Source organism: Allobosea sp. ASV33 (assembly GCF_016428755.1).
In the GTDB taxonomy this organism is placed as follows: Bacteria; Pseudomonadota; Alphaproteobacteria; order Rhizobiales; family Beijerinckiaceae; genus Allobosea.
In genome coordinates this window covers 1-54,509 of sequence record NZ_JAELTI010000017.1, presented here as the reverse complement: position 1 = coordinate 54,509, position 54,509 = coordinate 1, and the positions used below count along the sequence as shown (strand labels likewise).

General features: G+C 66.6%; 56 protein-coding genes and 1 pseudogene (1 of these 57 running past the window's edge). 25 read left to right on the top strand and 32 right to left on the bottom strand.

Going from position 1 to position 54,509, the window contains the following annotated elements; all coding sequences use genetic code 11:
* From JHD80_RS07885 to soxA, 13 genes are all read left to right on the top strand, one after another.
* A protein-coding gene (locus JHD80_RS07885) for a PfkB family carbohydrate kinase (RefSeq protein ID WP_199085827.1) crosses the window boundary here: on the top strand, positions 1-713 show its 3' portion. Its footprint begins 226 nt before the window's first position; only the last 713 of its 939 coding nucleotides appear in the window; its start codon lies beyond the left edge, outside the window; the stop codon is at positions 711-713.
* The gene (locus JHD80_RS07880) at positions 710-1,765 is read left to right on the top strand and encodes a tagatose 1,6-diphosphate aldolase (protein WP_199085826.1); all 1,056 of its coding nucleotides are present in this window, start codon (positions 710-712) and stop codon (positions 1,763-1,765) included. Before JHD80_RS07885 ends, JHD80_RS07880 begins: the two co-directional genes overlap by 4 nt.
* A 20-nt stretch (positions 1,766-1,785) precedes the next feature.
* Positions 1,786-2,550 carry an SDR family NAD(P)-dependent oxidoreductase gene (locus tag JHD80_RS07875; protein WP_199085825.1) on the top strand — a complete coding sequence of 255 codons (765 nt, stop codon included), beginning with the start codon at positions 1,786-1,788 and terminating at the stop codon, positions 2,548-2,550.
* 47 nt (positions 2,551-2,597) lie between these two features.
* Positions 2,598-3,281: an amino acid ABC transporter permease gene (locus tag JHD80_RS07870; RefSeq protein ID WP_199085824.1), complete on the top strand. Its 684-nt coding sequence runs from the start codon at positions 2,598-2,600 to the stop codon at positions 3,279-3,281.
* Positions 3,278-3,940: an amino acid ABC transporter permease gene (locus JHD80_RS07865; protein WP_199085823.1), complete on the top strand. Its 663-nt coding sequence runs from the start codon at positions 3,278-3,280 to the stop codon at positions 3,938-3,940. Before JHD80_RS07870 ends, JHD80_RS07865 begins: the two co-directional genes overlap by 4 nt.
* Positions 3,924-4,652 (top strand): amino acid ABC transporter ATP-binding protein, encoded by a 729-nt coding sequence (locus JHD80_RS07860; protein WP_199085822.1) that lies wholly within the window; start codon positions 3,924-3,926, stop codon positions 4,650-4,652. The genes JHD80_RS07865 and JHD80_RS07860 overlap by 17 nt, the downstream gene beginning before the upstream one ends.
* Before the next feature lie 71 nt (positions 4,653-4,723).
* Entirely contained in the window at positions 4,724-5,545 is an 822-nt protein-coding gene (locus JHD80_RS07855; RefSeq protein ID WP_199085821.1) for a transporter substrate-binding domain-containing protein, read from the top strand.
* A 547-nt stretch (positions 5,546-6,092) separates the two neighbouring features.
* Complete coding sequence (locus tag JHD80_RS07850; protein ID WP_199085820.1) at positions 6,093-6,560, top strand: 2Fe-2S iron-sulfur cluster-binding protein; 468 nt, start codon at positions 6,093-6,095, stop codon at positions 6,558-6,560.
* 13 nt (positions 6,561-6,573) lie between these two features.
* A complete protein-coding gene (locus tag JHD80_RS07845; RefSeq protein WP_199085819.1) occupies positions 6,574-8,757 on the top strand; it encodes a xanthine dehydrogenase family protein molybdopterin-binding subunit in 2,184 nt (727 codons plus the stop codon).
* A 71-nt stretch (positions 8,758-8,828) separates the two neighbouring features.
* On the top strand, positions 8,829-9,233 hold the full coding sequence (soxX, locus tag JHD80_RS07840; RefSeq protein ID WP_199085818.1) for a sulfur oxidation c-type cytochrome SoxX: 405 nt from the start codon (positions 8,829-8,831) through the stop codon (positions 9,231-9,233).
* A 1-nt stretch (position 9,234) separates the two neighbouring features.
* Entirely contained in the window at positions 9,235-9,687 is a 453-nt protein-coding gene (locus tag JHD80_RS07835; protein WP_199085817.1) for a thiosulfate oxidation carrier protein SoxY, read from the top strand.
* Positions 9,688-9,690: 3 nt separating this feature from the next.
* A complete protein-coding gene (soxZ, locus tag JHD80_RS07830) occupies positions 9,691-10,011 on the top strand; it encodes a thiosulfate oxidation carrier complex protein SoxZ (RefSeq protein ID WP_199085816.1) in 321 nt (106 codons plus the stop codon).
* Positions 10,012-10,020: 9 nt separating this feature from the next.
* The gene (gene soxA / locus JHD80_RS07825; protein WP_199085815.1) at positions 10,021-10,776 is read left to right on the top strand and encodes a sulfur oxidation c-type cytochrome SoxA; all 756 of its coding nucleotides are present in this window, start codon (positions 10,021-10,023) and stop codon (positions 10,774-10,776) included.
* 6 nt (positions 10,777-10,782) lie between these two features.
* Here soxA and JHD80_RS07820 read toward each other — a convergent pair whose 3' ends face one another.
* From JHD80_RS07820 to JHD80_RS07775, 10 genes are all read right to left on the bottom strand, one after another.
* Entirely contained in the window at positions 10,783-11,175 is a 393-nt protein-coding gene (locus JHD80_RS07820) for a c-type cytochrome (protein WP_248311441.1), read from the bottom strand.
* A gap of 80 nt (positions 11,176-11,255) precedes the next feature.
* Entirely contained in the window at positions 11,256-12,533 is a 1,278-nt protein-coding gene (locus JHD80_RS07815) for an NAD(P)/FAD-dependent oxidoreductase (protein ID WP_199085813.1), read from the bottom strand.
* Between the two features lie 17 nt (positions 12,534-12,550).
* A complete protein-coding gene (locus tag JHD80_RS07810; RefSeq protein WP_199085812.1) occupies positions 12,551-12,937 on the bottom strand; it encodes a c-type cytochrome in 387 nt (128 codons plus the stop codon).
* Positions 12,938-13,112: 175 nt separating this feature from the next.
* Positions 13,113-14,627 carry a tripartite tricarboxylate transporter permease gene (locus tag JHD80_RS07805; RefSeq protein ID WP_199085811.1) on the bottom strand — a complete coding sequence of 505 codons (1,515 nt, stop codon included), beginning with the start codon at positions 14,625-14,627 and terminating at the stop codon, positions 13,113-13,115.
* Positions 14,627-15,049 carry a tripartite tricarboxylate transporter TctB family protein gene (locus tag JHD80_RS07800; protein WP_199085810.1) on the bottom strand — a complete coding sequence of 141 codons (423 nt, stop codon included), beginning with the start codon at positions 15,047-15,049 and terminating at the stop codon, positions 14,627-14,629. Before JHD80_RS07800 ends, JHD80_RS07805 begins: the two co-directional genes overlap by 1 nt.
* A gap of 203 nt (positions 15,050-15,252) precedes the next feature.
* Positions 15,253-16,296, bottom strand: coding sequence for an ABC transporter ATP-binding protein (locus JHD80_RS07795; RefSeq protein WP_199085809.1), 1,044 nt, complete (start codon positions 16,294-16,296; stop codon positions 15,253-15,255).
* Positions 16,293-17,873, bottom strand: a complete 1,581-nt coding sequence (locus JHD80_RS07790) for an ABC transporter permease (protein WP_199085808.1) — start codon at positions 17,871-17,873, stop codon at positions 16,293-16,295. The genes JHD80_RS07795 and JHD80_RS07790 overlap by 4 nt, the downstream gene beginning before the upstream one ends.
* Before the next feature lie 55 nt (positions 17,874-17,928).
* Positions 17,929-18,936 carry an iron ABC transporter substrate-binding protein gene (locus JHD80_RS07785; RefSeq protein WP_199085807.1) on the bottom strand — a complete coding sequence of 336 codons (1,008 nt, stop codon included), beginning with the start codon at positions 18,934-18,936 and terminating at the stop codon, positions 17,929-17,931.
* A 146-nt stretch (positions 18,937-19,082) separates the two neighbouring features.
* A complete protein-coding gene (locus tag JHD80_RS07780; protein WP_199085806.1) occupies positions 19,083-19,991 on the bottom strand; it encodes a DMT family transporter in 909 nt (302 codons plus the stop codon).
* Between the two features lie 11 nt (positions 19,992-20,002).
* A complete protein-coding gene (locus JHD80_RS07775; protein ID WP_199085805.1) occupies positions 20,003-21,160 on the bottom strand; it encodes a trans-sulfuration enzyme family protein in 1,158 nt (385 codons plus the stop codon).
* Between the two features lie 127 nt (positions 21,161-21,287).
* On the opposite strand from JHD80_RS07775, the gene JHD80_RS07770 reads away from it, so the two are divergent.
* Both JHD80_RS07770 and JHD80_RS07765 read left to right on the top strand, forming a co-directional pair.
* On the top strand, positions 21,288-21,749 hold the full coding sequence (locus JHD80_RS07770) for an Lrp/AsnC family transcriptional regulator (RefSeq protein WP_199085804.1): 462 nt from the start codon (positions 21,288-21,290) through the stop codon (positions 21,747-21,749).
* 127 nt (positions 21,750-21,876) lie between these two features.
* Entirely contained in the window at positions 21,877-23,040 is a 1,164-nt protein-coding gene (locus JHD80_RS07765; protein ID WP_199085803.1) for an AGE family epimerase/isomerase, read from the top strand.
* Here JHD80_RS07765 and JHD80_RS07760 read toward each other — a convergent pair.
* The 10 genes from JHD80_RS07760 to JHD80_RS07715 form a co-directional block, all read right to left on the bottom strand.
* Positions 23,037-24,017, bottom strand: a complete 981-nt coding sequence (locus tag JHD80_RS07760) for an ABC transporter ATP-binding protein (RefSeq protein WP_199085802.1) — start codon at positions 24,015-24,017, stop codon at positions 23,037-23,039. The genes JHD80_RS07765 and JHD80_RS07760 overlap by 4 nt on opposite strands.
* Positions 24,014-24,994, bottom strand: coding sequence for an ABC transporter ATP-binding protein (locus JHD80_RS07755; RefSeq protein WP_199085801.1), 981 nt, complete (start codon positions 24,992-24,994; stop codon positions 24,014-24,016). The genes JHD80_RS07760 and JHD80_RS07755 overlap by 4 nt, the downstream gene beginning before the upstream one ends.
* Positions 24,991-26,535: a gamma-glutamyltransferase family protein gene (locus JHD80_RS07750; protein WP_248311437.1), complete on the bottom strand. Its 1,545-nt coding sequence runs from the start codon at positions 26,533-26,535 to the stop codon at positions 24,991-24,993. The genes JHD80_RS07755 and JHD80_RS07750 overlap by 4 nt, the downstream gene beginning before the upstream one ends.
* Positions 26,535-27,431 carry a polysaccharide deacetylase family protein gene (locus JHD80_RS07745; RefSeq protein ID WP_199085800.1) on the bottom strand — a complete coding sequence of 299 codons (897 nt, stop codon included), beginning with the start codon at positions 27,429-27,431 and terminating at the stop codon, positions 26,535-26,537. Before JHD80_RS07745 ends, JHD80_RS07750 begins: the two co-directional genes overlap by 1 nt.
* 13 nt (positions 27,432-27,444) lie before the next feature.
* Complete coding sequence (locus JHD80_RS07740) at positions 27,445-28,230, bottom strand: SDR family NAD(P)-dependent oxidoreductase (protein ID WP_199085799.1); 786 nt, start codon at positions 28,228-28,230, stop codon at positions 27,445-27,447.
* An 11-nt stretch (positions 28,231-28,241) separates the two neighbouring features.
* Positions 28,242-29,099, bottom strand: coding sequence for a nickel transporter permease (gene nikC / locus JHD80_RS07735; protein ID WP_199085798.1), 858 nt, complete (start codon positions 29,097-29,099; stop codon positions 28,242-28,244).
* A complete protein-coding gene (locus tag JHD80_RS07730; RefSeq protein ID WP_199085797.1) occupies positions 29,096-30,022 on the bottom strand; it encodes an ABC transporter permease subunit in 927 nt (308 codons plus the stop codon). The genes nikC and JHD80_RS07730 overlap by 4 nt, the downstream gene beginning before the upstream one ends.
* A 6-nt stretch (positions 30,023-30,028) precedes the next feature.
* On the bottom strand, positions 30,029-31,534 hold the full coding sequence (locus JHD80_RS07725) for an ABC transporter substrate-binding protein (RefSeq protein ID WP_199085796.1): 1,506 nt from the start codon (positions 31,532-31,534) through the stop codon (positions 30,029-30,031).
* Positions 31,531-32,310: a GntR family transcriptional regulator gene (locus JHD80_RS07720; protein ID WP_199085795.1), complete on the bottom strand. Its 780-nt coding sequence runs from the start codon at positions 32,308-32,310 to the stop codon at positions 31,531-31,533. The genes JHD80_RS07725 and JHD80_RS07720 overlap by 4 nt, the downstream gene beginning before the upstream one ends.
* 153 nt (positions 32,311-32,463) lie before the next feature.
* Positions 32,464-33,663: an MFS transporter gene (locus JHD80_RS07715; protein ID WP_199085794.1), complete on the bottom strand. Its 1,200-nt coding sequence runs from the start codon at positions 33,661-33,663 to the stop codon at positions 32,464-32,466.
* Between the two features lie 92 nt (positions 33,664-33,755).
* Here JHD80_RS07715 and JHD80_RS07710 point away from each other — a divergent pair, with 92 nt between their 5' ends.
* Positions 33,756-34,511 (top strand): AraC family transcriptional regulator, encoded by a 756-nt coding sequence (locus tag JHD80_RS07710; protein WP_349237229.1) that lies wholly within the window; start codon positions 33,756-33,758, stop codon positions 34,509-34,511.
* On the opposite strand, the gene JHD80_RS29265 is transcribed toward JHD80_RS07710, so the two are convergent.
* Complete coding sequence (locus JHD80_RS29265; RefSeq protein WP_349237230.1) at positions 34,432-34,653, bottom strand: hypothetical protein; 222 nt, start codon at positions 34,651-34,653, stop codon at positions 34,432-34,434. The two genes, JHD80_RS07710 and JHD80_RS29265, sit on opposite strands and share 80 nt — an antisense overlap.
* A gap of 40 nt (positions 34,654-34,693) precedes the next feature.
* On the opposite strand from JHD80_RS29265, the gene JHD80_RS07705 reads away from it, so the two are divergent.
* Complete coding sequence (locus JHD80_RS07705) at positions 34,694-34,978, top strand: hypothetical protein (protein WP_199085793.1); 285 nt, start codon at positions 34,694-34,696, stop codon at positions 34,976-34,978.
* A gap of 2 nt (positions 34,979-34,980) precedes the next feature.
* On the opposite strand, the gene JHD80_RS07700 is transcribed toward JHD80_RS07705, so the two are convergent.
* The 10 genes from JHD80_RS07700 to JHD80_RS07655 all read right to left on the bottom strand — a co-directional run bounded on the left by JHD80_RS07700 (position 34,981) and on the right by JHD80_RS07655 (position 46,293).
* Positions 34,981-35,379: a helix-turn-helix domain-containing protein gene (locus JHD80_RS07700; protein ID WP_199085792.1), complete on the bottom strand. Its 399-nt coding sequence runs from the start codon at positions 35,377-35,379 to the stop codon at positions 34,981-34,983.
* Positions 35,380-35,577: 198 nt separating this feature from the next.
* Positions 35,578-36,558, bottom strand: coding sequence for a peptide ABC transporter ATP-binding protein (locus JHD80_RS07695; RefSeq protein ID WP_199085791.1), 981 nt, complete (start codon positions 36,556-36,558; stop codon positions 35,578-35,580).
* Positions 36,555-37,577 (bottom strand): ABC transporter ATP-binding protein, encoded by a 1,023-nt coding sequence (locus tag JHD80_RS07690; protein ID WP_199085790.1) that lies wholly within the window; start codon positions 37,575-37,577, stop codon positions 36,555-36,557. Before JHD80_RS07690 ends, JHD80_RS07695 begins: the two co-directional genes overlap by 4 nt.
* A gap of 4 nt (positions 37,578-37,581) precedes the next feature.
* Positions 37,582-38,490, bottom strand: a complete 909-nt coding sequence (locus tag JHD80_RS07685; RefSeq protein WP_199085789.1) for an ABC transporter permease subunit — start codon at positions 38,488-38,490, stop codon at positions 37,582-37,584.
* A gap of 40 nt (positions 38,491-38,530) precedes the next feature.
* Positions 38,531-39,541: an ABC transporter permease subunit gene (locus tag JHD80_RS07680; protein WP_199085788.1), complete on the bottom strand. Its 1,011-nt coding sequence runs from the start codon at positions 39,539-39,541 to the stop codon at positions 38,531-38,533.
* A 62-nt stretch (positions 39,542-39,603) separates the two neighbouring features.
* Positions 39,604-40,428 (bottom strand): M55 family metallopeptidase, encoded by an 825-nt coding sequence (locus JHD80_RS07675; RefSeq protein ID WP_199085787.1) that lies wholly within the window; start codon positions 40,426-40,428, stop codon positions 39,604-39,606.
* Positions 40,429-40,524: 96 nt separating this feature from the next.
* Complete coding sequence (locus JHD80_RS07670) at positions 40,525-42,141, bottom strand: ABC transporter substrate-binding protein (RefSeq protein WP_199085786.1); 1,617 nt, start codon at positions 42,139-42,141, stop codon at positions 40,525-40,527.
* A 150-nt stretch (positions 42,142-42,291) separates the two neighbouring features.
* A complete protein-coding gene (locus tag JHD80_RS07665) occupies positions 42,292-43,884 on the bottom strand; it encodes an ABC transporter substrate-binding protein (protein WP_199085785.1) in 1,593 nt (530 codons plus the stop codon).
* A gap of 284 nt (positions 43,885-44,168) precedes the next feature.
* On the bottom strand, positions 44,169-44,834 hold the full coding sequence (locus JHD80_RS07660; RefSeq protein WP_199085784.1) for a GntR family transcriptional regulator: 666 nt from the start codon (positions 44,832-44,834) through the stop codon (positions 44,169-44,171).
* Between the two features lie 52 nt (positions 44,835-44,886).
* The gene (locus tag JHD80_RS07655) at positions 44,887-46,293 is read right to left on the bottom strand and encodes a flagellar biosynthesis protein FlgA (RefSeq protein ID WP_199085783.1); all 1,407 of its coding nucleotides are present in this window, start codon (positions 46,291-46,293) and stop codon (positions 44,887-44,889) included.
* A gap of 150 nt (positions 46,294-46,443) precedes the next feature.
* Here JHD80_RS07655 and JHD80_RS07650 point away from each other — a divergent pair, with 150 nt between their 5' ends.
* From JHD80_RS07650 to JHD80_RS07625, 6 genes are all read left to right on the top strand, one after another.
* Entirely contained in the window at positions 46,444-47,478 is a 1,035-nt protein-coding gene (locus JHD80_RS07650; protein WP_199085782.1) for a 4-hydroxythreonine-4-phosphate dehydrogenase PdxA, read from the top strand.
* A gap of 123 nt (positions 47,479-47,601) precedes the next feature.
* Entirely contained in the window at positions 47,602-48,597 is a 996-nt protein-coding gene (locus tag JHD80_RS07645; protein ID WP_199085781.1) for a Bug family tripartite tricarboxylate transporter substrate binding protein, read from the top strand.
* A 194-nt stretch (positions 48,598-48,791) separates the two neighbouring features.
* A complete protein-coding gene (locus tag JHD80_RS07640) occupies positions 48,792-49,280 on the top strand; it encodes a tripartite tricarboxylate transporter TctB family protein (protein ID WP_199085780.1) in 489 nt (162 codons plus the stop codon).
* A gap of 18 nt (positions 49,281-49,298) precedes the next feature.
* Positions 49,299-50,810: a tripartite tricarboxylate transporter permease gene (locus JHD80_RS07635; protein WP_199085779.1), complete on the top strand. Its 1,512-nt coding sequence runs from the start codon at positions 49,299-49,301 to the stop codon at positions 50,808-50,810.
* A gap of 54 nt (positions 50,811-50,864) precedes the next feature.
* The gene (locus tag JHD80_RS07630; protein ID WP_199085778.1) at positions 50,865-51,782 is read left to right on the top strand and encodes a dihydrodipicolinate synthase family protein; all 918 of its coding nucleotides are present in this window, start codon (positions 50,865-50,867) and stop codon (positions 51,780-51,782) included.
* 133 nt (positions 51,783-51,915) lie between these two features.
* Positions 51,916-52,635 carry a ribonuclease activity regulator RraA gene (locus tag JHD80_RS07625; RefSeq protein ID WP_199085777.1) on the top strand — a complete coding sequence of 240 codons (720 nt, stop codon included), beginning with the start codon at positions 51,916-51,918 and terminating at the stop codon, positions 52,633-52,635.
* 28 nt (positions 52,636-52,663) lie between these two features.
* Here JHD80_RS07625 and JHD80_RS07620 read toward each other — a convergent pair whose 3' ends face one another.
* The gene (locus JHD80_RS07620) at positions 52,664-53,137 is read right to left on the bottom strand and encodes a hypothetical protein (RefSeq protein ID WP_199085776.1); all 474 of its coding nucleotides are present in this window, start codon (positions 53,135-53,137) and stop codon (positions 52,664-52,666) included.
* Positions 53,138-53,353: 216 nt separating this feature from the next.
* Between JHD80_RS07620 and JHD80_RS07615 the strand changes: the two genes are divergently transcribed.
* Entirely contained in the window at positions 53,354-54,010 is a 657-nt protein-coding gene (locus tag JHD80_RS07615) for a helix-turn-helix domain-containing protein (protein WP_199085775.1), read from the top strand.
* Between the two features lie 128 nt (positions 54,011-54,138).
* Positions 54,139-54,509 (top strand): annotated as a pseudogene (locus JHD80_RS07610) (cytochrome-c oxidase, cbb3-type subunit I); the annotation flags it as partial.

The window sequence follows — 54,509 nt, the reverse complement described above, 5'->3', positions numbered from 1 at the left end:
GCAGCAAGGTCGATGTGTCGCGGGTCCGGCGGGTCGAGGAGGCACGGTCGGGCATTTCTGCAGTCGGCGTCACGGGCGACGGAGAGCGCATGCTCCTCGTTTTTGCCGATCCAAATCTGGACACGGATGCCTCCTGGCTTCCGCTCGACGATATCGCCGCGTTCGACGCCGTCCTGGCGGATGTGCGTTGGCCGGTGGCTTCTCGTGCGGTGCTCGCCCGGGCCCGTGCCCTTGGCAAACCGACGGTGCTCGACGCGGACCTGACCTCGGACCCGGCCGCGCTTGGTGCGCTCGTTCCGATGGCGTCGCACGTCGTCTTCTCCGAGCCTGCGCTGGTGCAGTTTGCCGGCGAAGCGGGAAGTGTCGAGGAGCGGTTGCGGCGCGTCCACGATGGCGGAGCCCATGAGCTCGTCGGTGTGACGATGGGCGACCAGGGCGCTTTCTGGGTCGATGGCTCCGGCTTTCACCACGAGCCGGCCGTTTCGATCCGCGCGGTCGATACCCTCGCCGCCGGCGACGTCTTCCACGGGGCCTTCGCGCTTGCCGTAGCGCGTGGCCTGCCGGCGCGGGACGCCATGCGCTTCGCCAATGTCGTCGCCGCCGTGAAATGCACGCGCTGGGGCGGCGGTTCCACCATCCCGACGGCCGAAGAAGTCGATGCGTTTCTCGCGCGGCCGCCTGCCGCGCTCTCACCCACCAAGGATTTCGTATGACCAGCTCTCTCTCGGCGGGCAAATTCCGCGCACTCCGCCGCCTTTCCGATGCGCAAGGCCGCTTCAAGATGATGGCGGCCGATCAGCGGCCGCCAATCATCAAGGCGATCGACCAGAAGCTCGGCGCCGGCTCCGCGACCTATGACCGCGTCGGCGCTGTCAAGCGGGCGCTCGTCCAAGCGCTGGCGCCGCAGAGCACGGCCGTGCTGATCGATCCGGATTACGGCTACAGCCTCGCCTTCGATGCCCTGCCGGCCCATCCCGGCCTGCTGCTGACCCTGGAGAACTTCGCCTTCGAGGAAAGCGCCGGCGGCCGCAAGACCTACGCGATGAAGGATTGGGGCGTCGACAAGATCAAGCGCGCGGGCGCCGAAGGCGTGAAGCTGCTGCTCTGGTACCGGCCGGACTGCTCGGCCGACGTCCGCGAGCACCAGCACCGGCTGGTGCGCGAGGTCGGTGCCGCCTGCAAGGCCTACGACCTCGCCTTCCTGCTCGAGCTTCTCGTCTTCCCCTTCGCCGGTGCCAGCGACCACACCACCGATTACATCGAGCACAAGGACAAGCGCCCCGAACTCGTGCTGCAGAGCGTGCGTGACTTCGCCTCGCCTGAGTATGGCGTGGATATCTACAAGCTCGAAAGCCCGCTGGCTGCGAACCATTTGCCTGATCCCTCGGGGACGGGTCCCGAGGTCGCCGAGGCGCAGGCCTGGTTCGACGAGATGGGCAAGCTGATCGACAAGCCCTGGGTGATGCTCTCCGCCGGCGCCGGCATGGAAGAGTTCCGGCGCGTCCTGCACTATGCCTTCAAGGCCGGTGCCAGCGGCTTCCTCGCCGGCCGCGCCATCTGGTGGAAGGCCTTCCAGGAGCATTATCCGGACGTCGCTGCCATGGAAGCGGCGCTGGCCTCGGAGGGTGCGGGCTATCTCGCGGAGATCAACCGCATGACCGATGCGATGGCGCGGCCGTGGACGGCGTCTCCCGTGTTTGCCGCGGGCCCGGCCCTGGACGACGCCGGCCAGACATTCCCCAGCCGCTACCCCGCCTTCGCCTGATGCGCGGGAAGGAGACAAGCATGATCGAAGACCTGAAGGGCAAGCGCATCCTGGTGACGGGATCGAGCACCGGCATCGGCGCCGCCGTCGCGAAGGCCTATGCGGCCAACGGCGCTGTCGTGGCCGTGCACTACAATGCGAGCAAGGAACCTGCCGAGGCTCTTGTGGCCGAGATCGCCCACGCCGGGGGCAAGGCGATCCTGGTCGGCGGCGATGTCTCGAAATCGCAGGACGCGATCCGGATCGTCGACGAAGCGGCGGCCGGGCTCGGCGGGCTCGACGTCCTCGTCAACAATGCCGGTGCCCTGGTGAAGCGCGCGCCGCTCGACGAGCTGGACGACGAGATCTATGACCGCGTGCTAGATCTCAATGTCCGCTCGGTGGTGTTCGCCTCGCAGGCGGCGGCGCGCCATATGCGCAAGGCCGGCAAGGGCAGCATCATCAACACGAGTTCCGTCGCGGCCCGTAATGGCGGCGGCCCTGGCGCGTTGCTCTACGCAAGCGCCAAGGCCTTCGTTCTCAACGCGACGCGCAATCTCGCCAAGGAGCTGGCCGGGGCGCATATCCGCGTCAATGGCGTCTCGCCCGGTGTGATCGCGACCCCGTTCCACGAGCGCTACTCCACGCCCGAGATTCTCGAAGGGATGCGCAAGACCATTCCGATGGGCGTGATCGGAACGCCCGAGGATTGCACGGGCGCCTACCTGTTCTTCGCCTCGGACACGCTCAGCGGCTACGTCACCGGCCAGGTTCTCGAAGTGAACGGTGGGCAATTCATGGCCTGACGACGTCTCTGCGGGAGGAAACACCAAGACAGAGGGCAAAGCCCCGAATGGACTATAGCTTCGATTTCTCCTTTCTGTGGGACTATTGGCCGATGCTGGCGGATGGGCTCTGGCTCACCATCCAGCTGTCGCTGATGGCGACGGTAGCGGGCTTTCTGCTCGGCATCGCCTGCGCGGTCGCCAGCACCAGCCGCTCGCGCATCCTGCGCGGGCTCGTCGGCTTGTATGTCGAACTGATCCGCAACACGCCGCTGCTCGTCCAGCTCTTCGTCGTTTATTTCGGCCTTGCGTCGCTGGGCCTGAAATTCTCTGCGACGACATCCGCCGTGATCGGCCTCACCATCAATATCGGCGCCTATTCCAGCGAGATCATCCGCGCTGGCATCGAGTCGATTCACAAGGGCCAGATCGAGGCCGGAGATTGCCTCGCGCTGTCGCGTTGGCAGGTGGTGGCGGCGATCGTGCTGCCGACCGCGATCGAGAAGGTCTATCCGGCGCTGGCCAGCCAGTATGTGCTGCTGATGCTCGGAACGAGCATCGCTTCGCAGATATCGGCGGAGGAAATGACCGCCGCCGCGAGCCGCATCCAGTCGGACACCTTCCGTCCGTTCGAGGTCTTCCTGGTGATCGCGGCGTTGTACCTGCTGCTGTCCTTCGGCATGCGGGGATTGTTCTGGGCGGTCGGCCAGTTCGCCTTCGTGCGGCGCCGTAAGCTGGGGACGACGCTATGATCCCCTCCCTCCTCGGGATTTCGCCAGCGCATTGGGCGGCCCTGCTGGCCGGGTTGAAGTGGACGGTGTTTCTGTCGGCGGTCGGCTTCCTCGCCGGCGGCCTCGTCGGCTTCGCCGTCGCTCTCTCGCGCATCTCCGACAGCTTGATCATCCGGGGGCTGGCGGCTGTCTACGTGAACCTGATCCAGGGCACGCCGCTGCTCGTCCTGATGTTCGTGCTGTATTTCGGCCTGCCCGTCTTTGGCTTCGACATGCCGCCGCTCGCGGCAGCCTGCATCGCCATGACGCTGTTCTCCGCGGCCTATCTCGGCGAAATCTGGCGCGGATGCCTGCAATCCGTCCCACGCACGCAGTGGGAGGCGGCCGATTGCCTCGCACTGGCACGATGGGAGCGCATGTTGCTGGTGATCCTGCCCCAGGCACTGCGCATCGCCGTGCCGCCGACCGTCGGGTTCATGGTGCAGATCGTCAAGAACACCTCGGTCGCTTCCGTGATCGGCATGGCCGAGATGACCTACATCGGCAAGCTCATCAACAACGCAACCTTCCAGCCCTTCCGGATCTACCTGATCATCGCCGGCCTCTATTTCCTGTTGTGCTACCCGCTTTCGTGGCTCAGCCGCCGTCTTGAGAGAAAACTCAATGTCGCCCATCGTTAGCTTTCGCGACGTTCACAAGAGCTTCGGTGCCGTGCCGGTGCTCAAGGGCCTGAGCTTCGAAGTCCAGAAGGGCGAGGTCGTCGCCCTGATCGGCCGCTCCGGCTCGGGCAAGAGTACCGCGCTGCGCTGCGTCGACCGGCTGGAGACCGTGGACAAGGGCGAAATCATCGTCTGCGGCCACCGGGTCAGCGATCCCAAGATCGAGCTGCGCAAGCTCCGGCAGGATGTCGGTATCGTCTTCCAGAGCTACAATCTCTTTCCGCATCTGACCGTCGAGCAGAACATCACGCTCGCACCGCGCTGGGTGAAGAAGGCGGACAAGGCGAGCGCCCGCGCTTTGGCGCAGGAGGTTCTCGCCCAAGTCGGGCTCTCCGAAAAGATCGATGCCTATCCCGAACAGCTCTCAGGCGGTCAACAGCAGCGCGTCGCGATTGCTCGCTCGCTGGCTATGCGCCCGCAGGTCATGCTGTTCGACGAAGTCACCTCCGCGCTCGATCCGCAACTGACGGAGGAGGTCCTGAAGGTTATCGAGGAACTCGCCCGCCAGGGCATGACCATGCTGCTGGTGACCCACGAAATGGCCTTCGCGGCGAGGATCGCGGATCGTGTCATCTTCATGCATGAAGGCCTGATCCACGAAACCGGCTCGCGCGACATTTTGCGCAATCCCAACACTCCGGAACTCAAAAGCTTTGTCGGCGTCGGCCTCTAACGGCCGCTGCCCAAGGTCGCGCGACGACGACCGCATGAGAACAAAATCCATCTCACGTGAGGAAACGACACATGAACCGCCGCTCGACTCTTACTTTCCTATCCAGCCTGATTGGCCTCGGACTTGTCGGCCTGTCGGCTATCTCGGCCTCCGCCGACACGCTCGACGAGATCATGGCCCGCAAGAAGATCCTCGTCGCCATCGATCTCGGCAATCCGCCGCACGGCATGATGGATGCAGCCTTCAAGCCGACCGGTTCGGACGTTGAAACCGCTCAACTGCTGGCGAAGGATCTCGGCGTCGAACTCGAGATCGTGCAGGTCTCGACGCCCAACCGCGTGCAGTACCTGATGGCGAAGAAGGCCGACGTGGTCATCTCCGCGCTTTCGATCACGGACGAACGCAAGAAGGTGATCGACTTCTCGACCGCCTATGCCGAACTGCAATGCGTCGTCGCGGCGCCCAAGGCGATGCAGGTCTCTTCCTATTCCGATCTCGGCGGCAAGGGCGGCATCTCGGTGACGCGCGGCACCGTCAATGACCAGGAGCTCACCCGCGGCACCGCCAATGTGAAGGACGTCACGATCACGCGCTTCGAGGACGATCCGACGTCGACGACGGCGATCACCTCCGGGCAGCTCAAGATCTATGCGACCTCGCTGCCGCTGTTGAACCAGCTGCGCAAGGACAACCCCCAGCTCGACCTCGACACCAAATTCGTCATGAAGGGCTTTCCGCTCGGCGTTGCGCTGCGCAAGAACGAACCCAAGCTCAAGGCCAAGCTGGACGAGTGGGTGACCGCCAATCTCAAGAACGGCAAGCTGGTCGACATCTACCAGCGCTATCACGGCGTGAAGCTCGTGCCGGAAGAGCTCGCGGCGAAGTCTTCCTAACCTCCCCGCGAGGAGCGGACGAAAACGACCACGGCAAGGGCGGCTTCTCCCCGCCCTTGCGAGGTGCGTGCCGCGTTTGCCGCGCGCTTAGCGCGCCCTGCAGAGAATTTGCAATCGAACCCGTGCACTGGAAGAGTGAGCCGGGTTCGCGAATGAATGCCTGCTCCCGGGTGCTCCGCCAATTCCAGCTCTTGGCGCACTGCACACGGACCAGCGCCCGGCGCTCCTGGCGCTGGCACTCCCGTAGAGCGACGGGTCACATATGCGTGAATCGCTCGTTGCCGATTAGACGCTTTCCAGTGCCGCGTTGCAGGCCAAAAGCAGGGAAATTTGTCTGAATCGACGGCTCCGCAGGCATGTTTCAGGTTTCAGCGGCTGATCATGAAACGTGATCGGCCGACGAAGGCCGTTGGCTCCATCCAGCTTCTGAGTTTCAATCCGTTCCAATTCAAACTGGTCCGGTTCGCCATGCGGGTGCGCCGGAGCTTCCGGCGAGGCGCGTGGGCTCTCTCGCCGTCCTGATTGAACCGAACCGGGAGGGTTTACGGTGACGAAGCTGAATGTGAACGGCCGGGCGCTCGACGTCACGGTCGACGGCGACACGCCTCTGCTCTGGGTCATTCGCGAACAGATCGGCCTTACGGGCACGAAATACGGCTGCGGCGTCGCTCAGTGCGGAGCGTGCACGGTTCATATCGACGGCGTCGCCACGCGCTCCTGCGTCTTGCCCGTCAGCGCCGTGACGGAAGACCAGAAGATCGTCACCATCGAGGGGCTTTCGCCGGACGGCACGCATCCGATCCAGCAGGCCTGGATCAAGCATGACGTGCCGCAATGCGGCTTCTGCCAGAGCGGCATGATCATGACCGCGGCGGCGCTGCTGCAGGCCAATCCGAAGCCGACCGAGGCCGATATCGCCAGCGAGATGACCAATATCTGCCGCTGCGGCACCTATGTCCGCGTCAAGGCCGCGATCCTCGATGTCGCCGCCGGCGGCCAGCTCGGCCGCGGTTGAGGGGGGATCGATCATGACCATCTCGACGCAATCTCGCGACTTCCGTCCCTCGCGCCGCCATATCCTTGCCGGCTCCGCCGCGGCCGCCGGCGTCTTCAGCTTCGGCTTCTCGATCCCGGCTCTGGCGCAGCAGGCCGGTGTTCCCGAGATCAACGCCTGGGTCGTCGTCCATCCCGACGACAAGGTGGTGATCCGTATCGCCCGCTCGGAAATGGGGCAGGGCACCTTGACCGGCCTCGCCCAGCTCGTCGCCGAGGAGCTGAACTGCGACTGGGCGAAGGTCACGACGGAGTACCCGACGCCGGGCCAGAACGTCGCCCGCAACCGGGTCTGGGGCAATTTCTCGACCGGCGGCAGCCGCGGCATCCGCGAGTCGCATGATTATGTCCGCAAGGGCGGCGCGGCGGCGCGCATGATGCTGATCCAGGCGGCGGCGAACGAATGGAAGGTGCCGGCCGCCGAATGCAGCGCCGAGAAGAGCGTGATCACGCACAAGACCTCGGGGCGCTCCGTCCGCTATGGCGAGGTCGCGGCGGCGGCCGCGAAGCTGGACGCGCCGAAGGACGTCCCGCTCAAGGACCCGAAGGACTGGACGATCGCCGGCAAGGCGCTGCCGCGGCTCGACACGGCCGACAAGACCAACGGCAAGAAGATCTACGGCATGGATTTCAAGCTGCCGGGGATGCTCAATGCCGCGATCAAGGACTGCCCCGTCTTCGGCGGCAAGGTGAAGAGCTTCGATGCCGCCAAGGTCAAGGGCATGCCGGGCGTCAAGCATGTCCTGTCGGTCGGCGACAGCGCCGTTACGGTGGTGGCCGAGACCTGGTGGCAGGCCAAGACCGCTCTCGACGCCCTGCCGATCGAATGGGACGAGGGGCCGCATGCGCAGGTTTCCAGCGAAAGCATCGCGGCCTGGCTGAAGGAAGGGCTCGATGCGCCCGAGGCCGTGGTCGGCAACCAGAACGGCGACGCCAAGGCGGCATTGGCCGGCGCGGCGCGTGTCTATGAGGCGACCTACAGCTACCCGTTCCAGAACCACGCCTGCATGGAGGTGATGAACGCGACGGCGCTCTACACCCCGGAGAAATGCGAGGTCTGGACGCCGACGCAGAACGGCGAGGCGGCGCTAGCCGCCACGGCGGAGGCCTCGGGCCTGCCGCTGGCAAAATGCGAGGCCTACAAGATCGACCTCGGCGGCGGCTTCGGCCGGCGCGGTGCGGTGCATGACTGGGTCCGGCAGGTCGTCGCGATCGCCAAGCAGATCCCCGGCACGCCGGTGAAGCTGATCTGGTCGCGCGAGGAGGACATGCTGCACGGGCGCTTCCACCCGATTACCCAATGCAAGATGAAGGCGGCGCTCGACAAGGACGGCAATGTCACCGGGCTGCACATGCGCATCTCCGGCCAGTCGATCGTCGCGGGCATCTTCCCGCAGACCATCCAGAACGGGCGTGACCCGGCCGTCTTCCAGGGCCTGAACGCTCCCGGCCCCGAAGCCTCGATCGGCTATTCGTTCCCGAACCTGCTGATCGACCATGCCATGCGCAACCCGCATGTGCCGCCGGGCTTCTGGCGCGGGGTCAATCTCAACCAGAACACGGTCTATCTGGAGAGCTTCATCGACGAGATCGCGCATGAGACGGGCAAGGATCCGCTCGAATTCCGCCGCTCGCTGATGAAGAGCCACCCCAAGCACCTCGCCGTGCTCAATGCGGCGGCGGAGCGGGCCGGCTGGGGCAAGCCCCTTCCGGACGGCGTCTTCCGCGGCATCTGCCAGACCATGGGCTTCGGTTCCTACGTCGCGGCGGTGGCCGAGGTCTCCGTCAGCGCCGATGGTAAGCTCACCATTCACCGCATCGTCGCTGCGACGGATCCCGGCCACGCCGTCAATCCCGCGCAGATCGAGCGACAGGTCGAAGGCTCTTTCGTCTACGGCCTCTCGGCTGCGCTCTATGGCGAGATCACGATCAAGGGCGGTCGCGTCGAGCAGGAGAACTTCGACACCTACGAGGTGATGCGCCTCGAGGCGATGCCGAAGGTCGAGACGGTGATCGTGCCGTCCGGCGGCTTCTGGGGCGGCGTCGGCGAACCGACCATCGCGGTGGCGGCGCCCGCGGTGCTGAACGCGATCTTCGCGGCGACGGGCAAGCGCATCCGCTCGCTGCCGCTGAAGAATAGCGATCTGAAGAAGGCGTGATCTCGGCTCGGTCGTCACCATCCCTCCATTCGCCCTGGAGGGTTGCCGGCGCCGCCGGGCTGGCGCTTCTGATGGCTGCTTCGCCGGCGCTGGCGCTGGAGCCGTATCGCATCGTCGCCGACGCCATTCCGGAGGCGCTCGGCGGGAAGATCGGCGATGCGTCGCGTGGCGCAGCGCTCGTCAGGGATCGCGAGCGCGGCAATTGCCTGATCTGCCACCAGGGCGACGATCCGTCGGAGCCCTTTCAGGGCTCGATCGGGCCGTCGCTCAAGGGCGTGGGAGCAAGGCTCGAAGCGGGTCAGATCCGTCTGCGGTTGGTCGACATGTCGCGTCTGGATCCGCAAACGGTGATGCCGCCCTATTTCCGCATCGAGAACATGCGAGATGTGGCGCCGGCCTATCGCGGCCAGCCTGCGCTCTCGGCACAGGAGATCGAGGATGTCGTTTCCTATCTTGCCTCACTCAAGACGGAATGAAATGCCCAGCCGCCGGGATCTGGTGGCTCTGGCGGCGGCAGGCCTGGCGCTGACCGCCTATCCTGCGTCGGCCGGCGCCGCGGAGAACGAGACGCTCGATGAACTCGTGCGGCGCGTCACGGATGGGGCGGCCCCGGCCGAAACCGGCGTTACGCTCGACATTCCCGCACTGGTCGAGAACGGCAATTCCGTCGATGTCCGCATCGCCGTCGACAGCCCGATGACCGAGGCCGAGCATGTGCGCTGGATCCATCTGATCGCCGACCGGAACCCGTTCCCCGACATGGCGCGCATCCATCTGTCGCCGCGCGCTGGCTTGGCGGAGGTCGCGACGACCTTGCGCCTCGCCCAGTCGCAAACGGTGGCCGCCGTCGTCGCCCATAGCGACGGGCGCTACGCGATCGCCAAGGCGCCGGTGGTGGTGACGCTGAGTGCCTGTATCGACGGAGGCTGAGCGATGTTCAACGCCCGCATTACCGTGCCGCCACAGGCCAAGGCCGGCGATATCGTCGAGATCAAGGTGCTGATGCGCCATCCGATGGATCGGGGCGGCCAGTCCGACGGCAAGGGCGGCATCGTGCCGCGCAAGATCCTGAACCGCATGACCGCGACCTATGCCGGGGCGGAAATCATTCGCTTCGACATGCATACCGGGGTCGCCGCCAATCCTTTCATCTCGTTCAGGACACGCGCGGTCGAGACCGGCGACATCGTTTTCGAATGGCGCGAGGATGGCGGCGCGACCTATACGCGCTCGGCGCGCCTGACGGTGGCCTGAGCGAACGCCTTGCGTGTTCCCGCCCTCCTTCTCGCCTTGCTGAGCGTTCTGGCCCCCGCAAGCGCTGACGAGATCGCGTCCGGCAGCACCTTCCTGTCACCGGAACTGCGGCGCCGGCAGGGTGATCCGAACCGCAATCCGGCCTGGTTCTGGGTCGACCAGGGCAAAGAGCTTTTCGCCGAGAAGCCTGCGACCGGGCAGGCCTGCCTCGGCTGCCATGCCGATCCGGCGGCGAGCCTGCGCGGCGCTGCGACGCACTATCCGCAGGTCGACCGGCCGAGCGGCAAGCTGCTTAATCTCGAGAGCCGGATCGAGCAGTGCCGGGTTGAACGTCAGCGGCAGCCCGCTTTCGGTTACGAGAGTGCAGAACTCCTGTCGCTCACGGCCTATGTCGCTTCGCTCTCGCGCGGCCTGCCGATGAGCGTGCGGACCGATGGGCCCGCGCGCCCCTTCTACGAGGCCGGCCAAGCCTTCTTCGAGCGCCGGCAGGGGCAGCTCAATCTCTCCTGCAAGCAGTGCCATGACGGGCTGGTCGGGCAGAAGCTGCGCGGCGACACGATCAGTCACGGCGCCGGCACGGGTTACCCCGCCTACCGCCTGGAATGGAATACGGTCGGCTCGCTGCACCGCCGGCTGCGGGCCTGCTCGCTGGGTGTCCGGGCGACGCAATTCGACTACGGCTCGCCCGAATATCTCGCGCTCGAACTCTATCTCGCGGGCAGGGCCGAGGGACTGCCGGTCGAGACGCCCGCCATGAGGCGCTAAGCCCGGCTAGAGCTTCTTGCCGTCCGCGCCGAACTGCTTGAGATAGGCGGCCAGATCGGCGATTTCCTTGTCGTTCTTGATGCCGGCGAAGACCATCTTCGTGCCCGGCATCTTCGCCTTCGGGTCCTTGATGTAATCGGCGAAGCTGGCATTGTCCCAGGTGATGCCGGCATTCTTGTTGGCCGGCGAATAGCTATAGCCCTCGACAGTGCCGGACTGGCGCCCGAAAAGCCCGTTCAGGGCCGGCCCGATCACGTTCTTCGCGGTTTCGCCGACCTGATGGCAGGCCCGGCATTTCGCGAAGGACTTCTCGCCCGCGGCGGCATCCTGGGCGCTGGCCGATGTCGCGCCGAGCCATGTCGCAGCAAGCAGGGCGGCGGTTGCCGCGATCGTCTTCATCATCCGTCTCGTCTCCAATGCCAATAATGAGAAAATCTCGGCCGGGCATCCCTGCGCTGCGTGCCGCGATGGCGGGGCTTTCAAGTGAAGATGTCGGCGCTGATCGCCTCGTACCAGGCGAGGTTCTCGGCCTGTGTCTGGCGGCGGACCTCGTCGCTTTCGCCCGGCTGCGAGATGAAGGTCTCGGTTGCGGCGATGCGCCCGTCCCTGGGCTCGTAGCGACCGCCCACTTTGATCGCGTCGTCGGGTGCGACGAGGCTCCAGCAGGTGTTGAAATAGCGCGCAGGAAAAGCGGGCTCGCCCGCCAGTTCGGAGCACGCGACCATCGCCGCGACCTTGGCCTGGTTATTCGCCGAGAAGGCGGATTTAGGCATGTCGCCGGCGATGCAGGCATCGCCGAGCACGAAGACGGCCGGATCGACCGTCGATTTCATCGTGGCCGGGTCGATGGCGCAGTAGCCGCCGGCAGGTGCCAGCCCTGCCTCGCGCGCAACCGCTCCCGCCATCTGTGCCGGGATGACGTTGACGAAGGCGCAGTTCTCGTAGGTCTCGAAACCTGTGACGACAGTGCCCTTCGCCGGGTCGACCGATTTGATGCCGTCATGCACCCGCGGACCGAGCCATTCGATCATCGTGCCATAGCGCTTCTCCCAATCCGGCATGAAGACGCCCTGCTTGGAGAAGCTGTCCTTTGGATCGAGGATCACGACCCGCGCCTTCGTGCGGCCCGTCGACTTGAGGACATGGGCGAACATCGACGCGCGCTCGTAGGGGCCCGGCGGGCAGCGATAGGGATTTGGCGGGGCGATCATCACGATCGTTCCGCCATCAGGCACGGCATCGAGCTTCTCGCGGATCAGCAGCGTCTGCCGGCCCGGCTTCCAGCCATGCGGCATGATTTCCTCGGCATCCTGCGACCACCCGGGAACGGAATCGTATTTCAGGTCGATGCCGGGCGAGAGGACGAGGCGGTCGTACGGAAGGCGCGTGCCGTCGGCGAGCACCACGTTCTTTCGGTCGCGCTCGATCCGCGCGGCGCGCTGGCGCGCCAGCGTGATGCCGTAGGCGGCTGTCAGCGCATCGTAGCGATGCAGGAGCTGCTCATAGCTCTTGAAGCCGCCGATATAGAGGTTGGAGTGAAAGCAGCTTTGATACACCTCGTGTTCCTCGACGAGGGTTACGGCGATCCTGCCGCCGCCGTCGCGGGCGATGTATTTGGCGGCGGTCGCACCGCCCGGCCCGCCGCCGACCACGACCACGCGGGCTTTTGCTTGGCCGAGGACCGCAGGCATGCCCAATGTCGCGGCGGCTAGAACGGCCCCCGAGGCAGCAACCAGATCACGACGTGTCGGTGTCATCCGCGGCCTCCGCACAGTCATGGCTTCGGCGAAACTGCGCCGAAATAGGCGGCGAGCGCCGTCATGTCGTCAGGGCTGAGTTTCGCAGTGATGGCCTGCATAACCTGGCCGCCGCGCTCCTTGCGGCCATAGGAGGCCAGAACGGCAGCGAACTGGTCTTCCGGCCAGCCGATAATGGGGGGAATGCCGCCGACGCTCTGTCCCGAAAGCTGATGGCAGGCTGTGCATTCAGCAGAGAGATGGCGCCCGAGCACCTCGTTCCCGGCCGCCTTAGCCGGCATCCAGCCGAGCATCAGCGTTACGCATGCCAGGGCAGGGACGCGCAAGCCATGGCATGCGCCCGGCCGGCCATACGTGCCTGCGGCATGCGCACCGTTGCAGTCGGGGGCGGTCTGCTTCGACATCGGTCGCAGAGTTTCAGAAGCGCCACGCGGGAGCTAGACGGTCATTGGACAAATTCCGATCAAGGCTGCCTCACGATCGCGTCAACGCGAAGTTTCGGCTTTCCGGATGGTCCCCAATGTCGGCTTGTGACGCAATTGGAACGGTTTCAATGCGGCATCCCTGCTGAAAATCCCGTTATGGGCTCGCAGCCGGCACCTGCTCGCCCTCGCTCGGGACTTTTCGGCCTCTCAGCGTCGTGAAGATCTGCCAGCCGATGAACAGCATCAGCAGCGACAGCAGCACCGCACTGATCGGGTGCTCGAAGAAAGTCAGGAAGCTGCCGCGGCTCAGCAGCATCGAGCGCCTGAAATACTCTTCGAGCATCGGTCCCAGGATGAAGCCGAGCATCAGCGGTGCCGGGTCGAAGGCGAGCCGCATCATGACGTAGCCGATCAGGCCGAAAGCCGCCGTCGTGTAGATATCGTGCAGGCTGTTGTTGATGCTGAAGGTGCCGACGCAGCAGAAGAACAGGATCGACGGGAACAGCACGTTGTAGGGGATCTTGAAGACCGAGAGCCAGAACCGGACCAGCGGCACGTTGAGCAGGAGCAGGAAGCAGTTGCCGACCCACATGCTCGCGACCAGCCCCCAGAACAGGTCCGGGTGCTTGGCGATCATGTTCGGGCCGGGCTGGATGCCCTTGATGATGAAGGCCGCCATCATCAGCGCCATGACGGCGTTCTCGGGGATGCCGATGCTCATCAGCGGAATGAAGCTGGTCCGCGCCGCCGCTTCGTCGGCTGCGGCCTGGCCGGCGACGCCCTCGATCGCGCCCTGGCCGATTTCGTCCCTGTATTTGCTAATCTTCTTGTCGAGGCCATAGGCGGCGAATTGCGCGATCACGGGCCCACCGCCCGGCAGGATGCCGAGGATGGAACCGACGACGCTACCCCGCAGCGCGCTCGGGATGATGCGCTTGAACTCCGGCCAGGTCGGCATCAGCTTGATCTTGCCGTTGAACGGCGTGCGTTCCTCTTTCGCGTCGAGATTCTTGGTGATCTCGGCGATACCGAAGCAGCCGAGCGCCAGGCTCACCAGGCTGACCCCGTCGATCAGCGACGGCAGGCCCATGGTGAAGCGCTCCATGCCGGTTTCGAGGTCGGTACCGACCTGCCCGAGCAGCACGCCGAGCAGGCACATCGCCAGGCCGTTGAGCAGGCTGCCGGTGGTGACGAAGCTGACGCAGACGAAGCCGAAGAGCATCAGGGCGCAGTAATCGGTCGGGCCGAATTTCAGGGCGATGCTGCCCAGCAGCGGTGCCAGCGAGGCCAGGACCACGATCGCAACCGTGCCGCCGATGAAGCTGGAGACGCCGGCGGTGAAGAGCGCGAGGCCGGTCTTTCCCTTCAGCGTCATCTGGTAGCCGTCGATGCAGGCGACGATGCTCGAGGCATGCGGGATCTTCATGGTGATCGCGCTGACGCTGTCGCCGTATTGCGCGCCGTAGTAGATGCCGGCGAGCATGATCAATGCGCCGCCGGTTGGGATCGAATAGGTCAGCGGCAGGAGAAGGCTGATCGTCGCCAGCGGACCCAGGCCCGGCAGCAGGCCGACCAGCGTGCCGACGACGCAGCCGATGGCGCAGTAGAGCAGGTTTTCGGGCGTGAGGGCGTGGCTGAAGCCAAAGGCGAGGTTCTGGAGGACTTCCATCAGATCAGCCTCAGGTTCAGGCCGAGAAAGCGCTGAAAGACGTAGGCCACCACGATGAGCCCGAGTGCGATCTTGATGTTGCGGACCCAGGAATAGCTCGTCCCGGCAAAGCCCGCGATGAAGACCAGGACGATGATCCCGGCAATCGCGTTCAGGTATTCCGAAGCGAGCACGAAGCCGACGAGGCTCGCCATGATCAGGACGATGTTCTTCGGGTTGAATTGCAGGGGCACCGGCGCGGTGAGACGCGCCTGCCAGATGATCGCTCCGGCGATGATCAGCAGCGGCACGCAGATCAGGAGCGGAAACAGGCCCGGGCCTGCATGAGCCAAGTCGCCGATCGGATAACGCATTGCGTTGGAGGCGAAGAACAGCGCCACAGCAGCGAGGAAGGCGCCTCGCGCGACATTCTGATTGAGCATCGTTTCCCCGCCCAAGAATTTTATTTCGTGTGATTGTTAAATCAAAGGCATCATTCCGGGAATATGAATAATCGGGGAGATCAAGAATACGCCGATGTGCCCGCTGACGAGAAACGCACTGCGCAGGGCGTCGTCAGGACGATGACCTATCAGCCGAAGGCAAGCAGCGCCGCGTGATCTTCACGGCAGGCGGCCCTTCCTGCTTAGCCGGCGCTCGGCAGCAGGAAGGCCGGCCCCTTCACCGAGACGAAAACCACGTCGCCGATCTGCGGCTGCTCGACGCTCGGAACCTGCGCGGTGAAGCGGGTTTCCGCACCGCCCTGCGTCGCCAGCAAGGTCACGACGCATTGCGCGCCGCGAAAGTCGATATCCTCGATGCCGGCTTCCAGCCCCGGCCCGACCGGCGAGAGGCGGAATTGCTCGGGCCGGAGCATGATCGTGCCGCTGCCGCTTCGGCCGCCCGTTTCGGCCGCGAGCCGGCCCAGCACGCAGGAGACGCCCACCGTCTCGATCCTGGCGTCGAACAGCACGGCATTGCCGAGGAACAGCGCCGTCTCGATATCGGCCGGCCGCCAGTAGAGCTCGTAGGGGCTGCCGGTCTGCACCAGCTTTCCCTCGCGCATCACCGCGAGCTGGTCGGCAAAGGACAGGGCCTCGCCCTGGTCGTGCGTGACCAGGATGGTCGTGATCCCGGCCCGGGTCAGGACACGCGCCACAGCCTGCCGGACGCTCTCGCGCAGGCCCGTGTCGAGCGCGGAGAACGGCTCGTCGAGCAGCATCAGGGCGGGCTTGCGGGCCAGCGCACGCGCCAGCGCGACGCGCTGCTGCTGTCCGCCCGAGAGCTCGTGCGGCTTGCGCGTCAGCATGGCCGGATCGAGCTCGACCAGCTCCATCAGTTCGCGCAAGCGCTGTGCGCGGTCCGGTTCGCTCCCGTCGAGGCCGAAGCCGAGATTGCCGGCGACGTCGAGATGCGGAAACAGCGCCCCGTCCTGGGTGACCGAGCCGATCCGGCGCAGATGGGCGGGGGCGATCGCCGGCCCATCGGCCAGAACCTGTCCGTCCAGCACGACGGTCCCGGCATCGGGCGCCTCGAAGCCGGCGATGACGCGCAGCAAGGTGGTCTTGCCGGAGCCCGACGGGCCGACGATCGCGACGCGGCTGCCGGGCTCGACCGTCAGCGAGACGCGATCCAGCGCCGTGGTGGCGCCGTAGCGCTTCGAGACATCGGAGATGACGAGCTGGGTCATGCGTTGAGGGATCGGCGTGCCTGGGCGTGCAGCAGCGCGGTCATCGGCAGCGAGAGAAGGATCATCAGCACGGCATAGGGCGCCGCCTTCGCATAGTCGAGTTCGCTGGTCAGCGCCCAGAATTCCGTGGCCAATGTCTGCGTGCCGTTGGGCGCGAGCAGGAGCGTCGCGGTCAGCTCCGTCGCCACGCCCATCGCGACCAGGGCCATAGCCGCCGCGACGCCGGGCGCTGCGAGCGGCAGCGTCACGGCCAGCAAGGTCCGGGCCGGGTTGCGGCCGAGCGAGGCGGACGCGCGCTCCAGCTCGACCGGAACCTGCGCGATGCCGGCGCGCAGGCCCACCAGCGCGCGCGGCAGGAACATCAGGACATAGGCCAGGATCACCGTCGCCACCGTCTGGTAGAGCGGCAGGGCGATGCGTACCGTCACCGTGACGAGCGCCAGCGCCACTACGACGCCGGGCAGGGCACCGGGATAGCTGTGGCAGCTTTCGAGGAAGCGCGTTGCCCGGTTGGGCGCGCGCACCGACAGCCAGGCCATCGGCAGGGCCGCCGCGACAGCCGCGAGAGCGCCGGCCGCGGCATAGCCGAGCGTCGTCGCCAGCGATGCCACCAGCGCGCCCTGCCGCCAGATGGTGTCGCCATCGGCCATGAGCCAGCGCGACAGGGTCAGCGCGGGCACGCCGAGCCCGAGCAGGGCAAGCGCGATCGGCAACGTCACGGCAGGCCAGCGCCATGCGCCGAGCCTCCGGCGCGGGGCCGGGCGTGGTGCGCCCGAGCCGATCCGGGCATAGCGTGCGCCGCCGCGCAACAGCCATTCGAGGCCGATCACGCCGAAGCAGCTCAGCACCAGCACCCCGGCCAGCATGTTCGCGGCCGGGCCGTTATAGCTCGACTGGAACTGGTCGATGATCGCGGTGGTGAAGGTGTCGAAGCGGATCATGGCGTAGAGCCCGTATTCCGCGAGCAGGTGCAGGCCGACCAGCAGGCTGCCGCCGCAGATCGCGAGCCGCAATTGCGGCAGCACGACCCGCAGGAAAATCCGCCTCGGGGATTGCCCCAGCGAAGCCGCCGCATGCTCGAGCTCGGGGTCCAGCCGGCGCATCTGCGCGGCGACCGGCAGGTAAAGGAACGGGAGATAGGCGAGGACAGAGACCAGCGCTGCCGCCGGCAGCCCGTGGAAGCGCGGGAACAGGCTGACCCAGGCATAGGATTGGACGAAGGCCGGCACTGCGAGCGGCGCGACGGCAAGCCAGGACAGGAACTTGGCGCCGGGCATGTCGCTGCGCTCGGTCAGCCAGGCGAGCGCAAGCGCGAACCCGATCGCCGGCGGTAGCGTGCAGAGTTCGAGCAGCAGCGTATTGGCGAGCAATTCGCCGACGCGTGGTCGCCAGATCAGCGCGAGCGCCGTCTGCCAACCGGTCTCGATCGCGATCCAGAGGATGAAGCCGAGCGGCAGCAGGGCGCAGAGAGCCACGCCGCTCGCGAGCAGCAGCATCGCCCGGCCAGCGAGATTGCGCTGCCGCCTGAGGGGCAAGGCCGGCAGGGCCGGCGCATCGAGGGACAGCGATACGGTCATGGGAGACAATGCGTGCGAGGGCCTCTCGCACGCATACCGAGCCGGCGCAACCGGCTCAGAGAAGGCCGGCGGCCGTCATCAGCTCGGTGACCTTCTTGCTGTCGAGCTGCGAGGGCTCGACCTTCGGTGCGTCGAGCTTGGCGATCGGCTCCAGCTTCGGGTTCGAGGCTTCCCCGTTGCCGATGGCGTATTCGAAGGAATCGCCCTCGCGCAGCACGGCCTGGCCGTGCTTGCCGCTCATCCACTTCACGAAGGCCTCGGCCTCCTTCTTGTGCTTGCTGGATTCCAGCACGCCCGCGCCGGAAGTGCTGAGGAACGCGCCGGGATCCTGATGGCGGAAATAGTGCAGCCCGACATTGCCGCTGTTCTCGCCCGTCTTCGCCTGGTCGCCGAAATAGTAATAGTGGTAGATCACCGCGCCCTCGACCTCGCCGGCATTGACCGCCTTCATGGCGACGCTGTTGCCGCGATAGGCGCTGGAATTCGCCTTCATCGCCTTGAGCCAATCGGCGGTCGCGGGTTCGCCCTTGAGGACCAGCAGCGCCCCGACGATCGCCTGGAAATCGGCGCCGGAGGGCGAGGCGGCCCAGCGGCCCTTCCACTTGGCGTCGGCAAGGTCGAGCATCGACTTCGGCAGGTCGGCCTCCTTCAGCTTGCGCTTGTCATAGGCGAAGACGGTGCTGCGCGCGGCGACGCCCATCCACTTGCCGCTCGCCGGGCGGAACTGGGAGGGAACCTGATCGAGCACGTCCTTGGGCAGCGTCGCGAACAGCCCGGCCTTCTCGACCAGCACCATGGCCGGCGAGTTCTCGGTGACGAAGACGTCGGCGGGGGAGGACGCGCCTTCCTGGACGATCTGGTTGGCGAGTTCGGTATCCGAACCCTTGCGGATCGTCACCTTGATGCCGGTCTCCTTGGTGAAGCCGTCGGCCCAGGCCTGCGTCAGGCTGGCATGCTGGGCGTTGTAGACGGTGATCCCGTCCTGGGCCCGAACCGCGCCCGCCATGGCGAGCGTGACGGCGAGCACGCCGATCCGCAATGCAAGGGACGAGTATGACGTCATGGCGACCTTCTCCTGCCAGCGCAGTTCACAAGATGAGGCCGCGGTTAGATGCCCACGCGTCAAAGCTGTCAATTATTATCGCGTAGTTTATAATCATTTGAAACAATGCTGGCGCCGGCAAGAATTGGCTGTCTAGCCTCCGCCGATCAGTCTTCGCGGCGCATGGGATCGCGTCGCAGAGCCAGGGCGACACCGCCGATGGTCAGCACGATCGCGAGCAATTCCCGGACCCCGAGCGTCTCTCCCAGCAAGGGCACCGCCGTCAGCGTGCCCACGACCGGCACGATCAGCATGCTGGTCGCCGCGACGGCGGTCGGCAGTCGCTTCAGCGCGCCGAACCAGGTCAGGTAGCACAGCGCCATCGGGCCGACGGCCATATAGGCCAAGCCCAAGGCCCCTCGCGGCGACAAGGCCGTGATATGCGGGTGTTCCAGCGCAAGGCCCAGTATCACCATGGGCAGGCAGCCGAGGGCGACCTGCCAGGCGGCGACGGCGGGGCCAGGCATGGCGAGGGGCTTCCGCGCCTTGACCGTGCCGAGCGCGAACAGCACGGCCGCCGCGAAGGCGAACAGCACGCCGGGCAGCTTGGCCATCGTGAAGGCGGGGCCGCCCATCAAAACGACCATGCCCGTGATGCTCAGGCCCAGCGCGACAAGGCTGCGCCGGGTCGGGCGCGCACCGAGCAGGGGCCAGGCAAGCATCATCGCCCAGATCGGCATCGAATAGGCGATCAAGGCCCCCTCCGAAACCTTGAGCCAGTTCAGCGCGAGCGCGGTGAAGCCCATCCAGGCGAAGACGTTGATCGCCGCCGCAATCACGAGAGGCCCGCGGGCTTCCCGTGGCACGGCGAGACTGTCGCCGCGCGCCTTGGCCAGCAAGGCGAGGCAGAGCGCGCCGAGCAGACCCGCCGTCCCCCGCGCGAAGAGCGGCGGCCAATCTTGCAGGACGAATTTCAGGACCGTCCAGTTGAGGCCCCAGCCGAAGGCCGTCACCAGCAGCAGGGCCTTGCCGACCGTCTGACTGGCCGGCGCGGAGGCGGCGCGTGTCGCGGTCATGGCTCGGCGCCTTACGAGCGGTGACCGGCTTTCAGCGCCTGGTCGAGATCGGCATAGAGATCGCCGATGTCCTCGATGCCGGTCGAGAGGCGCAGCAGGTCGGTCGGGCAGGGCGAGCCGGCGCCCTCGATCGAGGCGCGGTGCTCGATCAGGCTCTCGACGCCGCCGAGCGAGGTCGCGCGCTTGTACAGTTCGACATGGGCCGCCGTGGCGACCGCCGCCGCCTCGCCGCCGGTGACCTGGACCGAGAGCATGAAGCCGAAGCCGTTCTCCATCTGCCGGGCCGCGATGTCGTGGCCGGGATGCTGCGGCAGGCCGGGATAGAGCACGCGCGCCACCAGCGGATGGGCCGAGAGCCGCTGCGCCAGCGCCATCGCGGACGCGGCCTGCCGCTCCTGCCGGACATGGAGCGTGCGCATGCCGCGCATCAGCAGGTAGGCCTCGAACGGGCCGAGGATGCCGCCCTGGCCCTTCCGCACCGTCTTGACCCGGTTCCAGAATTCGTCGTCCTCCCGGGCGCAGAGCGCACCGGCGACCACGTCGGAATGGCCGTTCAGCACCTTCGTTGCCGCATGCATCACAATATCGGCGCCAAGCGTCAGCGGGCGGGTATGGACCGGCGAAGCGCAGGTCGAGTCGACCGCGAGCTTCGCACCGGCCTTGTGCGCGATCTCGGCCGCCCCGGCGATATCGGTGATGGTCCAGAGCGGGTTCGACGGCGTCTCGATCCAGACGAGCTTGGTTTCGCCGGGCTTCACCGCCGCCTTCAGCGCGGCGAGATCGTCGGTCTCGACGAAATCGACCTTGATGCCCCAGCGCGTCGCCTCGTTGAGCAGCCAGGCGCGCAGCGCCCAGTACATCACCTTGGAGGCGACGACATGGTCGCCGGGCGAGAGCGCCTGGAACACGGCGGTCGCCGCCGCCATGCCCGAGCCGAACAGCAGCGCACCGGCCTTGGCCTCCTCGAGCATGGCGAGCACGGCTTGTGCTTCATGCACCGTCTCGTTATCCGGCCGGCCATAGATGAAGCCGGTCGAGTAGCCGTTATCCTCGTCGCGGATATAGGTCGTCGAGATATGGATCGGCGGCACGACGCCCTTGGTGGTGGGGTCGATCTTGCCCATGGCCTGCGCGGCAAGGCTTCTCTTGGTCCACTTCGTCGCAGTCATGACCCGTTTCCCGTTTCGTCGCCGCCGACAGGGTCGGCATCTCCAGCAGATCATGCCGCCGAGCGCTTGGCGATAGTCGCCTATTTTTGCTATCGAGTGACGAATTTCGCCGATCATGAAGGTTTCGATGGCTAAAACAGTCGACCTCGACAAGTTCGATTACGCTTTGCTGAGAGAGATGCAGGCCGACAATCAGACGCCGGCGCGCGTGCTGGCGGAGCGCGTGGGCCTGTCCCAGAGCGCGGTCCTGCGGCGATTGAGGCGCCTGCGGGCCGAAAAGGTCATCACGGCCGATGTCTCGGTCGTCAGTCCGGAGATCATGGGCGTGCCGGTGACGGTGCATGTCACCGTCTCGATCATCCAGGGCTCGCGCACCTATGGCGATTTCGCCCGGAAGCTCCAGGCGCGGCCCGAGGTCAAGCACGCGTCCTATGTCACGGGCGATGCCGATTTCGTGCTGCATCTGCAGGTCGAGAGCATGGCCGCCTATGCCGCCTTCACCCGCGAGGTCTTTCACGACGATCCGAACGTCGCGGAATACCACAGCTATATCGCCATGCGCGAAGTCGTCGGCCGCGGCGCGCTCTAGCGCTCTAGCGCTCTGCGCTGGGCGATGTGGACGCGCACCTCGGCTATGGCTATCGGCTGGAAGTCATGATGGCGCGGCGGGAAGCTCTGCCATCGCCCGTTCTTTCCTCACTGAGGATATCCCCCCGATGAAGCGTGAAGAGGCTCCTAAGAGCACCAGCGATCTGCCTTCGAAGGCGTGGCTCAGGGAAACCCTCATTCCGGCCTGGATCGACCGCGCTGTCCGGCCCGGCCGTGCCGGCTTCGTCGAGATGTTAGATCCGGCCGATCCCCTGCGCGATCCCGGATCGCTCCGGACGACGCTCGTCACGGCCCGGCTGACCTATGTCTTTAGCCATGCCCATCTGCTCGATCCGGAAAGCGGGGCGCTCGCTGCCGCCCACCACGGCTTCGCCTTCCTGCGCGATGCCTGCCGCGAGGGGGGGCGAGGGCGCTTCCTGCATTCCGTCCGCGAGGACGGCACGCCGGTGGATGCTCGCACCGACCTCTATGACCTCGCCTTCGTCCTCTTCGCCATGGCCTGGTACTATCGCGCGACGCAGGATGAGGCGGCGCTCGCCATCGCCGACGAGGTGATCGGCTTCATCGAAAGCGAGATGGCGCATCCGCTGGGCGGCTTCGCCGAGGATACGCTGGACACGCTGCCCCGGCGTCAGAATCCGCATATGCATTTGCTCGAGGCCTTCCACGCGCTGGCGGAGGCGACAGGAGATAAGCGCTGGCTCGACCATGCCGGCGCGATCGTCCGGCTGGCGCGCGAGCACATGGTCGATACGGAGACCGGCACGCTCGGCGAGTATTTCACCGACGACTGGAAGCCGGCTGCTGGTGCGGCCGGGAGGGTCTGCGAGCCTGGCCATCATTTCGAATGGACCTGGCTGCTGCTGCATTACTGGCGCCTGACAGGCGATACCCAGGCGCGCGATCTGGCGGAGACGCTCTACGGCTTCGCCATCCGGCACGGCGTCGATGATGGCTCAACCGACCCGCTCGCCGCCTTCGACGTTTTCGACCGCACCGGCACCGTCACGGCCTCGACCAAGCTGCTCTGGCCGCAGACCGAGGCGATCAAGGCCTTCCTCGCCCGGATCGAGTTTCTGGACGATGCCGATGCGGCCGAGCGCCTCGACAGGCATCTCGCCAGCCTGTTCCGCTGGTTCGTCGCGCCCGAAACGGGCCTCTGGTTCAACCAGCTCGCGAAAGATGGAACGCCCACCCAAACCGTGATCCCGGTGCGGGTGCTGTACCATCTCCTGCTTGCGCTGGCGGAATGGGAGCGCGTCCGCGGCTAGCCGGCTCGCCGCCCGACATGGACGCAGGCCGCCTCGGTTCCCGTGTCGCCAGCGGCGAGCGGGAAGCGCTCCTCGGCGCATACAGCGATCCGCTCCGGGCAGCGCGTCACGAACGGACAGCCGACCGGTGGCGAGAGCGGGCTGGGCAGATCGCCGCTCAGGATGATCTTCTCGCGACGGCGCTGGGCGCGCGGGTCCGGCAGCGGGATCGCGGAGAGCAGCGCCTTCGTATAGGGATGCTGCGGCCGTTCGAAGATCGCATCGACCGGGCCTTGCTCGGCGACGGTGCCGAGATAGAGCACCATCGCTTCGTCGGCGATATGCCGGACGACCGAGAGGTCATGCGAGATGAAGAGATAGGACAGGCCGAGATCGCGCTGCAATTCGAGCAGCAGGTTCAGCACCTGCGAGCGGATCGAGACGTCGAGCGCCGAAACCGGCTCGTCGAGCACGAGCAGGCGTGGTGACAAGGCGAGCGCCCGCGCGATGACGACACGCTGGCGCTGCCCGCCCGAAAGCGCGCTCGGCAGGCGTTCCGCCAGCGCCGCTGGCAGGCCGACGCGATCCAAGAGTTCGGCGACGCGGGCCTTGCGCTCAGTGCGGCTGCGCCCTGCGATGGCGAGCGGCTCGCTGATGCTGTCCGCGATCGTCATCTTGGGATCGAGCGCCGAGGACGGGTCCTGGAAGACGATCTGGATATCCTGCGCCAGCGCCGCGCGCTCGCGTCCCTTGAGCGCGGTGATATCTCGCCCGTCGAAGCGGATCGTGCCGGCCGTCGCCCGCTCCAGCCCAACCACGGCATAGGCGGTGGTCGACTTGCCGCAACCGGATTCGCCGACGAGTGCCAGCGTCTTTCCGGGTTGAAGGTCGAGCGAGATGCCGTCGACCGCCTTGACCACGCCGCCCGGCGCGCCGATGCCGCCGCGCAGCGGGAAATGCACCTTCAGATCGCGGATTTCCAGCAGGGGCGCGCTCATGCCATCGCCTCCAGCCGGTCGACATGCCAGCAGGCGGCTCGGTGTTCGGCTCCGACAACGACGGCAGGCGGAACCTGCTCGCAGGCCTCATCGACGAGCGGGCAGCGCGTGCGGAAGCGGCAGCCTTCGGGCCAGGCCCCTGCCGGCGGCACCATGCCCTCGATCGTGCGCAGCACCGTCTTGCGTGCGCCGTCGAGCTTCGGGATCGTGCCCAGCAGCAGGCGGGTATAGGGGTGGCTCGGCTCAGCGAAGATGGCATCGACCGGGCCGCTCTCGACGATCCGGCCGCCATACATCACGCAGACATCATCGGCGAGATCGGCGACCACCCCCATGTCATGGGTGATCAGCACAACCGCGCTGCCGACCTCGTCGCGCAAACGGCGCATCAGCTCGAGGATCTGCGCCTGGATGGTGACGTCGAGCGCCGTCGTCGGCTCGTCCGCGATCAGCAGCGAGGGCCGGCAGATCAGGGCCGAGGCGATCATGATGCGCTGGCACATGCCGCCGGAGAGCTCGAACGGATACTGTCGGGCGCGCCGCGCGGGATCGGGGATGCCGACGCGCGCCATGATCGCGATGGCTTCCTCGCGCGCTTCGGCATGCGACAGGCCGCGATGCAGCAGCAGCGCCTCCTCGACCTGCTCGCCGACGCGCATCAGCGGGTTCAGCGAAGCCACCGGCTCCTGGAAGATGATCGCCGCGTCGTTGCCACGGACTTGCGACAGCTCCGCTTCGGAAAGCCCCGTCAGTTCGCGCCCGCCGAGCCGGATCGAGCCTCCGGCAACCCGCGCGGCGCCCGGCAGCAGGCCGAGCACTGACAGCGCCGTCAGGCTCTTGCCGCAGCCGGATTCGCCGACGATCGCCAGGATGCGGCCGGTCTCGACGCCGAGCGAGACGCCATCGACGATGCGGTTGCCGTCGATCTCGATCGTGAGGCCCTCGATGGCAAGCATCGGGTTGGCGCGCTCGCTCATGCGGACGCTGCCGCGACCGCGGCCCAGGGGCTGGTCGGATGCGCCATGCCGAGGAAGCCGCCATCCTCCGCCCGCATCACGGCTGAAGGCACGGAGAAGTTCACGGGGTAGAGCGTGTCCTCGACGATCTCGACCGGGAAGGCGCTGGCGATCCGCGCGGCCACATCCGGCTCCGCCCTGGCGTCGACCTTGATGCGTGGGGTCGAGGCGTCGATGCGTGGCCGGTGGAAGACGTCCTCCAGCGAGAGGCCGAAATCGGCGACGCCGGAGATCATCTGCAAGAGCGTCGGGAAGATCGTGCGGCCGCCGGCGGCGCCGATAGCGAGCCAGGGCTTGCCATCGCGGCTCAGCACCAGCGGGCACATGTTCGCGAGCGGCTTGGCGCCGGCCGCGATGCTGTTAGGCTGGCCGGGGCGCGGATCGAACCACATCATGCCGTTATTCATGATGATGCCGGCTTGCGGCAGAGCCACCCGCGCGCCGAAGCGCGAAAGTAGCGTGTTGGTCAGCGAGACCATGTTGCCGTCGCGATCGACGACGCTGACATGCGAGGTGCAGCCCGCTTGCGGCGTCGCGGCATGGCCCATGCTGTTGAGCCTCACCGCATAGGCCTCGCGGATCGCCGTCGCATAGGTCAGAGCCGCATCGGCCTCGGAACTGCCCCGACCAAGGCCGCGCGCTTCCACGCGTCGCGCCGCGTCGAAGAAGGTCGGGCCGCCGCTGAGAGCGGGAATGGCGGCGATGTCGAGATCGCGATAGCGCCCCGTCAGGGCCGGCGACCACACCGCCTGATAGCCCGCGAGATCGTCGGCGCGGATCGCCGAGCCGCCCGCTTCGAGATCACCAGCGATCAGGCGTGCCGCTTCGCCCTCGTAGAAATCGCAGGCTCCCGCCTTTGCCAGCCGTTTCAACAGCTCAGCCTTGGCCGTCATCGGCTTGAAACGGCGTGTATCGGCCCCGGCCTTGGGCGGCTGCCCGTTGTCGAGCAACAATGCGGAGATCGCCGGATCGCGCGAAAGTCCCGCGACCTCGACCGCGATGCAGAGCGCCGCGTACCAGTCGATCTCCAGCCCGCGCTCGGCATGCTCGATCGCCGGTTGCAGCGCCTCGCTCCACGAGATCGTGCCGTAGCGCTCCAGCGCGGCGGCGAAGCCGGCGATGGCGCCGGGCACGCAGATCGCACTGTAGCCGGCGACATTCCTGTCTCCGACCACGGCAGGCCAGGCAAACCAATTGCCCGAGCCCGCATCGGTCAATGGATAATCCGCGGGATCAAGCCCGCGCGGCGCGCGCACGTTGAAGTCGAGCGTGTCGAGCGCGCCGGTCTTGCCATCGGCATGAACAAGGAAGCCGCCGCCGCCCACGCCGGAAAGCCAGGGCTCGACGATGCTCAGCACCAGTGAGGTGACGATCGCCGCATCCATCGCGTTGCCGCCGCGCGCCAGCACGGCGGCGCCGGCCTCCGCGGCATGGCGGTTCTGCGCGGCGACGAGCCCGTGCGGCGAGCGGACGGCTGGGCGGCGGATGCTGAAGGTCTGCATCAGGCTTTGGCCCGGAAGCGCAGCGGCGCGCTCGGCTGCGGCAGGCGCAGGGGCACGCTGAAGCGCTGCGCATTGACGCTCGCGGCGTGATGCGCCGCGAGTTCGCCGACGGTCGCGATCCAGACGCCGGGCGAGGCCGTCACCACGTCGAGCAGCTTCTCCAGCATGCGGACGCGCCCGGCTCGGCCGGAAATCCAGTCATGGACGGTCAGCATCATCATCCGCCCTTCGCGATGCAGCACCTCCCACTCGTCGAGCCAGGCGTCGAGAATGCCGTTCTGGGCCGAGGGCGGGCCGCGGTCCTGCGCGCTGCCGGTGAAGCGGAAATAGACGGCGTCGTCGACGGCCCAGAGCACCGGGACCTGCGTCACCCCGTCGATCGTATAGGGATGGTCGAAGCCCATCAGCGAGGAATCGTAGAGCCCGCGCCGCTTCACCTCCTCCAGCATGAAGGGTGTCATCTCCCAGGCCGGCGAGCGGAAGCCCTTGGGCACGACGCCCGCCTGGCTCTTGAACAGTGCGAGCGATTCATCCATCGCCCGGGCGAACTCCTCCGGCCCGGCCTCGGTCGCGAGCTCGTGGAAATAGCCGTGCAGGCCGATCTCGTAGCCGCGCTCGACGAAGGCCGGCAGCAGTTCCGGATGGTTCTTCGCGACGAGCCCCGGCACGAACAGCGTCGCCTTGATGCCGTAGCGATCGAGCAGGTCGAGCAGGCGCCAGATGCCGACGCGCGGGCCGAACAGGCGCTGCTCGATCTGGCCGAGCGCGACCGGCGCGCTTTCCGGTAGGCTCCATTGATAGGGGCTCTCCGCATCGACATCGATGGTGAAGCAGAAGGCGCTGCTCTTGCCTTCGGGCCACTCATAGGCGGGGCGGCTAGCGTTCGGGGCGGTCATGGGCTTAGCCTCCTCACAGCGCCTGCTTCTTGTCTTGATGGACGGCAAGCGAGCCGATCGAGTTGCCGCCATCGACCGTGAGGGTCGCGCCGGTGACATAGGCCGAGGCGTCGCTGGCGAGATAGAGCAGGGCGTTGCCGACATCCGCGCGCGAGGACGCCCGGCCGAGCGGGATCTGTGCGACGGTGTTCTGGACATGCGCATCGGTCAGCGCGCTGACCGTGCTGCCGGCGGCGAAACCGGGCTCCAGCGCGTTTGAGCGGATGCCGTATTCGGCAAGCTCGACGCCGAAACCCTTGGTGAGCCGGTCGAGCGCGGTCTTCGACATCGAGTAGACGCAGGCCGTGCGGCGCATCTTGCGCGAGGCGCCCGACGAGATGTTGATGATCGAGCCCTTCACGCCCTTGCGCACCATCTGGGTCGCGAGCTCGCGGGTCAGGATGAACGGCGCACGCAGATTGATCCCGAGGATGCGGTCGAACTCGGCGGTCGGCGTGTCCAGCAGGAAGGCGCTCGGATAGATGCCGGCATTGTTGACGAGGATATCCGCCGCGCCCCAGCGCTTGCCGATCTCCGTTGCGAGCGCCACGATCGAAGCCTCGTCGGTCAGGTCTGCCGGCATGACGAAGCTGTCGCCGGAGAGGTCCATCGCCTTCGCCTGCGTCTCCAGGTCGCCGGCGCGCGCATCGGTGAGACAGAGCGTGGCGCCGGCCTCGTGCAGCACCTCGGCGATCCAGCGACCGATGACCCCGCAGGCGCCTGTCACGACGGCGCGCTTCCCCTTGATGTCCTCGAACATGGGCTTTTCCTTCAGCGATGGCGGGGGTCGAGGCGGTCGCGCACGGCGTCGCCGGTGAGATTGACGGCGAGCACCAGCACGAACAGGCAGGCGCCCGGCAGCGTCGCGACCCACCAGGCGGTCGCGACATAGTTCCGGCCGGTCGAGAGCATCGCGCCCCAGCTCGCGGTCGGCGGCTGGACGCCGAGGCCGAGGAAGGACAAGCCCGCCTCGAACAGGATCATCAGGCCGAATTCGAGCGTCGCGACGACGCTGACGGCGCCGACGATATTGGGCAGGACATGGCGGAAGAGCACGCGCGGCGCGCCAGCCCCCATCAAGGCCGAAAGGCGGACATAGGGCATGTTCGCGACGGAAAGCGTCTGGCTGTAGGCGATGCGGGCGTAGCGCGGCCAACGGGTCAGCGCGAGCACCATGATGACGTTGACGATGCCGGGGCCGAGCACTGCGACGGTGATGATCGCGAGCAGGATCGCCGGGATCGACAGGAAGACGTCGACGATGCGCATCACCGCGATCTCGACCCAGCCGCGGCGATAGCCGGCGATCATGCCGAGCGTCGTCCCGACCACGCCGGAGAGTATGACCGAGGCGAAGGCGACGATTAGCGAGATGCGGGCGCCATGGATGACGCGGCTGAGCAGGTCGCGGCCGAGCTCGTCGCTGCCGAGCCAATAATGGAAGCTGCGCGAGACCGTGCCGGGCGGTTTCAACCGGCCGAGCAGGTTCTGCTGGTTGGGATCATAGGGCGCGAGCCAGGGCGCGAAGATCGCGACGAGAACGACAAGCGCGATGATGCCGACCGGCCACCAGCGCCACAGGCCGCGGCTCTTGCGGCGCGGCACAGGGTTCGCCGCGGCGACGCTCATCGCGCGCCCTCCAGCACGATGCGCGGATCGACCAGGCTGTAGAGCAGGTCCGACAGCAGGTTGAGCAGCACGGTGACGAAGGCGCCGAGCAGCACCACGCCCTGCACGATCATGAAGTCGCGCGCCAGGATCGCCTGCACCGTCACCTGCCCGAGGCCGGGCCAGGCGAAGACCGTCTCGACGATGACGGCGCCGGCCAGCAGGTTCGAGATTTCGAGCGCCGCGACCGTAATGACCGGGATCGAGGCGTTGCGCGCGAGATGGCGGATCAGCAATCGCCCGCTGCGGACGCCGCGCGAGCGGGCGGTGCGGACATAGTCCTTCGAGAGTTCGTCGAGCAGGGCCGAGCGGGTGATCCGCGCGAAGGTCGCCATGCTCAAAAGGCCGAGCGCAAAGGACGGCATGACGAGATTCGAGAGATCGCCGGTGGAGGAGGGCGGCAGCCAGCCGAGCAGCACCGAGAACACCAGGATCATCAGGATGCCGCTCCAGAAGGTCGGCATGCTCTGGGCGGCGAGGACGAAGCCGGCGGCCGCCTTGGCCGCGGGCGAGTTGCGGAAGATCGCGAGCAGGATGCCGATCGGCACGCCGATACCGCAGGCGACGATGAGCGCGCCGGCCGCCAGCATCAGCGTATAGGGCAGGCGCGAGGCGATGATCGTGGTCACCGGCACGCGCTGCACCACCGACTGGCCGAGATCGAAGCGGGCGAGCTCGCCGAGGAAGTCGAGATATTGCACCGGGAGCGGCCGGTCGAAGCCGAGCTGATGGCGCAGGGCCGCGATATCGGCCTGCGTCGCCGTCTCCGGCACGAGCAGATAGGTCGGGTCCCCCGTCAGGCGCTGGACGAAGAAGATCAGCGTCACCACCCCGAGGATGGTGACGAGCGCCTGGCCCAGCCGGCGAAGCAGGAAACCCGGCACCGCCGCTCAGTCCTTCCAGCTCATCCGGTTCAAGAACATGCTCTCGTTCGGCGTCGGCTGGAAGGTCAGGTTCTTCGCCGCGCCGTAGATCACCACGGCCTGATAGAGCGGCACGACGGGGACATCAGTGGCGACGATCTCGTGCACCTGCTTGTAGGCGGCGAGGCGCTTGCCGTTGTCGAGCGTCGCGCGGGCTTCTTCGAGCAGGGCGTCCATCTTCGGATTGCGATAGGCCGACCAGCCGCTGCTCTTGTGCAGCAGCGGGAAGAGCACGCCGTCGGCATCCTGGCAGGCGCAGGACCAGCGGCCGAAGCTGAGCAGAGAGGTCGTCTCCGGCCCGGCCTGGGCGCGCTTGAGATAGGTCGCCATGTCCGACATTGCGATCTTCACGTTGAAGCCGGCCTCGGTGAGCATCTGCTGGATCGCCTGAACGATGCGCTGGTCGAAGACCGGCGCGGTCGAGAGGTCGATCTCCGCCTTCGCGGCAGGGCCGGCCTCGGCGATCAGCGCCTTGGCCTTGGCGAGATCGTGTTCCGGCGCCTTGATGCCGTCGACCCAGCCGAAGATCGCCGGCGTCAGCAGTTCGGGGACCGGCTTGTCGTAGCCGCCAAGCAGGCCGTCGATCATCGCCTGCTTGTCGATCGCATAGGCCGCCGCGAGGCGGAGCTTGGGATTGTCGAAGGGCGGCTTGGTCGTGTTCAGCCGGACATAGGCGACGCGCTCGGTCAGGCCGATCAGGGCCTGGGCCTTCGGCGCGGATTTGAGCTGGCCGGCCTGGTCGGCATCGAGCGTGACGACGAGGTCGCTGGCGCCGGCCTGCAGATTGGCGAGACGGGTCGCCGCGTCGGGAACCGCGCGGAAGATCACCGTCGGGAACGGCGCCTTGGTCCCCCAATAGGCATCGTTGCGGGAGAGCTGGACGTTCACGCCGCGCTGCCAGGACTCGAACTTGTAGGGGCCGCTGCCGACGGGCTTCAGGTTGAACGCGTCCTTGCCGACGGCCTCGACCACGGCCTTGGGCACGATCGAGAGCTTGACGAGCTGCGCCAGCAGCGCCGGATAGGGGCCGGCGGTGACGAGCTTCACCTTGGTCGGCGAGAGCGCGATCGCATCGGTGATCTTGTCGAACTGGCCGAGCTGGGGGCTGGCGAATTTCGGGTCGGTGATGCGCTTGACGCTGTAGACGACGTCGTCAGCCGTCAGCTTCGAGCCGTCATGGAAGGCGATGTCGCTGCGCAGATCGAACTCGATCTCGGTGTCCGAGACCTGCTTCCAGGCAGTTGCGACCTGCGGGATGATCTCGCCCTTGTCGTCGCGGGTAACGAGATTGTCGAAGATGTTGCGATAGACGTAGTAGCTGTCCGGGTTCCACTGCACCTGCGGATCGAGCGAAGAGGGCTCGTTGACGAGGTCGACGACGAAACGGTCCTTGGCGGCCAGCGCCGGCCCGGCCGCGAGGCCGAGCGCGGTGGCGACGAGGAAGGCGGCTGCGGCTTTCGAAACACGGCTCATCGCGATTTCTCCTCGGACAGGGTGGGGGACGGCTTGCGGTCGTTCGTGCTCTGGCGCGGCCGGCGGCTGCGCACGGAAACGGGTTCGTTCTGCGGAAGCAGGCGTGCGGCGGCGAGGAAGCCGTGCGCGATCGCGTCAGTGAAGCGCTTCTGCTCTGCCTGGAGCGCCAACAGCGCAGCATCGCGATCACCGCGCAGCAGGGCGTCGAGCAATGGACGCGGATCGATCGGAGGCGGCGTGACGCCGGCGAGTTCAAGCGCGCGCGTCAGGCGCTCGGTGTGATCCCAGAGATCGCGCAGCCAGATCGCGATGAAACCGCCGGCTTGTTGAGCCAGGAGGTCGAGCGCCTGCCGACAGAGCTGCTGCGCCATGGTCCGGGCGGAAGGATCGTCCCGCCCGATGACGGCGTCGATCGCGCCGCGCAGGCTGCCGAGCAGGGTGACACTGCGCTCATCGAGCTGCTTCTCGACCAGAGCAGGTTCGATCCGCAGCCGTGCCTCGACGATCGCGCTGGCCAGCGCGCCATCGACCGCCACCACGCGCCAGCCCTGCCGAGCATGGCGTTCGATGAAACCGGCGGTCGCCAGTTCGGTCAGCGCGACGCGGACGGCGGCGCGCCCCAGCCCGAAGCGCTGCGCCAGGTCGCCTTCATGGACATAGGTGCCGGGAACGAGCTCGCAGCGGATAAGCGCCTGCCGCAGGCGCCGGCTCGCGAAAGTGATATCCCTCTCCGCCGTTGGCGGCTTGGGAAGGGAGAAGGGCGACTGATCAAGCATGAGCCATGCTGGCTCAGTTTCTGACATCTGACAATAGCTTTGTGAGATGTCAGAAACGCATGATCAGGCGCGATTGAGCCCCTCCATGCATGGCGGGGGCCTATGGCCTCGACCCTGTCTGAACGCCAGCCGACAGCTTGTGCTGCCGGAAGCCTATTGCTCGGCCGCAACGGTGCGCGCGGCGGGTGCGCCTTGCGCCAGGAAGAAGAACGCCAGCGCGGCGCACCAGACGATCAGGCCGAACATCGCGGCCCCTGCCAGCACCAGCCCGAACCCGCCCTGCGCATGCAAGACGGCCAGCATCGGCACGACGAAGCCGCTGACCGTGAAGCCGAGGAAATAGCGTACGCTGAACGCCTTGGCGCGGTGCTGCGCCGGCACGTAGCGGGCGACCATCGCGTCGTTGACGACGACCTGCCCGTAGATCGCAGCCATGGTGAGGACGAGGCCGAGCAGCAGCGGCACGCCGGTCGTCGTTGCTGCCAACGCCAGCCCGATCGGCTGGAACAGGGCGAGCCCGACGAACAGGGCGGGCAGCGTGAACCGATCCACCAGCCGGCCCATCAGCCATTGCGTGGCGGCGCCGAAGACGAAGACGAGCGTCGCCAGCGAGCCGGTCAGCGCCAGCGGCAGGTCGAGACCCAGCCGTTCGTCGATGACCTTCGGTAGCGCGATCGTGGTGATATTGAAGGTCATGCCCCCGGCGATGACCGCGACGGCGAAGACGGCGAGCAGCGCCATCGGCCGGCTGACCGGGATCAACTCGGCCTTGCCGGAACGATGCGCGGACGGGTTGCCGTCGCCGGGCACGAGCGCGACGAAGGCGAGGCCCAGCACGAGGCAGACGAGGCCGGGAATGACGAAGGCGAAGCGCCAGCCGAGGCTTGCGGCGATCAGCGCCGTCACACCGGCGGCCGCCGCCGCACCGAGATTGCCCCAAACGGCGTTGACGCCGAGGTCGCGGCCGAGCTGGCGGGCATGGCTGACCAGCATGGTCGAGCCGACCGGGTGATAGATCGCCGACGCTACGCCGAGCACGAGCAGCCAACCGGCGAAGGCTGCGGGCCGGTCGGCGCTGGCGACGCCGAGGCAGGACAAGCCATAGCCGATGAAGAACACGGCGAGCATGTTGCGCCGGCCGAACCGGTCCGAGAGCCAGCCCATCGGCAGGGAGCACAGGCCGAAGGCGACGAAGGCGCCGGTGGCGAGGCCGATCAGCTCGGCATAGCTGAGGCTGCTCTGCGCCGCGATGGCGAGCACCGCCGTCGGGTAGATCAGCAGCACGAAGTGATCGAGCGCGTGGGCGGCATTGACGAAGAGAAGGGTGCGCTTGGACAGCGTCTCGGGGCTCATGGGCGATCTCGCAGCGATAATGCGTGATCCTAGCTTGACCCGTTAAGCCTGTCGGGCCGTTATTCGACGCAATCGGGCCAAAGGGGGGGGCGATGATGCGCAGCGAAAGCGAGGCCTATCAGACGGTGCCGCGCGCCGTCGCCGTCATGCCGAAACGCTACGAGACCGGTGCGAGCACGGGCTGGCACAGCCATCCGCGCGCGCAGTTGCTCTATGCAACGGCCGGCCTGACGCTGGTGCGGGCGGAGGATGGAACCTGGGTGTTGCCGGCCCGGCATGCCCTCTGGATTCCGCCGCGTCTCTCGCACGAGGTCAGGATGCATGGCGCGGTCTCCATGTGCTCGGCCTATATCGCGCCGGAGGCTGTCGGTGTGCTCCCCACGGGATGCCGTGTGCTGGAGGTCTCGAGCCTCCTGGCTTCCGCGCTCGAAGCCCTGTCGGCCGAACCCATGCTCTACGACGAAGCCGGGCGCGGCGGACATCTCGCCGCGCTGATCCTCGACGAGATCGCGCGGGCGCCCGAGACGGCGCTGACCCTGCCTTTGCCGCGCGATCCGCGTCTGCGGCGGATCTGCGATGCGCTGCTCAAGGATCCTTCCCTGGACGTCGATCTCGACGGCTGGGCCGAGCGAGCCGGCGCGAGCCGGCGCACCCTCACGCGCGGCTTCCGGGCGGAGACCGGCCTGAGCTTCGGCGATTGGCGCACGCGGCTGCGGGTGCTCAGGGCCATGACGATGGCAAGCGACGGCGCTTTGCCGCAGCAGATCGTCAAGGCGGTCGGCTATGCCGACCAACGTGCACTGCGGACGGCCGCCCGGCGTGTCCTCGGCCGGGTCGATCTGTCGTGACGCCGCGCGTCAATCGCGCGAACACCTCCCAGCCATAGAAGCCCATGATCGCGACGAAGAGGAAGAAGCCGCCGCCGAACGGGGCGATCAGCGCCAGCGCGATCATTATGAACGGCAGCGAGGCCTGCACATCGGCGAGCATCATGATCGCTTCCTCGGCGAGGCCGCGGAAATGCGCCGCGATGAAGCCGAGCATGGTGCCGATGAAGGCGCCGCCTGCACGCGATCTGCCGGCGCTATGCCGCGAGGCGAGCGCGGCCGGTGTGCGGGAGATCGCGCTGCGTATCAATCAGGCGCAGGACGGCGATGGGGAGATCTGCCGTCGCGAGGCTGTGACGCTCGGCTATTACGACGCGCATGACGAGCCCGCGATCCGGAAGGCCTTCGCCGATGGCGTCAGCGCCTTCACGACCGATTGGCCGGATATTGCCGTCGCCGTCAGGCGCGAAATCGACGTTTCCGCCTGAATTCAGGCCGCGCCCTCGTCGCGCCGTGCGATCGTCTCGACGAGAGCGACCGCCAGGGCCCGGTCGCGCTGGGAGCGAATCCGCCCGAATGCCGCATCGAGCTTGTCGGATTGAGGGGGGCGCTCGACCTTCGCTTCATAGTCCACGCCGTCTTCGGCCATTCCCGGGCTGGAGGGCGCGAGGCCTTCGAAGAAGGTCGCCGGGCTCGTCCCGAGAAATCGTGCCAGCATAAACAGGGCGCCCGCGCTGAGCCGGTCCTTGCCCTTCTCGTAATTGCCCATCTGCTGGAACGAGACGCCGAGAACTGCCCCAAGGTCGGCCTGGCTCAGGTCGCGCTTCTTGCGGAGAATGCGCAGCCGATCTCCGATATGGCGGTTGATCGCCTCAGCTTCCGTGCGCATTGCGCTTCCCCCCGGCGCTTTGGGGCGGAAGCGCAGCCCGATTTCATGACCGCGATTCCGTCCGTCCGATCTCGAATATTAGCCGAGAATTGTCCGGATTGCATTGTGTTTGAACAAACGGGCCGCCGGATTCTTGCCGGCAGGTGCGCGCAAGCGAGCGAACTCAACGGCCTGTCCGCTGTACTTGTCACGCGGAAGTCACGCAGCCTTGGCGAGAAAGTCCTCGGCATAGTGGCAGGCGACCATCCGGCCATCGATCTCGCGCTTTTCCGGGCGCTCGACGCGGCAGCGATCGGTGACATGAGGGCAACGGGTCGAGAACACGCAGCCCTTGGGCGGGTTGAGCGGGGAGGGCAATTCGCCGCGCAGGATGATGCGCTCGCGCTTGCCGGCATCGACGCGCGGCGTCGAGGCAAGCAACGCCTGCGTATAGGGGTGGAGCGGCCTTGCGTAGATGCGCTCCTTCGGCCCGTGCTCGATCGCATTGCCGAGATACATCACCATCACGTCATGGGCGATGTGGCGGACGACGCTGAGATCATGCGAGATGAAGAGATAAGCGAGCTTCAGCTCGTCCTGGAGATCGGCGAGCAGGTTCAGCACCTGTGCCTGGATCGAGATGTCCAATGCCGAGACCGGCTCGTCCGCGACGACGACCTTGGGCGAGAGGATCAGCGCGCGCGCGATCGCGATGCGCTGGCGTTGGCCGCCCGAGAACATATGCGGGTAGCGGGCATAATGCTCGGGACGCAGGCCGACCTTGGCCATCATCGCGCGCGCCTTCTCGGTACGCTCGGCGGCGGAGAGATCGGTATTGATCTTAAGGGGTTCCTCCAGGATCGTCCCGATCTTCTTGCGCGGATTGAGCGAGCCGTAGGGGTTCTGGAACACGAACTGCACGGTGCGGCGCAGATGCCGGCGCTTGTCGGCCGGCGGGTTGACCGCGTCGAGCCCGTCCAGCGTCAATGCGCCCGAAGTCGGCGCCTCGATCAGCGTCGCCATGCGCGCCAGGGTCGACTTTCCACAGCCGGACTCGCCGACGACGGCCAGCGTCCGCCCGGCCTCGACTGCGAAGGAGACCTTGTTCACCGCCTGCAACTGAGCCGGCGCGCGGAAGAAGCCCTGCTTGACCGGATAGATCTGGGTCAGCTCGCGCGCTTCGATCACGGGATTGCTCATCGCACGGCCTCCTTCGCCTGGCCGGCTTCGTCGCGGGCACGCTCGGCGTCCCGGTTCGCATCGCCAAGCGGATAGTGACAGCGCACGCGCCCGTCGGCCCAGTTCCGCAGTTCAGGCTGGACGTTGCGGGAGTGATCGGTCGCATAGGCGCAGCGTGGCGAGAACAGGCAGCCCTTCGGCCGGTCGTTCAGGCCGGGCACCATGCCAGGAATGGTGGCAAGCCGGCTGGCGTGCTCGCTGCGCTCCGGCAGGGCCGCGAGCAGGGCGGCGGAATAGGGATGCTGCGGGTCCTTGAAGAGCGCGTCGACCTTGCGCTCCTCCATGATCTGCCCGGCATACATCACCATGATGCGCTGCGCGGTCTCGGCGACGACGCCCATGTTGTGGGTGATCAGCACGAGCGCCATGTTGCGCTCGCGCTGCAGGGTCATCAGCAGGTCGAGGATCTGCGCTTGGATGGTGACGTCGAGCGCCGTCGTAGGCTCGTCGGCGATCAGCAGGCGCGGGTTGCAGGCGATGGCCATCGCGATCATCACGCGCTGGTTCATGCCGCCGGACATCTGGTGCGGGAAGGCCTTCAGGCGGCTCTCCGGGGCGGGAATGCCGACCTGCTCGAGCAATTCGATCGAGCGGCGCTTCGCCGCCTTGCCGTCCATGCCCTCGTGCTTCCTGAGCGTCTCGGCGAGCTGGAAGCCGATGGTGAAGCAGGGGTTCAGGCTGGTGCTCGGCTCCTGGAAGATCATCGCCACGTCCTTGCCGGTGAGCTGGCGGCGCTCGCGGGCGGACATGGTCAGGAGATCGCGGCCGTCGAAGCGCAGCTTGTCGGCACGGACGCGGCCGGGATAGCCGACGAGACCCATCAGCGCGAGCATGGTCACGCTCTTGCCGGAGCCGGATTCGCCGACGACGCCGAGAACCTCGCCCTCCTCGAGGGTGAGGTCGATGCGGTCGACGGCGCGCAGCGTTCCCTGGGAGGTCGGGAATTCGACGCTGAGGTTTTCGATTTCGAGAAGGGGCATGGGATCAGCGCTTCAGCTTGGGGTCGAGCGCATCGCGCAGGCCGTCACCGAGAAGGTTGAAGGCGAGCACGGTGATGAGGATGGCGAGGCCCGGGAAGGTGACGACCCACCAGGCACGCAGCACGAATTCGCGCGCGTCGGCGAGCATCGTGCCCCATTCCGGTGTCGGCGGCTGGGCGCCTAAGCCCAGGAAGCCGAGCGCGGCGGCATCGAGGATCGCGGTCGAGACGCCGAGCGTCGCCTGCACGATCAAGGGCGCGGCGCAGTTCGGCAGGATCTCGGAGAACATCACCCGGACCGTCTGCGCGCCGCTGACCTTGGCGGCGATCACATAATCCTTCGACGTCTCGGCGATCACCGCAGCGCGGGTGATGCGGACATAGTGCGGCAGCACGACGATGGCGACGGCCAGCATCGCGTTCATCAGGCCGGGGCCGAGGATCGCGACGATGACGATGGCGAGCAGCAGGCTCGGCATCGTCATCAGGATGTCCATCAGGCGCATGATCGCGATATCGGCGATGCCCTTGAAATAGCCGGCGATCAGGCCGAGCACGATGCCGACGACGATGGCCAGCGCTACGACCGCGATGCCGATCACTAGCGAGAGCCGCGCGCCGTAGAGCAGGCGCGAGAGGATGTCGCGGCCGATCGCGTCGGTGCCGAGCGGATAGGAGAGCGAGCCGCCCTCCTGCCAGAACGGCGGCTTCAGGAAGACCGCGTTGTTGGTCAGGTTGGGCTCATGCGGCGCGATCAGCGGTGCGAACAGCGCGCAGAGCAGCACGAGGACGATGACGACGAGGCCGGCGACGGCGCCGCGATTGGCGCTGAAGTAATTCCAGAACTCGCGGATGGGGTGCGGCGGCGCCACGCTGGGCGCAGCAGCCGGGACTTTGAGGGTTTCGGTGCTCATGAGGCGAGGCTCCGATGGGAGCGAAGGGGGAACGATGGGTTCATCGGGCGTGCCTGATGCGCGGGTTGATCAGGCCGTAGAGCAGGTCGACGATCAGGTTGACGCTCATCACCACGACGCCGAGCAGCAGCGTGCCGCCCTGAAGGACCGGATAGTCGCGCCGGCTGATCGCCTCGATCAGCCATTTGCCGACGCCGGGCCAGGAGAAGATCGTCTCGGTCAGGATCGCGCCGGTGAAGAGCGCGCCGACCTGCAGGCCGATGACGGTGACGATCGGGATCAGGGCGTTGCGCAGTGCGTGCAGCGCGACGACGCGGAGCGGGGCCATGCCCTTGGCGCGGGCGGTGCGGATATAATCCTCGCCGAGCACTTCCAGCATCGCCGAGCGGGTCATGCGGGCGATGACCGCGAGCGGCACGGTGCCGAGGACGATCGCCGGCAGGACGAGATGCGACAGAGCCGACCAGAAAGCGTCGATATCGCCGGCGAGCAGGCTGTCGATGGTGAGGAAGCCGGTCACCGGCTCGATGAAATACTGCACCGCGATCCGGCCCGAGACCGGCGTGATGCCGAGCTGCACCGAGAACAGCAGGATCAGCAGCAGGCCCCACCAGAAGATCGGCATCGAATAGCCGGTGAGCGAGATGCCCATCACGCCGTGGTCGAAGATCGAGTTTCGCTTCACCGCCGCGATGATGCCGGCCGGGAGCCCGACGATCAGCGCGATCAGGATGGCGCAGATCGCGAGCTCGATCGTCGCCGGGAAGAGCTGGCCGAACTCGGTCAACACGTTCTCGCGGGTCACGATCGACTTGCCGAGATCACCCTGCACGACACGCTCGATATATTTGCCGTACTGGACCAGCAGCGGCCGGTCGAGGCCGTACTCGGTCAGGAGCTGGGCGTGGCGGGCGGCGTCGATGCCGCGTTCGCCGGCCATGGTCTCGATCGGGTCGCCGGGGACGAGGCGGACGAGGAAGAAGGCCAGCAGGGTGATGCCGATGAAGGTCGGGACGACCAGGCTCAGCCGTGTGAAGATGAAGCGCAGCATGGTTCTGCCAATGTTTTTGGCCGGCGTGAGGGGAACGTCGCACGCCGACGGGTCGTTTGGATTTATTGCAATGTCGAGCTGTAGCCCAGCGCAAACACCAAAAAGCGCTGGAGATCAAGGATGTCGTCCGCGATATAGCGGATTGTAAACGCATCGGTCCGTTCCACGGCCTTCAGCATGGCGAGATATTCGACCGGCTGGCGGAACAGGAAATTGACCTCGAGCGTGATCGGGCCGGCGATCCGGTAGGGCTTGATGGAGGCGCGCCGCGCGATGGCGCTTTTCACGCCCGCCGCAATCAGCTCATAGGAGGCTTCCGGCATCAACGTGCGCGCGGATTGGCGGCTATGCGCCCATTTCACCGTCACGCCCTCGATATCGGGCAGGAACTCCTTGGTCTCGGCGATGGTGGCGTCGTCGCCGCTGACGAGCAGCACCGGCACGTCGAAATGCCCTGCAATGGCGGCGTTGATGCCGGCCTCCGGCACGGAGATGCCGTTGACCCTGACCTCTCGCAGGCAGGCGCTGCGGAAGGTGTGGGCGAGCACGCCCTCGGGATTGGTCGCGCCGGTATGGTAGCCGATGAAGAGCGCGCCGTCATAGGCGCCGCTCTCGACGCCCTGCATCATCGAGAGCGGTCGCGGATGGGCCCGCACGAGCTGGACCTCGCGGGGTAGCCGCTCCAGCAGCAGGTTCTGCGCCCGGCCATGGCTGTCGGCGATGACGACCTCGCTGGCGCCGCTGTCATAGGCGGCTCGCGCCGCGGCGGTGACGCTGTCGGTCATCCAGACGCGGGCCGCCTGGTATTCGAAACCCTCCACCAGGGTCTGGTCGCGGGTGACGACGCCGGCGATGCCTTCGATATCGGCGGAGATGTAGATGCGCATGGCGAGGGAGCTCCGGGGAAGCGCCGCGCGGCCCGAATGTCCGCGCAGAAGGAGACCGCGGCAGCGATGGCTGCCGCGGTGAAGTCATCCTGGGAATTACTTGGCGATCGAGACGCCGTAGAAGGGCTGCCCACCGAAGAAGTGGATCTTGTAGTCCTTCACCTCCTTGCGCACCGGCGTGAAGGCCTGCGCATTGGCGAAGAGCAGGCCCGCCACATCCTCGTGGAACAGCTCTTGGAAGCGCTTGTAGAGCTTCGCACGCTCGCCCTGGTCGGTGATGGTGCTCGCCTTGGCGAGCGCGTCGGAAGCCTCCTGGTTGCACCAGCGGGCGCGGTTGGCGCCGCTCTTCACGCCCTCGCAGGTCCAGCCTGAGAGCAGGATCTGGCTCGGATCGGGATAATCCCAGGTATAGCCGAACATGCCGACCTCATGGTCGCCGGCGCGGCCGCGCTTGAGATACTCGCCCCATTCGAAGGTCTGGATCGTCGCCTTGACGCCGATCTTGGCCCAGTCCGCCTGGATCAGCTCGGCCGCGCGCCGGCCGTTCGGCATATAGGCGCGCACCACCGGAATGGCCCAGAGCGTCGTCTCGAAGCCGTTTTCCAGCCCGGCTTCCTTGAGGAGTGCCTTGGCCTTTTCGGGATCGTAGGGACGCGGCTTGAGATCGGCATCATGCGACCAGAGCGAGGGCGGCACCGCCGCTGCCGCGATCTTGCCGGTGCCCTGATAGACCGCGTCGATGATCGCCGGGATATTGGTCGCATAGGCCAGGGCCTCGCGCACCCGCTTGTCGCCGAAGGGCTTCTTCTGCTGGTTGAAGGCGAGGAAGCTCTGGTCGGCGATGCTGCCCTGCAGGAGGTTGATCGCTGGTTCGGTCCTCATCGCCGGCAGGTCGCCGGGGTTGGGATAGCGCGCGATCTGGCACTCGCCCGAGCGCACCTTGGCGAAGCGCACGGCGGCGTCGGGCGTGATCACGAAGATCAGGTCGCTGACCAGCGCCATGCGGTCGCGGTTGCCGACGGCCTTGGTCCAGTGGTCCGGCACCGCCTTGAAGCGGATGACGGCGTCCTTCTGGTAGGAGACGAGCGAGAACGGCCCGGTGCCGATCGGCGCGAAATCGATCTGCTCCGGCGTGCCCGCCTTCAGCATCGCAGCCGCGTATTCGGCCGAGAGGATCGACATCGGCTCGACCGAAAGCGCTGAGAGCAGTGGCGAGTTCGGCTTGGTCAGAGTCAGCTTGACCGTATAGTCGTCGACCTTCTCGATCGACTTGAAGCTCGGCTGCACGATCTCGGCGAAGAAGCCGAAATTGCCGCTGCCGACCTTGTTGAATGGGTTGCTCGGGTCGAACATGCGCCCGAACGAGAAGATCACGTCATCGGCGTTGAAGTCCCGCGTCGGCGTGAAGGTCTTGCTGGCGTGCCATTTCACGCCCTTGCGCAGCTTGAACGTATAGGTCAGCCCGTCGTCGGAGGTCGTCCAGGACTCGGCTAGGCTCGGGATGATCTGCGAGCCGCCGCGTTCCGTCGCGGTCAGCCGCTCGTAGATCTGTGCGGCGACGTCATAGGCGGTGTTCTGGCCGCTGAATTGCGGGTTCAGATAGTCGGGGCTGGCCTCTGAGCAGACCACGAGCGCCTGGGCGCTGGCGATGGCGGGCAGCATCAGGGCACTGAGCCCCAGCGTGAGGGCAAGGGAGCGGGCGCGAACGGACATGGGCGATTCTCTCGGGAGAGGCAGGGGAGACGGATCGGGCGCGGGGCATCGTGCCCCATCGTCTCCGCCTCCCGAAACGCGGCCCCGGCGGGGCCGCGTCGTTTGGCATGCATCAGCCGCGCCAGGACGGGGCGCGGCCGGTAGCGCGGCTCACTTGCCGATATCGACGCCGTAGAAGGTGTGGCGGCCGAACGGCGAGAGCTTGAAGTCCTTCACCTCCTTGCGGACGGGCTTCAACTGCACCGCATGCGCAATGGTGAACCAGGGCGACTGCTCCTTGAAGATCACCTGCGCCTGCCGGTAGAGCTTCTCGCGCTCGGCCTGATTGGTGACGGTCTTCGCCTTCACCACCAAATCCTCGAACGGCTGGTAGCAGAACTTGGCGACGTTCGAGCCGTTGGTCTTGGCGGACTCGCAGCCCAGCAGCGTGTGCAGGAAGTTGTCCGGATCGCCGTTGTCACCGGTCCAGCCGAGCATGCCCGTCTGGTGCTCGCCCGCCTGCATGCGCTTGCGGTACTCGCCCCATTCGAAGCTCTTGATCTCGGCCTTCACGCCGACCTTGGCGAGATCCGCCTGCATCAATTCGGCGATGCGCTTGGCGTTCGGGTTGTAGGGGCGCTGCACCGGCATGGCCCAGAGGTCGATCTCGAGGCCGTTCGGATAGCCGGCCGCGGCCAGCTCCTTCTTGGCCGCCTCCGGATCGTAGGGGTCGTCCTTGATGGTCTCGTTATAGGACCACATCGACGGCGGGATCGGATTGGTCGCCGCGACGCCGCTGGAGAGATAGACCGCGTCGATGATCGCCTTCTTGTTGATCGCCTTGTTGACGGCGCGGCGAACCTTGACGTCGTCGAAGGGCTTCTTGGTGGTGTTGTAGGCGAGATAGCCGATGTTCAGACCGGGCTGCTCCAGGATCTGGACATTGGCGTCCTTCTTGATCGCTTCGAGATCGGCCGGGTTCGGATAGGGCATGACATGGCATTCGCCCTTCTGGAGCTTGGCCCAGCGCACCGAGGCGTCCGGCGTGATCGCGAAGATCAGGTCGTCGATCTTGGCCTTGCCGGCCCAGTAGTCGGGATTGGCCTTGTAGCGGATGATCGCGTCCTTCTGGTACTGCACCAGGGAGAACGGGCCGGTGCCGACCGGGTCCTGGTCGAGCTTCTCGGGCGTACCCGCCTTCAGCATGGCATCGGCATATTCCTTCGACTGCACGCTGGCATACTGCATGGCGAGGTCGGCGAGGAACGGCGCTTCCGGCTGGTTCAGCGTGATCTTGACCGTGTAGTCATCGACCTTCTCGACCGACTTCAGCAACTTGGGCATGCCCATGTCGTTGAAATAGGAGTGGTTCGAGCTGGTCACCTTGAAGAACGGGTGATCTTCCTTCCACTGCCGCTCGATCATGAAGATGATGTCATCGGCATTGAAGTTGCGCGTCGGCTTGAAGTTCTTGTTGGACTGCCACTTGACGTTCTTGCGCAGGTGGAAGGTGTAGGTCAGGCCATCCGCCGAGATGTCCCATTTCTCCGCGAGCGCCGGCTCGACCTTGGTGCCGCCGCGCTCGAACTGCACGATCGTGTCGTAGATCTGGGTGTTCGCATCGAAGGACGTGCCGGTGGTGTTGACGCTCGGCGCGAAATTCTCGGGGCTGCCCTCCGAGCAATACACCAGCGTCTTCGCCATCAGCGGCTGCGCCGCCATCAGCGCGGAGGCCGACAGCGTCGCCAACAGAATTTTCTTCATGGATGTCTCCTTGAACGCCTCATCCGCCCTCGTCAGGCGATGAACGGCCCCGTTGTATCGGAAGCTCCTGGGGCGAAAGTCCCCGGGCTGCCTTGTCTACAGCTTATTGAAAGAAGACCGGCGCGGATAGTCGTCTCGGGGGGCTTCGCAGCCTGCCCCGAGGGAAGGGTAAACGGCTGTGCGGGAACGGATTTCGGTTGGGGCGGAGAGGCGTTTGCCGGCTGCTCGGAGCTTAGCCGAAAGTCTATGATTTCCGGAGCGAAGCCGGTGTTCCGAATAGGCCTTCAGAGAACGTCGCGCACCCGGACCAGCGTCGTATCCATATGACGGCCGATCGCCTCGGACAGGGCATCCCCGTCGCGCTTGAGCAGGGCCGCGATCATGTCCTCGTGCTCGGCGACCGCGCCGGCCCATTTCTCCGGGCCTTCATTGCCGACGAAGCGCAGGCGCTTGATCCGCGCCTGCAGGGTGGTGTGCATCTCGGCGAGGACCGCATTGCCGGACGCGGCGACGATCGCGCTGTGGATCGCCTGGTTCAGCTTGAAATAGTCGAGCCGGTCGCGCGTCGCGTAGAGCGCGAGCATGTCCTTGTGCAGCTTGTGGATCGCCTCGATGGTCGCGTCGCTGGCCTGCGCGCAGGCGATCCGGCCGCCGAGCTGCTCCAGGCTCTTGATGACTTCGAGGATGTCGGCGAGGTCGCGCGCCGTGAACTTGCGGACGATCGCGCCCTTGGCCGGCAGGATTTCGACCAGCCCCTCGCTGGCGAGCGTCTTGATCGCCTCCCGCAAAGGCGTCCGCGAGACGCCGAGCTGGGCGCCGACCTGGCCCTCGTTGATGCGCTGGCCGGGAGCGAGCCGCCCCTCGATGATCATGTCGCGCAGACGCTCCAGCACCTCGTCATGGAGGGTCCGCCGCATGATCGGGGTATAGTCGGCCGCCGTCTCGCTCATCGTTGCTCCACTGTTCCCGGCCGCTCCGTTACGGCATGCGGCTTCCGCGCTGTCAAACGGACGTGCCGTTCTCGGCCGCAAACAGCGCATCCTGCCGCTGGCGCATCGCCAGCAATCCGGAATCCGCCGGGATTGCGACATCGCCGAGGCGGATCGCCTCGCCAGCCTTGACGGCCCGGACCAGCGTCCGGTCGGCGACGAGATAGAACGGCGCGGGGCGATCGTCCGCCAGCGCTGCCGCTGGCCTCACCTCCGCACCGACGCCGTCGATGCTGTGATGGTGCCCGCCCATCGTCAGGATCGTTCCGGCCGCGAGATCGCGCTGCGCCACCGCGACGAGGTCCTGCCGCGGCTGGTAATCGTCGCCATAGCCCGAGCGGCCGAGGCCGGCAGCATCGAGGATCGAGGTCGCGACCTCGACGCCGAGCAGATGGCGCGGCAGGTAGAGCGCCGCCGTCTTGCCGCTGCGGCCGACGACATGGCCCTTGCCGGCCAGCATCTCCCAGGTCTCGGCATTGTCTGAGCGTACGACGATAAAGACGCCCCCGGCGAAGCTCGCTTCCTCGGCGAGCCTCAGATGATGGAACACGTCGATCCGGCGCGTGCCGCCCATCAATCCGCCTTCGGCCAGCTCTGCGAAAAGATCGGCCAGCTCCGGCACGCGGGCCGGCGGCGCGTGGAAGCCGGCGGCATCGGCCGAGAAGCCGAGCGCATTGGCGACGAGCGTCATCTCGCAGAGATCGGGCACGGCCCTCAAGGGGAAGGCCTCGCCGAGGATGCGCGCCCGTTCCGCCGCGGTGGCGACGATGGAGCGTTCGCCCGGCAGCCAGTGTTCGCGGAGCGCCGGCAGCGAGCGGGTCACGCCGTTGCAGGTGACGTCGCCGGTCGCGGCGTCGAGGACAAAATCATATTCGCTCGACTTGCCGGCGGCGATGATCTCGAGGCCGATCACCTCGGCCCAGCTCGCCAGGGCGATCAGCAGGCTCGGTTGGTCGCCGTCGACGGGCGTCACCACGACGCCCTTGTCGCGGGCCAGCCGCGCCAGCCCCGGCCCGACGACGCTGTCGGCTTCCTTCGAGACCAGCGCGACATGGCGGCTGGCATCGATCGCAGCGAGGCTGTGCCGCGTTGCGGCTTCCGGGCTGCCGGTCGCTTCGACGAGGAGCGCGAAGGGTAGCTCCATGACGACGTCGAGGCTCGCCGCAGCGACGCATTTGCCGGCATTCCAGGCAGCCTTCGCCTCAGCCACGGTCTCACAGAGTGTTATGTCGGCAGGCCCGAAACCGGCCGCCGCGAAGGCTCTGCCAGCGGCTTCGGCCGTCACGTCCACCGCGATGCGCGCATTGACCAGCCGCGTCCGGCGCGATTGCGCGAGATAGCTGCGACCGAAGCTGCCGCTGCCGACCAGACAGGTTTCGGCCGGCTGGGTGATCCCGGCGTATTGCGCATGAAAATTCATCGGCCCTCCTTCGGCGCGGCAACTCCGCAGCTTGCGCCTGCCGAATGACTACATCGGTTTCAATATGCTGCATACAGCATACTTGAGCGAGCGAGCGCCCTGTGTTAGCCAACGGAGCCAGAAGAGCGGACAGGCAGCGGAGTGGCGGCCATGAGTGAGCGGACGAATGACGCCTTGCCGGTGATCGCCGTGGCGATGGGCGATCCCTCCGGCATCAGTCCCGAGCTGACGGCCCGCATCCTGTCGGAGGCCGATCTGCGCAGCGCTGCCCGCTACGTTGTGTTCGGCGACAAGCGTCTGCTTGATCTCGGCATCAAGGATGGCGGCGCCGACCCGCAGGTTCAGGTCGTCAAGGACGGCGAGGCGCTGCCGCTTGGTGACAAGCCCGTCTTCGTCGATCTCGCCAACCACGATCCCGCCGACCTCAAGCGCGGTACAGCGACACTGGCCGGCGGCAAGGCTGCGACCGAGAATTTCCGCCGCGCGCTGCAATTCGCAGCCTCAGGCCAGGCCGATGCGGTGTTCTTCACGCCCTTCAACAAGGCGGCGATGCGCTTCGCCTATCCCGGCTATGACGACGAGATCCGCTTCGTGCGCGACGCCATCGGCTTCGAGGGCGCGGCGAGCGAGTTCAACATCCTCGACACGCTCTGGAACGCCCGCGTCACCTCGCATATCCCGCTGTCCGAGGTCGCGGAGAACATCACGCAGGAGCGCATCCTGCGGGCGCTGACGCTGGCGGATGCCAATCTGCGCGCCGCCGGCTTCAACCCGCCGCGCATCGCTGTCGCCGGCATCAATCCCCATGCCGGTGACGGCGGCAATTTCGGCCGCGACGAGATCGAGACGATCGAGCCGGCGGTGAAGGCGGCCAAGGCCAAGGGCTTCACGGTCGAGGGGCCGTTCCCGTCGGATACCGTCTTCCTGCGCGCCAGGAACGGCGATTTCGACGCCGTGCTGACGATGTATCACGACCAGGGCCAGATCGCGATGAAGCTGATCGGCTTCGACCGCGGCGTCACCCTGATCGGCGGTTTCCCCTTCCCGATCTGCACGCCGGCCCATGGCACGGCTTATGAGATCGCCGGCAAGGGCATCGCCAATCTCGGCGCGACCCGCGCCGCGCTCGCGCTCGCCATCAAGATGGCCCAGGACGGAAAGGCCAAGGCCCGCGCGGCGGCCTGATACCCGGGCATCGGGCCGAAAAGTGGAATGCACTTTTCGGGACGACCCGATGCCGACCCAACGTTTTCGACAAAGCCGCCGGCAAGAGCGGCCTTGCAAGATCAAACCCTAGGGAGAGAAACCATGAAGACCATTGCCATTTCGGCTGCGCTCACTGGGGCGCTCGCGCTTGGCGGCATCGGTGCCGCCCAGGCCTGGGAGCCGACCAAGCCGATCGAGTTCGTCGTGACCTCCGGCGCCGGCGGCGGCACAGACAATTTCGCCCGGATCATCCAGTCGATCATCACCAAGCACAAGTTCACCGAGCAGCCGATCGTGGTGGTGAACAAGGGCGGCGGCTCCGGCGCCGAAGGCTATGTCTACGGCAAGGGTGGCAAGGGCGATCCGAACCGCGTCATCTTCGGCACCAACAACGCCTATCTGCTGCCTTACGTCGCCAAGCTCGGCTACAAGGTCTCCGACCTGACACCGGTCGCCGCACTGGCGCTCGACGAGTTCCTGCTCTGGGTCAAGGGCGATGCCCCCTACGCCGACGCCAAGAGCTATATCGAGGCGGTCAAGGCGAAGCCCATGGGCTTCAAGATGGGCGGCAGCCAGTCCAAGGACACCGACCAGACGCTGACCTCGATGATCCAGGATGCCACCGGCGTGAAATGGATCTATGTGCCGTTCCAGGGCGGCAGCGCCGCGGCCGTGCAGCTCGCCGGCGGCCATATCGACTCCAACGTCAACAATCCCAACGAGAATATCGGCCAGTGGAAGGCCGGGCAGGTGAAGCCGCTCTGCGTCTTCTCGCCGGTCCGTCTCGCCAAGAGCGATGCGGTCTTCGAGGGCAAGGGCTGGGGCGATATCCCGACCTGCAAGGAAGCCGGCCTGCCGCTCGAGACCTTCCAGATGCCGCGCACCGTCTGGCTGCCGGCCGAGGTCCCGGCCGATGCCGTGACCTATTATGCCGGTCTGCTGGAGAAGGTCTCCAAGACCCCGGAATGGCAGGAATTCGTCCAGCGCACCGCTCAGACGGCCAAGTTCATGAAGGGCGCGGAGCTCGCCGATTTCGTCGCCAAGGACGAGGCGGCGAACAAGAAGGTCTTCGAGAACGAAGGCTGGGTCGCGAAGTAAGCCCTCGCAATCCGCACGTTCCGATCAGCCTCGGAAACGCGCGGTCATCCCGGGCTTGACCCGGGATCCATGCCGGAACCTTCATCGGGGCCGCTCAGGCATGGATCCCGGATCAGCGCTTCGCTTCGCCGGGATGACCACCCTCTCCTTAAAGCCGTGCCTTCCCGCCGCTCCCGCAAGGAGGAACCCACCGCATGATCACCCGCTTCTGGGCCGAGATCGGGACCGCGATCCTGACGCTCGTCTTCGGGCTCGTCATCGTGAAGGGCTCGCTCGAATTCGGCATCGGCTGGGATACGTCCGGCCCGCAGCCCGGCGCCTTTCCCTTCTATGCGGGGGCGCTGATCGCGCTGGCGAGCCTCGGCACGCTTGCCGTAACGGTCGGCCAGCGCGTCGCCGGCAAGGCTGCGCTCGCGGAGGCCTTCCTCGACGCCGAGCGCGGCAAGCGCGTGCTGTCCTTCCTGCTGCCGCTCGTCGCCTTCGTCGTGCTGAGCGTGACGCTCGGCATGTATGTCGCGACCATCCTCTACCTCGTCTTCGCCATGCGCTTCCAGGGCGGCTATGGCTGGCTGCCCAGCCTTGTCACGGCTCTCCTGACAGCGGCCTTCTTCTATTTCGCGCTCGAGAAATTCTTCCAGATCGGCCTGCTCAAGGGCCCGATCGAGCCGCTCATCGGCCTCTGAGACGGCGGGGATATCAGCATGGACAACATCGCCAACCTGATGCACGGCTTCTCGGTCGCGCTCACCACGCATCATCTCTTGCTGATGATGGCGGGCGTGCTGCTCGGCGTGCTCGTCGGCGTGCTGCCGGGGCTCGGTGCGCCCAACGGCGTCTCGCTGCTCCTGCCGCTGACCTTCTCGATGGACCCGGTCTCGGCGATCATCCTGCTGACCTCGCTCTACTGGGGCGCGCTCTTCGGCGGCTCCACCACCTCGATCCTGTTCAACATCCCCGGCGAGCCCTCGTCGGTCGCGACGACCTTCGACGGTCACCCCATGGCCAAGCAGGGCAAGGCGACCGAGGCGCTCTCCTTCGCCTTCCTCTCGGCCGGCTTCGGCGCGCTGGCCGGTGTTATCCTGATCACGCTGCTCTCCGGCTGGGTCGCGAAATTCGCTTTGCGCTTCTCTTCGCCCGAATATTTCGCCGTCTATTTCATGACATTCGCGAGCTTCATCGGGCTCGGCGGCGCCTCGCCCTTCAAGACGGTCGTGTCGATGGCGATCGGCTTTGCGCTCGCGACCATCGGCATGGACTCGGTCTCCGGCAATGTCCGCCTCACCTTCGAGTTCGACGTGCTCTTGGCCGGCGTCAGCTTCCTGATCGCGGTCATCGGCCTGTTCGGCATCGGCGAATTGCTGCTGACGATGGAGGAGGGGCTGAAATTCGAGGGCGTCGCCGCCAAGGTGCGTATCAGCGATGTGCTGCGAACCGCCGCGAAATTGCCACGCTATTGGCTCGCCCTGCTGCGCTCGGCGCTGATCGGCATCTGGATGGGCATCACCCCGGGCGGGCCGACGGCCGCCTCCTTCATGAGCTACGCCATGGCCAAGCGCTCCTCGCGCAACCCCGCCAAGTTCGGCAAGGGCGAGCCCGAGGGCGTGATCGCGCCCGAGACGGCGGACCATGCCGCCGGCTCCGCCGCCATGCTGCCGATGCTGGCCCTCGGCATTCCCGGCTCCGCGACCGCGGCGGTGATGATGGGCGGCCTGATGATCTGGGGCCTCAATCCCGGCCCGACGCTCTTCACCGACCGGCCGGATTTCGTCTGGGGCCTGATCGCCTCGATGTATCTCGGCAATGTCGTCGCGGTCGTGGTCGTGCTGGCGACGGTGCCGCTCTTCGCCTCGATCCTGCGCATTCCCTTCTCGATCATCGGGCCGATCATCGTGGTGATCTGCTTCATCGGTGCCTTCACCGCCGCGAGCAAGGAATTCGACATCTGGCTCGCGCTGGTCTTCGGCCTCGTCGGCTATCTCTTCAAGAAGCTCGACTATCCCATCGCGCCGCTCGTGCTCGCCATGGTCATCGGCGACAAGGCCGAGGATGCCTTCCGCCAGTCGATGATCTTCAGCCAGGGCTCGCTCTCGATCTTCTGGTCGAACCCGCTGGTCTCGACGCTGATGGCGATCGGCCTCGCGCTGCTGGTCATGCCGGTCATTGGCTCGCTCGCCCGCCGCTTGCGCGGCACCAAGGCCGCCGGCACTGTCTGACAGCCGTACCGCCCGTTCGCTTTCCGCCCTGTCCGCCCCCGACGAGATGACGCCATGACCGAACCTTACAAGGGCATCCTGCCGATCGCGCCGACCATCTTCCATGAGAATGGCGACCTCGATATCGACGGCAACAAGCGCGTCATGGACCTGATGGTCGATCAGGGCGTCGACGGCATCTGCATCCTCGCGAATTTCTCGGAGCAGTTCCTGCTGACCGACGAGGAGCGCGATCAGGTGATGCGGCTCTCGCTGGAGCAGGTCTCCGGCCGCGTGCCGGTCATCGTCACGACCTCGCATTTCGCGACCCGCATCGCCGCCCAGCGCGCCAAGGCCGCCGCCGATGCCGGCGCCAAGATGCTGATGATGATGCCGCCCTATCACGGCGCGCTGCTCAAGGCCGACGAGCAGGGCATGATCGAGCATTTCAAGGCGGTGGCCGATGCCTGCGGCATTCCGATCATCCTGCAGGACGCGCCGCTCTCGGGCGTGACCATGACCGTGCCCTTCATGATCCGGCTGGCGAAGGAGGTCCCGCTTGTCCGCTATTTCAAGATCGAGGTGCCCGGCACCGCGAACAAGCTGCGCGCGCTGATCGAGGCCGGCGGCGACGCCGTGGTCGGCCCCTTCGACGGCGAGGAGGCGATCACGCTGATGGCCGATCTCGATGCCGGCGCGACCGGCACCATGACCTCGGCGATGATCCCCGACTTGATCAAGCCGATCCTCGCGGCCCATGCTGCGGGCGACCGCAAGCAGGCGGCGGCGCTCTATGCCCGCGTCCTGCCGATCATCAACTACGAAAACCGCCAATGCGGCCTGCGCTCGGCCAAGGCGGTGATGAAGGAGGGCGGCGTGATCAAATCGGAGGCCGTGCGCCATCCTTTGACGCCGCTGCACCCGAAGACCCGCGAGGGCCTGATCGAGCTGGCGCGCGAGCTCGATCCGCTGGCGTTGCGCTGGGGCAAATAGGCGGCGGCCCGAGGGGCAGGGGCGGGTTGCGTATTTCGCCGATCGCTTCGTCTTTACAAACCGGGGCGGATCGCGGGAACCTCTCCCTTGCCTGCCGCCCGGCGGGGAGCCACGGACGTCGGAGGGTGAACGCATGCCCAGTCTCAAGCCGGAAACCCGCGAGAAGCTGCGCACGGTCTCCGTCGCCACGCTCTGCACCGCCCTGTTCAAGCGGGGCCTGCGCAACCAGTTCATCCAAGATGTCCGCCCGCTCAATCCCAGCGCCGGCACCATGGTCGGCGAGGCCTTCACCCTCCGCTACATCCCGGCGCGCGAGGACCTGAACCCGCTCTCCGTCTTCCAGGACCGCGCCCATCCGCAGCGCAAGGCGGTCGAGGATTGCCCGCCCGGCGCCGTGATGGTGATCGACAGCCGCAAGGACCCGCGCGCCGCGTCGGCCGGCGGCATCCTCGTCTCGCGCCTGATGAAGCGCGGCGTCGCCGGCGTCGTCACCGATGGCGGCTTCCGCGACTCCTACGAGATCGCGGGGCTGCCGTTCCCGAGCTATCACAACCGGCCATCCTCTCCGACGAACCTGACCCTGCATCAGGCGATCGACATCAACGTGCCGATCGGCTGCGGCGATGTTGCGGTCTGGCCCGGCGATGTCGTGGTCGGCGATGCCGAGGGCGTCATCGTCATCCCCGCCCATCTCGCCGACGAGGTCACGACTGAGGCGGTCGAGATGACCGCCTTCGAGGATTTCGTCACCGAGGAGGTGCTGAAGGGCCGCTCGATCCTCGGCCTCTACCCGCCGACCGAAGAGCAGAGCAAGGTCGATTTCGCGGCGTGGCGGAAGGCCAACGGCCGCTGAGCGGGATTGCCCTTCGGTTTGAGGCAGGTCAATTGGGGGCTGTCGGCGCCAGTTGCGCCCGGCCCAGAACCATCATCCGGTCGACCTGGAAGCCTGAGCGCTGGAGCGCGTCATGGTCCTGCGGCCAGGCGGCGGAGCGCTCCAGCGAGATCGCGATCCGGGGCAGGTCGAGCTCGACCGCGAGCTGGTTGGCGAAGCGCAGCAGCGCGTTGACCAGATGCGTGCCCGGCAGCCGGAGCATCGCGAGTTCCGAAATTTCCAGCGCCGCGCCGCCCGCGATCGTCTGCGCGACGCGGAAGGCGAAGACCGCATGCGGCATGGCCCGCGCGTCGCGCAAGGCGAAGACCCCGCGCGGCCTTGCGCCGTCCTGCGAATGGTCGCGCACGAATGCGGCCCAGCCCTCCGGCGTCACCTCCGGATACAGCATGGCGACGAGGCCGAAGACCGTGTCGGCGCCGGCCGGCGCGATGCGCGCGACCTCGAAGATATCATCGCCCGTCACCGTGACCTCTCCCGAATTCAGGGCCGCACGGTGGTTGCGTGGGGCCTGCCGTCGCATTGATCTGGATCAATTTCGCCGGCTGCGGCGCCAAGCGCGCTTTGTGACCCTGTCCGCCTCGGCTATGATCGCGTCGACAAGCGGGAAGATGCGATCGTGAACTGTCACCCCTCGGCCTGTAGCGCCGCACATCGCGGCGAAGGCAATTGCCGCAGCTGCATGGTTCGCCTGGTCAGCGTCTGCGCGTCGCTCTCCGACGATGAGCTGGCGCTGCTGGAATCGCTGGCGCATCCCACGCATTTCGCCTCGGGCGAGACGCTGTTCACGCAAGGGCGCGAGGCGCATTCGGTCTACAACGTCACGGCCGGCGTGGTGCGGCTCTACAAGCTTCTCTCCGATGGCCGCCGCCAGGTCGTCGGCTTCGCGCTCCCGGGCGATTTCCTCGGCCTTGCCATGCGCGATGCCTACGGCTTTTCGGCCGATGCGATCGGCGAGGTCGCGGCCTGCGCCTTTTCGCGCGGCGCCTATACCGCGCTGGTCGACGCCAAGCCGCATCTGCTGAAGCGCCTGCACGAGTTCGCGACGCATGAGCTGACGCTTGCCCATGAGCAGATGATGCTGCTCGGCCGCCGCACCGCCGAGGAGAAGCTGATCTGCTTCCTGCTCGGCATGCAGCAGCGCTGGGCCAGGCTCGGCAAGCCTTCGGTCACCGTGCCCCTGCCGATGACGCGGCAAGACATCGCCGACTTCCTCGGCCTGACCATCGAGACGGTGAGCCGCACCTTCACCCGCCTCGCCAAGGACAAGACGATCCTGATCGTCCCCGGCGGCGTGCGCGTGATGAACCCCGAGCGCATGAGCGCCGTCGCGGCCTGAGCCTGCGCGACCGCGCCGCACCCTGCACGGCGCCGCTATTGACCTGAATCAACGCCCCTCCGGCCCCCGCCCGTTAAGCCTTCCGCGATTGGCGCGCTCATGCGCCGGCGACGAAGCGGGGTTCGAAGGTGACGGCAACGGCAAGCCCTGTCAGGCAGGCAACTGTCGGCGAAATGATCGGCATGCTGATCGCGGCGGCCTGCGTGCTGCCGCTCATCATCATCGCGGCGCTCACGGAAAACGCCGGCTACGCCTTCCACGCCATGCTCGGCGTCCTGGCATCCGTCGCCGCGATCGTCCTGATCGCCAATCGCTGCTTCGACGGCACAGTCCCGGTCGAGCCGCAGGAGATCGACGGCAAGCCCAACTACAATCTGGGGCCGGTCAAGTTCGCGACCGTGGCCGCCATGGTCTGGGGCATCGCCGGCTTCGCGGTCGGCCTGCTCATCGCCTCGCAGCTCGCTTTCCCGGCGCTGAATTTCGATCTGCCCTGGATCAA

Excerpts from the sequence above, each read along its gene's own strand:
- JHD80_RS07760 (WP_199085802.1), bottom strand. The coding sequence starts at position 24,017 with ATGAGCGCGCCCCTGCTGGAAATCCGCGATCTGAAGGTGCATTTCCCG.
- JHD80_RS07665 (WP_199085785.1), bottom strand. The coding sequence starts at position 43,884 with ATGAAGAAAATTCTGTTGGCGACGCTGTCGGCCTCCGCGCTGATGGCG.
- JHD80_RS07635 (WP_199085779.1), top strand. The coding sequence starts at position 49,299 with ATGGACAACATCGCCAACCTGATGCACGGCTTCTCGGTCGCGCTCACC.
- JHD80_RS07725 (WP_199085796.1), bottom strand. The coding sequence starts at position 31,534 with ATGAGCCGTGTTTCGAAAGCCGCAGCCGCCTTCCTCGTCGCCACCGCG.
- JHD80_RS07855 (WP_199085821.1), top strand. The coding sequence starts at position 4,724 with ATGAACCGCCGCTCGACTCTTACTTTCCTATCCAGCCTGATTGGCCTC.
- nikC (WP_199085798.1), bottom strand. The coding sequence starts at position 29,099 with ATGAGCGTCGCCGCGGCGAACCCTGTGCCGCGCCGCAAGAGCCGCGGC.
- JHD80_RS07880 (WP_199085826.1), top strand. The coding sequence starts at position 710 with ATGACCAGCTCTCTCTCGGCGGGCAAATTCCGCGCACTCCGCCGCCTT.
- JHD80_RS07670 (WP_199085786.1), bottom strand. The coding sequence starts at position 42,141 with ATGTCCGTTCGCGCCCGCTCCCTTGCCCTCACGCTGGGGCTCAGTGCC.
- JHD80_RS07765 (WP_199085803.1), top strand. The coding sequence starts at position 21,877 with ATGAAGCGTGAAGAGGCTCCTAAGAGCACCAGCGATCTGCCTTCGAAG.
- JHD80_RS07795 (WP_199085809.1), bottom strand. The coding sequence starts at position 16,296 with ATGACCCAGCTCGTCATCTCCGATGTCTCGAAGCGCTACGGCGCCACC.
- JHD80_RS07630 (WP_199085778.1), top strand. The coding sequence starts at position 50,865 with ATGACCGAACCTTACAAGGGCATCCTGCCGATCGCGCCGACCATCTTC.
- JHD80_RS07875 (WP_199085825.1), top strand. The coding sequence starts at position 1,786 with ATGATCGAAGACCTGAAGGGCAAGCGCATCCTGGTGACGGGATCGAGC.
- JHD80_RS07740 (WP_199085799.1), bottom strand. The coding sequence starts at position 28,230 with ATGTTCGAGGACATCAAGGGGAAGCGCGCCGTCGTGACAGGCGCCTGC.
- JHD80_RS07790 (WP_199085808.1), bottom strand. The coding sequence starts at position 17,873 with ATGACCGTATCGCTGTCCCTCGATGCGCCGGCCCTGCCGGCCTTGCCC.
- JHD80_RS07870 (WP_199085824.1), top strand. The coding sequence starts at position 2,598 with ATGGACTATAGCTTCGATTTCTCCTTTCTGTGGGACTATTGGCCGATG.
- JHD80_RS07745 (WP_199085800.1), bottom strand. The coding sequence starts at position 27,431 with ATGACCGCCCCGAACGCTAGCCGCCCCGCCTATGAGTGGCCCGAAGGC.
- JHD80_RS07750 (WP_248311437.1), bottom strand. The coding sequence starts at position 26,535 with ATGCAGACCTTCAGCATCCGCCGCCCAGCCGTCCGCTCGCCGCACGGG.
- JHD80_RS07785 (WP_199085807.1), bottom strand. The coding sequence starts at position 18,936 with ATGACGTCATACTCGTCCCTTGCATTGCGGATCGGCGTGCTCGCCGTC.
- JHD80_RS07640 (WP_199085780.1), top strand. The coding sequence starts at position 48,792 with ATGATCACCCGCTTCTGGGCCGAGATCGGGACCGCGATCCTGACGCTC.
- JHD80_RS07755 (WP_199085801.1), bottom strand. The coding sequence starts at position 24,994 with ATGAGCGAGCGCGCCAACCCGATGCTTGCCATCGAGGGCCTCACGATC.
- JHD80_RS07680 (WP_199085788.1), bottom strand. The coding sequence starts at position 39,541 with ATGCTGCGCTTCATCTTCACACGGCTGAGCCTGGTCGTCCCGACCTTC.
- JHD80_RS07685 (WP_199085789.1), bottom strand. The coding sequence starts at position 38,490 with ATGAGCACCGAAACCCTCAAAGTCCCGGCTGCTGCGCCCAGCGTGGCG.
- JHD80_RS07675 (WP_199085787.1), bottom strand. The coding sequence starts at position 40,428 with ATGCGCATCTACATCTCCGCCGATATCGAAGGCATCGCCGGCGTCGTC.
- JHD80_RS07780 (WP_199085806.1), bottom strand. The coding sequence starts at position 19,991 with ATGACCGCGACACGCGCCGCCTCCGCGCCGGCCAGTCAGACGGTCGGC.
- JHD80_RS07770 (WP_199085804.1), top strand. The coding sequence starts at position 21,288 with ATGGCTAAAACAGTCGACCTCGACAAGTTCGATTACGCTTTGCTGAGA.
- JHD80_RS07700 (WP_199085792.1), bottom strand. The coding sequence starts at position 35,379 with ATGCGCACGGAAGCTGAGGCGATCAACCGCCATATCGGAGATCGGCTG.
- JHD80_RS07820 (WP_248311441.1), bottom strand. The coding sequence starts at position 11,175 with ATGAAGACGATCGCGGCAACCGCCGCCCTGCTTGCTGCGACATGGCTC.
- JHD80_RS07865 (WP_199085823.1), top strand. The coding sequence starts at position 3,278 with ATGATCCCCTCCCTCCTCGGGATTTCGCCAGCGCATTGGGCGGCCCTG.
- JHD80_RS07655 (WP_199085783.1), bottom strand. The coding sequence starts at position 46,293 with ATGAATTTTCATGCGCAATACGCCGGGATCACCCAGCCGGCCGAAACC.
- JHD80_RS07805 (WP_199085811.1), bottom strand. The coding sequence starts at position 14,627 with ATGGAAGTCCTCCAGAACCTCGCCTTTGGCTTCAGCCACGCCCTCACG.
- JHD80_RS07775 (WP_199085805.1), bottom strand. The coding sequence starts at position 21,160 with ATGACTGCGACGAAGTGGACCAAGAGAAGCCTTGCCGCGCAGGCCATG.
- JHD80_RS07835 (WP_199085817.1), top strand. The coding sequence starts at position 9,235 with ATGCCCAGCCGCCGGGATCTGGTGGCTCTGGCGGCGGCAGGCCTGGCG.
- JHD80_RS07650 (WP_199085782.1), top strand. The coding sequence starts at position 46,444 with ATGAGTGAGCGGACGAATGACGCCTTGCCGGTGATCGCCGTGGCGATG.
- JHD80_RS07695 (WP_199085791.1), bottom strand. The coding sequence starts at position 36,558 with ATGAGCAATCCCGTGATCGAAGCGCGCGAGCTGACCCAGATCTATCCG.
- JHD80_RS07715 (WP_199085794.1), bottom strand. The coding sequence starts at position 33,663 with ATGAGCCCCGAGACGCTGTCCAAGCGCACCCTTCTCTTCGTCAATGCC.
- soxZ (WP_199085816.1), top strand. The coding sequence starts at position 9,691 with ATGTTCAACGCCCGCATTACCGTGCCGCCACAGGCCAAGGCCGGCGAT.
- JHD80_RS07625 (WP_199085777.1), top strand. The coding sequence starts at position 51,916 with ATGCCCAGTCTCAAGCCGGAAACCCGCGAGAAGCTGCGCACGGTCTCC.
- soxX (WP_199085818.1), top strand. The coding sequence starts at position 8,829 with ATGGCTGCTTCGCCGGCGCTGGCGCTGGAGCCGTATCGCATCGTCGCC.
- JHD80_RS07660 (WP_199085784.1), bottom strand. The coding sequence starts at position 44,834 with ATGAGCGAGACGGCGGCCGACTATACCCCGATCATGCGGCGGACCCTC.
- JHD80_RS07720 (WP_199085795.1), bottom strand. The coding sequence starts at position 32,310 with ATGCTTGATCAGTCGCCCTTCTCCCTTCCCAAGCCGCCAACGGCGGAG.
- JHD80_RS07815 (WP_199085813.1), bottom strand. The coding sequence starts at position 12,533 with ATGACACCGACACGTCGTGATCTGGTTGCTGCCTCGGGGGCCGTTCTA.
- JHD80_RS07845 (WP_199085819.1), top strand. The coding sequence starts at position 6,574 with ATGACCATCTCGACGCAATCTCGCGACTTCCGTCCCTCGCGCCGCCAT.
- JHD80_RS07800 (WP_199085810.1), bottom strand. The coding sequence starts at position 15,049 with ATGCTCAATCAGAATGTCGCGCGAGGCGCCTTCCTCGCTGCTGTGGCG.
- JHD80_RS07710 (WP_349237229.1), top strand. The coding sequence starts at position 33,756 with ATGATGCGCAGCGAAAGCGAGGCCTATCAGACGGTGCCGCGCGCCGTC.
- JHD80_RS07860 (WP_199085822.1), top strand. The coding sequence starts at position 3,924 with ATGTCGCCCATCGTTAGCTTTCGCGACGTTCACAAGAGCTTCGGTGCC.
- JHD80_RS07690 (WP_199085790.1), bottom strand. The coding sequence starts at position 37,577 with ATGCCCCTTCTCGAAATCGAAAACCTCAGCGTCGAATTCCCGACCTCC.
- JHD80_RS07615 (WP_199085775.1), top strand. The coding sequence starts at position 53,354 with ATGGTTCGCCTGGTCAGCGTCTGCGCGTCGCTCTCCGACGATGAGCTG.
- JHD80_RS07810 (WP_199085812.1), bottom strand. The coding sequence starts at position 12,937 with ATGTCGAAGCAGACCGCCCCCGACTGCAACGGTGCGCATGCCGCAGGC.
- JHD80_RS29265 (WP_349237230.1), bottom strand. The coding sequence starts at position 34,653 with ATGCTCGCCGATGTGCAGGCCTCGCTGCCGTTCATAATGATCGCGCTG.
- JHD80_RS07705 (WP_199085793.1), top strand. The coding sequence starts at position 34,694 with ATGAAGCCGAGCATGGTGCCGATGAAGGCGCCGCCTGCACGCGATCTG.
- JHD80_RS07645 (WP_199085781.1), top strand. The coding sequence starts at position 47,602 with ATGAAGACCATTGCCATTTCGGCTGCGCTCACTGGGGCGCTCGCGCTT.